The 43,627-nt window shown below is 66.9% G+C and carries 42 protein-coding genes, 4 tRNA genes and 1 pseudogene; 22 read left to right on the top strand and 25 right to left on the bottom strand.

Features of this window, described 5'->3' with window-relative positions; genetic code table 11:
* From ABB30_RS08270 to ABB30_RS16870, 6 genes are all read right to left on the bottom strand, one after another.
* A partial coding sequence (locus tag ABB30_RS08270) for a GTP-binding protein (RefSeq protein ID WP_239502993.1) occupies nucleotides 1-218 on the bottom strand: 218 nt, incomplete at its 3' end.
* 40 nt (nucleotides 219-258) lie between these two features.
* A tRNA-Thr gene (locus tag ABB30_RS08265) sits at nucleotides 259-334 on the bottom strand.
* A gap of 28 nt (nucleotides 335-362) precedes the next feature.
* Nucleotides 363-436 (bottom strand) — tRNA-Gly (locus ABB30_RS08260).
* Between the two features lie 26 nt (nucleotides 437-462).
* Nucleotides 463-548: transfer RNA gene (locus tag ABB30_RS08255), tRNA-Tyr, on the bottom strand.
* 141 nt (nucleotides 549-689) lie between these two features.
* On the bottom strand, nucleotides 690-1,709 hold the full coding sequence (locus ABB30_RS08250) for an isoaspartyl peptidase/L-asparaginase family protein (RefSeq protein WP_057637828.1): 1,020 nt from the start codon (nucleotides 1,707-1,709) through the stop codon (nucleotides 690-692).
* A 53-nt stretch (nucleotides 1,710-1,762) separates the two neighbouring features.
* Nucleotides 1,763-2,827: a cyanophycinase gene (locus tag ABB30_RS16870; RefSeq protein WP_152980642.1), complete on the bottom strand. Its 1,065-nt coding sequence runs from the start codon at nucleotides 2,825-2,827 to the stop codon at nucleotides 1,763-1,765.
* Between the two features lie 162 nt (nucleotides 2,828-2,989).
* On the opposite strand from ABB30_RS16870, the gene ABB30_RS08240 reads away from it, so the two are divergent.
* The gene (locus tag ABB30_RS08240; protein ID WP_057637827.1) at nucleotides 2,990-5,779 is read left to right on the top strand and encodes a TonB-dependent receptor plug domain-containing protein; all 2,790 of its coding nucleotides are present in this window, start codon (nucleotides 2,990-2,992) and stop codon (nucleotides 5,777-5,779) included.
* Nucleotides 5,780-5,911: 132 nt separating this feature from the next.
* Here the strand turns inward: ABB30_RS08240 and ychF are convergent, their stop codons facing one another.
* The 8 genes from ychF to ABB30_RS08200 all read right to left on the bottom strand — a co-directional run bounded on the left by ychF (nucleotide 5,912) and on the right by ABB30_RS08200 (nucleotide 12,708).
* Complete coding sequence (gene ychF, locus ABB30_RS08235; protein WP_057637826.1) at nucleotides 5,912-7,003, bottom strand: redox-regulated ATPase YchF; 1,092 nt, start codon at nucleotides 7,001-7,003, stop codon at nucleotides 5,912-5,914.
* A 63-nt stretch (nucleotides 7,004-7,066) separates the two neighbouring features.
* Complete coding sequence (gene pth, locus ABB30_RS08230; protein WP_057637833.1) at nucleotides 7,067-7,648, bottom strand: aminoacyl-tRNA hydrolase; 582 nt, start codon at nucleotides 7,646-7,648, stop codon at nucleotides 7,067-7,069.
* Nucleotides 7,649-7,716: 68 nt separating this feature from the next.
* Nucleotides 7,717-8,283: a 50S ribosomal protein L25/general stress protein Ctc gene (locus ABB30_RS08225; RefSeq protein ID WP_057637825.1), complete on the bottom strand. Its 567-nt coding sequence runs from the start codon at nucleotides 8,281-8,283 to the stop codon at nucleotides 7,717-7,719.
* Nucleotides 8,284-8,388: 105 nt separating this feature from the next.
* Nucleotides 8,389-9,348: a ribose-phosphate diphosphokinase gene (locus ABB30_RS08220; protein WP_057637824.1), complete on the bottom strand. Its 960-nt coding sequence runs from the start codon at nucleotides 9,346-9,348 to the stop codon at nucleotides 8,389-8,391.
* Nucleotides 9,349-9,435: 87 nt separating this feature from the next.
* A tRNA-Gln gene (locus ABB30_RS08215) sits at nucleotides 9,436-9,512 on the bottom strand.
* A gap of 3 nt (nucleotides 9,513-9,515) precedes the next feature.
* Nucleotides 9,516-10,391 (bottom strand): 4-(cytidine 5'-diphospho)-2-C-methyl-D-erythritol kinase, encoded by an 876-nt coding sequence (gene ispE / locus ABB30_RS08210; RefSeq protein WP_083489764.1) that lies wholly within the window; start codon nucleotides 10,389-10,391, stop codon nucleotides 9,516-9,518.
* Nucleotides 10,388-11,026, bottom strand: coding sequence for a lipoprotein insertase outer membrane protein LolB (gene lolB, locus ABB30_RS08205; protein ID WP_057637822.1), 639 nt, complete (start codon nucleotides 11,024-11,026; stop codon nucleotides 10,388-10,390). The genes ispE and lolB overlap by 4 nt, the downstream gene beginning before the upstream one ends.
* Nucleotides 11,023-12,708, bottom strand: coding sequence for a tetratricopeptide repeat protein (locus ABB30_RS08200; protein ID WP_057637821.1), 1,686 nt, complete (start codon nucleotides 12,706-12,708; stop codon nucleotides 11,023-11,025). Before ABB30_RS08200 ends, lolB begins: the two co-directional genes overlap by 4 nt.
* Before the next feature lie 65 nt (nucleotides 12,709-12,773).
* Here ABB30_RS08200 and hemA point away from each other — a divergent pair, with 65 nt between their 5' ends.
* Genes hemA through ABB30_RS08185 form a run of 3 tightly spaced genes read left to right on the top strand, consistent with a single transcriptional unit; the run spans nucleotide 12,774 to nucleotide 16,823 of the window.
* On the top strand, nucleotides 12,774-14,057 hold the full coding sequence (gene hemA, locus ABB30_RS08195; RefSeq protein ID WP_057637820.1) for a glutamyl-tRNA reductase: 1,284 nt from the start codon (nucleotides 12,774-12,776) through the stop codon (nucleotides 14,055-14,057).
* Entirely contained in the window at nucleotides 14,035-15,120 is a 1,086-nt protein-coding gene (prfA, locus tag ABB30_RS08190) for a peptide chain release factor 1 (RefSeq protein WP_057637819.1), read from the top strand. The genes hemA and prfA overlap by 23 nt, the downstream gene beginning before the upstream one ends.
* Complete coding sequence (locus ABB30_RS08185) at nucleotides 15,120-16,823, top strand: O-linked N-acetylglucosamine transferase, SPINDLY family protein (protein ID WP_057637818.1); 1,704 nt, start codon at nucleotides 15,120-15,122, stop codon at nucleotides 16,821-16,823. Before prfA ends, ABB30_RS08185 begins: the two co-directional genes overlap by 1 nt.
* A gap of 50 nt (nucleotides 16,824-16,873) precedes the next feature.
* Here the strand turns inward: ABB30_RS08185 and ABB30_RS08180 are convergent, their stop codons facing one another.
* Complete coding sequence (locus ABB30_RS08180; RefSeq protein ID WP_057637817.1) at nucleotides 16,874-17,440, bottom strand: TlpA family protein disulfide reductase; 567 nt, start codon at nucleotides 17,438-17,440, stop codon at nucleotides 16,874-16,876.
* Nucleotides 17,437-18,711, bottom strand: a complete 1,275-nt coding sequence (locus tag ABB30_RS08175; protein ID WP_057637816.1) for a YihY family inner membrane protein — start codon at nucleotides 18,709-18,711, stop codon at nucleotides 17,437-17,439. Before ABB30_RS08175 ends, ABB30_RS08180 begins: the two co-directional genes overlap by 4 nt.
* Before the next feature lie 86 nt (nucleotides 18,712-18,797).
* On the opposite strand from ABB30_RS08175, the gene wrbA reads away from it, so the two are divergent.
* The 3 genes from wrbA to ABB30_RS08160 all read left to right on the top strand — a co-directional run bounded on the left by wrbA (nucleotide 18,798) and on the right by ABB30_RS08160 (nucleotide 20,344).
* Nucleotides 18,798-19,391: an NAD(P)H:quinone oxidoreductase gene (gene wrbA / locus ABB30_RS08170; protein ID WP_057637815.1), complete on the top strand. Its 594-nt coding sequence runs from the start codon at nucleotides 18,798-18,800 to the stop codon at nucleotides 19,389-19,391.
* On the top strand, nucleotides 19,388-19,735 hold the full coding sequence (locus ABB30_RS08165) for a DUF2069 domain-containing protein (protein WP_057637814.1): 348 nt from the start codon (nucleotides 19,388-19,390) through the stop codon (nucleotides 19,733-19,735). The genes wrbA and ABB30_RS08165 overlap by 4 nt, the downstream gene beginning before the upstream one ends.
* Nucleotides 19,736-19,858: 123 nt before the next feature.
* Entirely contained in the window at nucleotides 19,859-20,344 is a 486-nt protein-coding gene (locus ABB30_RS08160; protein WP_057637813.1) for an asparaginase domain-containing protein, read from the top strand.
* Nucleotides 20,345-20,381: 37 nt separating this feature from the next.
* On the opposite strand, the gene ABB30_RS08155 is transcribed toward ABB30_RS08160, so the two are convergent.
* The 4 genes from ABB30_RS08155 to sufT all read right to left on the bottom strand — a co-directional run bounded on the left by ABB30_RS08155 (nucleotide 20,382) and on the right by sufT (nucleotide 24,738).
* Nucleotides 20,382-20,783, bottom strand: a complete 402-nt coding sequence (locus ABB30_RS08155) for a hypothetical protein (protein ID WP_057637812.1) — start codon at nucleotides 20,781-20,783, stop codon at nucleotides 20,382-20,384.
* A 120-nt stretch (nucleotides 20,784-20,903) separates the two neighbouring features.
* The gene (locus tag ABB30_RS08150) at nucleotides 20,904-22,664 is read right to left on the bottom strand and encodes a S8 family peptidase (protein WP_057637811.1); all 1,761 of its coding nucleotides are present in this window, start codon (nucleotides 22,662-22,664) and stop codon (nucleotides 20,904-20,906) included.
* Nucleotides 22,665-22,971: 307 nt separating this feature from the next.
* Entirely contained in the window at nucleotides 22,972-24,069 is a 1,098-nt protein-coding gene (locus ABB30_RS08145) for a branched-chain amino acid aminotransferase (protein ID WP_057637810.1), read from the bottom strand.
* Between the two features lie 117 nt (nucleotides 24,070-24,186).
* A complete protein-coding gene (sufT, locus tag ABB30_RS08140) occupies nucleotides 24,187-24,738 on the bottom strand; it encodes a putative Fe-S cluster assembly protein SufT (RefSeq protein ID WP_057637809.1) in 552 nt (183 codons plus the stop codon).
* Between the two features lie 111 nt (nucleotides 24,739-24,849).
* On the opposite strand from sufT, the gene ABB30_RS08135 reads away from it, so the two are divergent.
* Nucleotides 24,850-25,281 (top strand): hypothetical protein, encoded by a 432-nt coding sequence (locus ABB30_RS08135; RefSeq protein WP_057637832.1) that lies wholly within the window; start codon nucleotides 24,850-24,852, stop codon nucleotides 25,279-25,281.
* A gap of 84 nt (nucleotides 25,282-25,365) precedes the next feature.
* On the opposite strand, the gene ABB30_RS08130 is transcribed toward ABB30_RS08135, so the two are convergent.
* Complete coding sequence (locus ABB30_RS08130) at nucleotides 25,366-27,678, bottom strand: DUF1631 domain-containing protein (RefSeq protein ID WP_057637808.1); 2,313 nt, start codon at nucleotides 27,676-27,678, stop codon at nucleotides 25,366-25,368.
* Nucleotides 27,679-27,965: 287 nt separating this feature from the next.
* Between ABB30_RS08130 and ABB30_RS08125 the strand changes: the two genes are divergently transcribed.
* The 4 genes from ABB30_RS08125 to ABB30_RS08110 all read left to right on the top strand — a co-directional run bounded on the left by ABB30_RS08125 (nucleotide 27,966) and on the right by ABB30_RS08110 (nucleotide 30,791).
* On the top strand, nucleotides 27,966-28,547 hold the full coding sequence (locus ABB30_RS08125; protein ID WP_057637807.1) for a nitroreductase family protein: 582 nt from the start codon (nucleotides 27,966-27,968) through the stop codon (nucleotides 28,545-28,547).
* Complete coding sequence (locus ABB30_RS08120; RefSeq protein ID WP_057637806.1) at nucleotides 28,526-29,449, top strand: 5'-3' exonuclease; 924 nt, start codon at nucleotides 28,526-28,528, stop codon at nucleotides 29,447-29,449. The genes ABB30_RS08125 and ABB30_RS08120 overlap by 22 nt, the downstream gene beginning before the upstream one ends.
* Before the next feature lie 69 nt (nucleotides 29,450-29,518).
* Nucleotides 29,519-30,016 carry an NUDIX hydrolase gene (locus tag ABB30_RS08115; RefSeq protein WP_152980643.1) on the top strand — a complete coding sequence of 166 codons (498 nt, stop codon included), beginning with the start codon at nucleotides 29,519-29,521 and terminating at the stop codon, nucleotides 30,014-30,016.
* Nucleotides 30,009-30,791: an N-formylglutamate amidohydrolase gene (locus ABB30_RS08110; RefSeq protein ID WP_245626460.1), complete on the top strand. Its 783-nt coding sequence runs from the start codon at nucleotides 30,009-30,011 to the stop codon at nucleotides 30,789-30,791. The genes ABB30_RS08115 and ABB30_RS08110 overlap by 8 nt, the downstream gene beginning before the upstream one ends.
* Nucleotides 30,792-30,860: 69 nt before the next feature.
* Here ABB30_RS08110 and pip read toward each other — a convergent pair whose 3' ends face one another.
* Nucleotides 30,861-31,805 carry a prolyl aminopeptidase gene (pip, locus tag ABB30_RS08105; protein WP_057637805.1) on the bottom strand — a complete coding sequence of 315 codons (945 nt, stop codon included), beginning with the start codon at nucleotides 31,803-31,805 and terminating at the stop codon, nucleotides 30,861-30,863.
* A gap of 103 nt (nucleotides 31,806-31,908) precedes the next feature.
* Complete coding sequence (gene prmC / locus ABB30_RS08100; RefSeq protein ID WP_057637804.1) at nucleotides 31,909-32,784, bottom strand: peptide chain release factor N(5)-glutamine methyltransferase; 876 nt, start codon at nucleotides 32,782-32,784, stop codon at nucleotides 31,909-31,911.
* Between the two features lie 275 nt (nucleotides 32,785-33,059).
* On the opposite strand from prmC, the gene ahpC reads away from it, so the two are divergent.
* The 5 genes from ahpC to ABB30_RS08075 all read left to right on the top strand — a co-directional run bounded on the left by ahpC (nucleotide 33,060) and on the right by ABB30_RS08075 (nucleotide 37,771).
* Nucleotides 33,060-33,626 carry an alkyl hydroperoxide reductase subunit C gene (gene ahpC / locus ABB30_RS08095; protein WP_057637803.1) on the top strand — a complete coding sequence of 189 codons (567 nt, stop codon included), beginning with the start codon at nucleotides 33,060-33,062 and terminating at the stop codon, nucleotides 33,624-33,626.
* A 234-nt stretch (nucleotides 33,627-33,860) separates the two neighbouring features.
* Nucleotides 33,861-35,429 (top strand): alkyl hydroperoxide reductase subunit F, encoded by a 1,569-nt coding sequence (gene ahpF / locus ABB30_RS08090; RefSeq protein WP_057637802.1) that lies wholly within the window; start codon nucleotides 33,861-33,863, stop codon nucleotides 35,427-35,429.
* A gap of 64 nt (nucleotides 35,430-35,493) precedes the next feature.
* A complete protein-coding gene (oxyR, locus tag ABB30_RS08085) occupies nucleotides 35,494-36,438 on the top strand; it encodes a DNA-binding transcriptional regulator OxyR (RefSeq protein ID WP_057637801.1) in 945 nt (314 codons plus the stop codon).
* Between the two features lie 187 nt (nucleotides 36,439-36,625).
* On the top strand, nucleotides 36,626-37,042 hold the full coding sequence (gene rnk / locus ABB30_RS08080) for a nucleoside diphosphate kinase regulator (protein ID WP_057637800.1): 417 nt from the start codon (nucleotides 36,626-36,628) through the stop codon (nucleotides 37,040-37,042).
* Between the two features lie 81 nt (nucleotides 37,043-37,123).
* Nucleotides 37,124-37,771 (top strand): hypothetical protein, encoded by a 648-nt coding sequence (locus ABB30_RS08075; RefSeq protein ID WP_057637799.1) that lies wholly within the window; start codon nucleotides 37,124-37,126, stop codon nucleotides 37,769-37,771.
* Nucleotides 37,772-37,790: 19 nt separating this feature from the next.
* Here the strand turns inward: ABB30_RS08075 and ABB30_RS08070 are convergent, their stop codons facing one another.
* Nucleotides 37,791-38,306 carry a flavodoxin family protein gene (locus tag ABB30_RS08070; RefSeq protein ID WP_057637798.1) on the bottom strand — a complete coding sequence of 172 codons (516 nt, stop codon included), beginning with the start codon at nucleotides 38,304-38,306 and terminating at the stop codon, nucleotides 37,791-37,793.
* A complete protein-coding gene (gene msrA / locus ABB30_RS08065) occupies nucleotides 38,299-38,976 on the bottom strand; it encodes a peptide-methionine (S)-S-oxide reductase MsrA (protein ID WP_211263472.1) in 678 nt (225 codons plus the stop codon). Before msrA ends, ABB30_RS08070 begins: the two co-directional genes overlap by 8 nt.
* A gap of 150 nt (nucleotides 38,977-39,126) precedes the next feature.
* On the opposite strand from msrA, the gene ABB30_RS08060 reads away from it, so the two are divergent.
* From ABB30_RS08060 to ABB30_RS08040, 5 genes and pseudogenes are all read left to right on the top strand, one after another.
* A complete protein-coding gene (locus ABB30_RS08060; protein ID WP_057637797.1) occupies nucleotides 39,127-40,884 on the top strand; it encodes a glutamine--tRNA ligase/YqeY domain fusion protein in 1,758 nt (585 codons plus the stop codon).
* Between the two features lie 107 nt (nucleotides 40,885-40,991).
* Complete coding sequence (locus ABB30_RS08055) at nucleotides 40,992-41,555, top strand: nucleoside deaminase (protein ID WP_057637796.1); 564 nt, start codon at nucleotides 40,992-40,994, stop codon at nucleotides 41,553-41,555.
* Nucleotides 41,556-41,629: 74 nt separating this feature from the next.
* Nucleotides 41,630-42,688 carry a 23S rRNA (cytidine(2498)-2'-O)-methyltransferase RlmM gene (gene rlmM, locus ABB30_RS08050; protein WP_057637795.1) on the top strand — a complete coding sequence of 353 codons (1,059 nt, stop codon included), beginning with the start codon at nucleotides 41,630-41,632 and terminating at the stop codon, nucleotides 42,686-42,688.
* A 104-nt stretch (nucleotides 42,689-42,792) separates the two neighbouring features.
* Nucleotides 42,793-43,212 (top strand): EF-hand domain-containing protein, encoded by a 420-nt coding sequence (locus ABB30_RS08045; protein WP_057637794.1) that lies wholly within the window; start codon nucleotides 42,793-42,795, stop codon nucleotides 43,210-43,212.
* A 77-nt stretch (nucleotides 43,213-43,289) separates the two neighbouring features.
* Nucleotides 43,290-43,627: pseudogene (locus ABB30_RS08040) on the top strand (hypothetical protein); the annotation flags it as partial.

The following is a 43,627-nucleotide window of genomic DNA, read 5'->3' as shown; positions in this document are numbered from 1 at the left end:
TCGGATTCGTATTCGACGTGAGCGGTCGAAATCGTGATGCCGCGAGCCTTTTCTTCCGGAGCCGCGTCGATCGAGGAGTAGTCCTTGAACTCGCCGCCAAAGCGCTCTGCGCCGATCTTGGTCAGCGCTGCAGTCAGAGTGGTCTTACCGTGGTCAACGTGACCGATGGTGCCGACATTGACGTGCGGCTTGGTACGTTCGAACTTACCCTTGGCCATGGCTCTTAATCTCGAATCAAAAAAGGGACTGGTACGTAGATGGTGCTCACGAAAGGAATCGAACCTTCGACCTCTTCCTTACCAAGGAAGTGCTCTACCGACTGAGCTACGTGAGCGAGTTCTTTATTATGGCATACAATTCAATGGAGCGGGAGACGGGAATCGAACCCGCACCATCAGCTTGGAAGGCTGAGGTTCTACCGTTGAACTACTCCCGCTTCGGGGATGTCACCATAATGGAATATGGTGGAGGGAGGTGGATTCGAACCACCGAAGTCGTAAGACAGCAGATTTACAGTCTGCCCCCGTTGGCCGCTTGGGTATCCCTCCGTCGCCGACCCCGTTACTTGTGACTGAAGGCCAATCCAGTCCGGGGTGGGTGAGCCGCTATTCTGTGAGAACCAAAGGACCTTGTCAACAAAAATTTTCACATTTGCGAAACTTTTTTTGACAGGTCGATTTCTTCGACCCTCACTGCCCCGGCAGAGGCAGTGCTTCCCCCACGAAGATCGCCACATGCGGTACGCCATCGGCACCGATCCAGCCGCGATACATCCCCGGGGTGTTGAACGGAGCGGCAGCCGCCCCGTCAGCGGACAGGATGATAGCGCCTCCGTCGCCGCCAAGCGAGGGAATCTTGTCATTGATGACCGCCTTGCCCGCCTGCGCCGGGGTTTCGCCCAGATAGGTCATGCGTGCACAGATGGCGTGGGCCGCGGCGGTGCGGATGTAGAACTCGCCCCAGCCGGTGCCGGAAATGGCACAGCGCTCATCGGCCCAGGTACCCGCTCCGATGATCGGGCTGTCACCGACACGGCCGTAACGCTTGTTGGTCATGCCACCGGTGGAAGTGCCGGCGGCCAGCTTGCCGGCGGCATCGCGCGCCACCGCACCGACGGTGCCGAAGTAGCGTGCGGTTTCCAGGTCGGCATGCGCCTGCTGGTTGGCCTCCTCGGCCAGCGCCTTCTGCAGCTGCTGCCAGCGGTGCTCGGTACGGAACCAGGACGGATCCACCTGTTCGATCCCCTGCTCGGCCGCAAAGGCTTCCGCCCCCTGCCCGATCATCATCACATGCGGGGATTTGTCCATCACCGCACGGGCCAGGGTGATCGGGTTCTTGACCGTGTGCAGGCCGGCCACGGCACCGGCCTTGCCACTGGCACCATCCATGATCGAAGCATCCAGCTCATTGCGGCCGTCATGGGTGAACACCGCGCCGCGCCCGGCATTGAAGCTGGGATCATCCTCCAGCACGGTGACGGCGGCAGTCACCGCCTCCAGGGCCGGCTTGCCGGCCGCCAGCTGCGCATGCCCGGCCAGCAGAGCCCGCTCCAGCGCCGCACGCGCCCGTGCTTCGGCGGCCGCATCCAGATCCCCCGGCGCCACCCCTGCCCCGCCATGGATCAGCAGCAGCGGCTCGGCCGCCACCGCACCGGCCATCGATACCACCGCCCCTGCACACAACACACCTGCACACAGCAAAGAACGCATCGCCTACCCCTTCACGAATGATGTGGTGCGGCCCTGGGCCGCGGCCACGCTGGTTACTTGAGTTGATCCAACTGCCACTGCCCCTGGTCGGTACGCGCCCGGTACAGGAATGCCGGTGAATGTACATCCAGGGTCCCCAGGTCCAGCTCGCTTTCGGCATTGATGCCGATCACGGCCACCTCCCCCTGGCGCAGGTGCTGCCCCTGCTGCAACTGCTCGGCCGGCAACTGCGGCACGATCAGCCAGGCCACATGGGCCGGGTCCAGCCGGTGCAGACGGGCCCGGCCATCGCCCTCCAAGGCCAGCGCCGCATCCTCGTCCACGCCCAGCCCGACCACCGGTTCACCGGACAGGTTGCGCGCCTTGTTGACGAAAGCCAGCAGACGCCCCTGACGATCACGCTGGCCGAAGTGGGTATCGGTGAGCACATGCTGCAGCCACGGTACCTGCAGGAAACGCTGCTCCAGGGTCACCGCCTGACCCAGCGGGTCGGCCAGTGCCGCTGCACTGTCGATGCTGCCGTCATCCAGCGCGCCATAGGCCCAGCCGCCCAGGATGGCCAACCCGGCACTGGTGCCACCAATCGGCTTGCCCGACTGCACATGGGCGGTGAGCAGCTGCTGTACCGGCGAGTCCTTCCAGAAACGGATGTAGCGGGCCTGGTCACCGCCGGCAATGAAGATCGCGTCGGCGCGATCGATCAGCGCCGCCACTTCCGGATCGAAGGAAGGGCTGCGCGCATCAAAGACCAGGGTACGGGCGGCGCTGATGCCACCAATCTCCTCGTAGAAGTAGTCCTGCAGGTCCGCTCCACCGGAAGCGCGCAGGATCAGCAAGCGACCACCGCCGGCACGCTCGGCAAACCAGCGCATGGCCGAGGGCACCTCCTCCCCGCCCCCCATCAGCAGGGTGCCGGCCTGCGGCGCGGCGATGCCGTCGCGTCGCCAGTCGCCGATGGCGAACTGCTGCAACCCGGGCAACTGCATCACTACCGGCAGCGGCTCCACCCGCAGCATCGGCTGGCGATGCAGCACTGGCGCGACCGGCGGCGTCGAGCGCCCGCAGCCGCCCAGCACGATCAACAAAACGCCTACAAATACTGCCTGCCACTGCGCCACGGCCACTTCCTTACAGATGCAAGTTTTACGAGTGCAAAAAGACCTATGCCAATAACAAACCGATCACATTTAGGCGCAGAATACACCTGTCTGGCACATAAATCGTGTGACCGGCAACACCTGATTTGTAACTTCAAACCATAGCGTCCAGGAGTCAGTTTCATGCGTAGACATGTAATGGTCGGTTCGATCCAGCTGGCCCTGGCCGCGCTCACCGCGCCGGCCTGGGCGCAGACCAACGGCGGCACCCCGCAGCAGCTGGACACGGTGCAGGTCACCGGTTCGCGCATTGCCCGTGCCCAGGTGGAAGGACCGGCCCCGGTCACCGTGCTCACCGCCGAGCAGATCAAGTCCTCCGGCCTGGTTTCCGTGCCCGATGTGCTGCGCTCGTTGAGCCAGAACAGTGGCAGCGTGCAGGGCCAGCAGAACACCACCGGCGCCCAGTCCACCCCCGGCGCCCAGGCGGTGGACCTGCGCGGCCTCGGCCCCAACCACACCCTGGTGCTGATCAACGGCCGCCGCATCGCCGATTTCCCGCTGCCGCTCAATGGCCGCAGCAACTTCACCGACGTGGGCAACATCCCGCTGGGCATGATTGACCGTATCGAAGTACTCACCGGCAGCGCCTCGGCCGTGTACGGCTCCGACGCCATGGCCGGCGTGATCAACTTCATCCTGAAAAAATCCACCGACGGCCTGACCGTGGACTATCGCTACGGCGACACCCATGAGGGTGGTGGTGAGTCGCATCGACTGACCCTGACCGGCGGCTTTGAAAAGGACAACTTCAGCGGCATCGTCGGTGTCGAGCTGCAGGACAAGAGCCCGTTGTGGGGCTATGAGCGCGACGTACAGGACTCCACTGCCGACGCGCCGACCTCGCGTCGCCGCCTGCCACGCCTGGTTGCCCAGCGCCTGAACTGGGACGATGACACCAACTTCGCTCCCAGTGGCGACTGCTCGGCCCTGGCCGGGCTCAACGGCGGCACCACCGTGCTGACTGAAGACCGCTATGGCGAGCCGCTGTGTGGCAGCGAGGCAGCCATTGCCTACCGCACCATCGAAAACGAGCGCCGCGGCGCCACCGCCTACGGCGCTTTCGAGTACCGTTTCAACGAGGACCTGTCCTGGTTTGCCGACATCCAGCTGGGCCACCAGAAGGTCAAGCTGCTCACCGGCACCAACGGCAATGACGTGGCCAGTGACCATATGGGCTGGGAATTCCACGACCCGGCCTCGCGCAACAACTACCGCGCCAAGGTGTTCTACAACCAGGGCAGCGATGCACTGGAAATCTGGTCGCGCCAGTTTGCCCCGGAAGAAGTGGGCGGGCTGGAAAACCGCATGAATACCACCACCCAGAAGACCTTCTCCATCACCACCGGCCTGCAGGGCCGTCTGGGCGAGAACTGGGACTGGGAAGCGGCCTACAACCATTCGCAGTACAAGGCCGATGTGGCCATGCCGCGCATCAATGCCGCGGCGGCCAATGAATATTTCCTCGGCCCGCTGCTGGGTTACACCGGCTCCGGCTATGCGATCTACAACCCGGACCCGGCCAGGTTGTTCTCGCCGGTGTCGACGGCCGATTTCGCCAAATTCGGCGTGATGTCCACCTTCAGGCCGAAGGCTGACAACGACAACCTCAACGTCACCTTCAGCAACACGGCCCTGTTCACCCTGCCCGCCGGTGATGTCGGCTTTGCCGGGACCGTGGAATACGGCCAGCAGTCCTACCGGATCAATCCTGACCCACTGGCCCTGACCGAAGACGCCTACTACGGCCCGCGCTACGGCGATGGCAGCGGCGAGCGTGACCGCTGGAGTGCCGCCGGCGAACTGCGCCTGCCCCTGCTCGACTCGCTGCAGGCCAGCCTGGCCGGCCGCTATGACCGCTACAGTTATGGCGGTCAGGACCCGGGCAAGTTCACCTACAGCATGGGCCTGGAATGGCGCCCGCACGACAGCCTGCTGGTGCGCGGCTCCTACGGCACCGGCTTCCGCGCCCCGGACATGCATTACCTGTTCGCTGGCGAGGACTACTACCGCACCCGCTATGCCACCGACTACTTCGCCTGCCGCAGCGACGAGCCGGGCTTCAGCAATGGCGACTGCTATGACGATGGCAGCTGGGACGTCAGCACCTTTGACACCTACACCGGCAACCAGAAGCTGGATGTGGAAACCAGCAAGTCCTTCTCGGCCGGCTTCGTGTTCTCGCCGCTGGCCGGGCTGGACCTGAGCGTGGACTACTACCGCATCAAGATCAGCAACCAGGTGCAGGTACAGGACCGTGAGCTGCTGCGCAGCACCGAAGCAGACTGCCGCCTGGGCGTGACCGATGACGGCGCTGCCGTGGACATCACCTCGCCGACCTGCGTGGATGCCCTGGCCCGGGTGATCCGTGATGCCGACGGCGATATCACCAGCGTGCGCTTTGCCCCGATCAACATCGCCAACGAAGAAACCTCGGGCCTGGACGTCACCGCCAGCTACCGCTTCAGCACCGCCACGGCCGGCAACTTCCACCTCAACGGCAGCTACACCTGGGCGCGTCAGCACGAGCGTCAGCTGTATCCGGGTGATGCCTATGAGGACATGCTGGATGTCAGCTTCAGTGCCACCACCCTGCCCAGCAACAAGGGCAACCTGGGCCTGAGCTGGGACAAGGACGCCTTCGGCGCCAGCCTGTTCGGCAACTACCTGGGCCGGGTGGCCAACTACGACAACGATGCCTGGACCGATTCGACCTGGCGCTTCAACGCCAGTGCGCGCTATGACATCAACAGCCACCTGCGCGTGGCCCTGTCGGTGAACAACCTGTTCAACAAGATGCCGCCCAAGGACGGCAGCTGGTCCAATTACCCCTACTACGACACCTCCTGGTTCAACTCCATCGGCCGCAGCTACTACCTGCAGGTCACCTGGAAGCTGGGCGGCGCCGCGCTGTAAGGGCATCCACGCGTGATGAAAAATGCCCCGCACTGCGGGGCATTTTTTTTGCCGGACACATCGCCGCCCCATCGCACCGCAGGCAACAAAAAACCCGCCTTGCGGCGGGTTTTTCTTCACTTCACTGCGCCATCAGACGTTGAAGCGGAAATGCAGCACGTCGCCTTCCTTGACGATGTAATCCTTGCCTTCCAGGCGCAGACGCCCGGCTTCCTTGGCACCGGCCTCACCCTTGAGGTTGATGAAGTCGTCATAGCCGATGGTTTCGGCACGGATGAAGCCACGCTCGAAATCGGTATGGATCACACCGGCGGCCTGCGGCGCGGTCGAACCGGCGCGCAGCTGCCATGCACGGACTTCCTTCACACCGGCGGTGAAGTAGGTCTGCAGGCCCAGCAGCTTGTAACCGGCGCGGATCACGCGGTTCAGGCCCGGCTCTTCCAGGCCCAGGTCCTTGAGGAACTCGTCACGGTCGGCATCGTCCAGCTGGGACAGCTCTTCCTCGATCGAGGCGCACACCGGCACCACTTCGGCGCCTTCTTCCAAGGCGCGTGCGCGCACGGCATCCAAGTGCGGGTTGTTGTCGAAACCATCCTCGGCCACGTTGGCGATGTACATCAGCGGCTTGAGGGTGATCAGGAACATGTCGCGCACCAGCGCACGCTCCTCGGCATCCAGGCCGGCCGAACGGGCCGAGCGGCCCTGATCGAGCACGGCGGCGAGCTTTTCCAGCACCGGCTTGCGGGCCAGGGCTTCCTTGTCATTGGCCTTGGCCGCGCGGCTGGCGCGGTCCAGGGCCTTGAGCACGGCTTCCAGGTCGGCCAGGGCCAGCTCGGTATCGATGGTATCGATGTCGGCGATCGGGTCGACCTTGTTGGCCACGTGGATCACGTTGCCATCTTCAAAGCAGCGCACCACATGGGCAATCGCATCGGTCTCACGGATGTGGGCCAGGAACTTGTTGCCCAGGCCTTCACCCTTGGACGCACCGGCCACCAGACCGGCGATGTCCACGAATTCCATCGTGGTCGGAATCACGCGCTCGGGCTTGACGATGGCCGACAGCGCATCCAGACGCGGATCCGGCACCGGCACGATGCCGGTGTTCGGCTCGATCGTGCAGAACGGGAAATTGGCCGCGGCAATGCCGGCCTTGGTCAGGGCGTTGAACAGGGTCGACTTGCCGACGTTCGGCAGGCCAACGATGCCGCATTTGATACCCATGAGATTGCTCCGCAGTAAATGTCGTAACTGGGCACTACCGGCTCGCAAACCGGCACGACCCAATCACGCCTTGGTGGTGTGCAGGCGCTTCATCGCCTCGTTGAAATCGCCAGCCAAGGCCAGCGGCAAGACGTCGATGGCCGCATCGATGGCGCGGTCCTGCAGGACCTGCTCATCGGTGCCCGGGCGCGAGAGCACCCAGCCCACCACCTTTTCCTTGCTGCCCGGGTGGCCAATGCCCACACGCAGGCGGTGGAACTTGCCATGACCCAGCAGGCGGATGATGTCACGCAGGCCGTTCTGCCCACCGTGGCCACCATCGAACTTCAGGCGCGCGGTACCGGCAGCCAGATCCAGCTCGTCATGGGCGACCAGGGTCTGCTCGGGGGCGATCTTCCAGAAGTTCTGCGCGGCGATGACCGACTTGCCGGACAGGTTCATGAACGTGGCCGGCTTGAGCAGCCAGACACTGTGCCCGGCGATCTCGACCTTGCAGGTCTGGCCGAACAACTTGGCATCCACAGCCCAGCGCGCACCGGCCTTCTCGGCCAATGCCTCAACGAAATGAAACCCGGCGTTGTGCCGGGTTCGGGCATGTTCGGCGCCGGGATTGCCCAGGCCGACGATCAGTTTCAGACCACTCATGTCCGAGACCATTACTCCTTCATGACAGGGCCCGCCATTGGCGGGCCCTGTTGCAGCACAGCCAGGAATTACTTGGCGGTGACCACAGCGGTGTTGTGGTCGGCACCCAGCTTCAGAGCCGGGATTTCCACGCCTTCCGGCAGCTTCAGGTCGGCCAGGTAGATCACGTCGCCGGCCTTCAGCTCGGCCAGGTCAACCACGATGGACTGCGGCAGGTTGGCCGGCAGGCAGGCGATGGTGACGTCCTTCAGCTCGTGGGCAACGGCGGTGTCGGCAGACTTGCCGGCCGGCGAGATCTCTTCGTTGATGAAGGTCAGCGGCACGGTGGCGGTCAGCACTTCGTTGGCGTTCACGCGCTGGAAGTCCAGGTGCAGGATCTGCTGCTTGAACGGATGACGCTGCAGGTCACGCAGCAGCACCTGGTAGATGGTGCCATCCAGGTCCAGGTTGATGATCGAGGAGTAGAACCACTCGTTCTGCTGTGCCAGCCAGATTTCGTTGTGGTTGAACTCGACCATGGCCGGGGCGCGATCGCCACCGTACACGATGCCCGGGACCGAACCGGCGCGACGCAGGCGGCGGCTCGCACCCTGACCTTGCACTTCGCGCAGGGAAACCTTGATTTCGTTTGCCATTTTCTTGCTTCTCATTGGATGCACTGCCTCGCGGCAGGGCGTTGATGACTCGTCCGCGACCAGACGAGCCAGGAAAGCGCCGGCACAGGGCCGGCGCGCAAAGGATCAGTCCACGTACATCGAACTGACCGACTCGCCGAAGGCGATGCGACGCATCGTTTCGGCCAGCATTTCAGCCACCGAGATCTGGCGGATCTTCGGGCACAGGCGTGCCACTTCAGACAGCGGGATCGTGTCGGTGACCACCAGCTCATCGAGCTGGGAGTTGTTCAGGTTGTCCACCGCCGGGCCCGAGAGCACGGCGTGGGTGCAGTACGCCGCCACCTTCAATGCACCGCGCGCCTTCAAGGCAGCAGCGGCCGCACACAGGGTGCCGGCAGTATCGACGATATCATCGACCATCACGCAGTTCTTGCCTTCCACGTCACCGATGATGTTCATCACAGTGGAGACGTTGGCGCGCGGACGACGCTTGTCGATGATCGCCAGTTCGGCATCATCCAGACGCTTGGCCACGGCACGCGCACGCACCACGCCACCCACGTCCGGGCTGACCACGATCAGGTTCTGCGTGCCGTAGGCGCGCCAGATGTCGGCCAGCAGCAACGGCGAAGCGTAGACATTATCCACGGGCATGTCGAAGAAGCCCTGAATCTGGTCGGCATGCAGGTCCACGGTCAGGATCTGGTCGGTATGCACGGCCGAGAACATCTTGGCAGCCACCTTGGCGGTGATCGGCACGCGCGAGGAGCGCATGCGGCGGTCCTGGCGGGCATAGCCGAAATACGGCACCACGGCGGTCACACTGGCGGCACTGGCGCGCTTGAGCGCATCGATGATGACCAACAGCTCCATCAGGTGCTCGGCACTGGGCGCACAGGTCGGCTGCACGACGAAGACGTCCTGCTTGCGGACGTTTTCCTGGATTTCGACCTGGACTTCGCCATCGGAGAAGTGCGAGACGAGCATCTTGCCCGGACGGATGCCCAGTTCCTTGCAGATGTCGTGGGCCAGACGCTTGTTGGCGTTGCCGGAGAAAACCAGCAGATTCGGGGAGTCTTGCATGGGGGAGCTCTGCGCGTAGGGAATACGGTATCGATGCGGCACTACAGCGGCACCGGTGCGCCCGTCCCGGACGTAACCGGCGTCAAATGGCAGGGATGGTAGGATTCGAACCTACGAATGCCAGGATCAAAACCTGGTGCCTTGGGCCTCTTGGCGACATCCCTACATCAAACGTCCATCGCGTCCAGCGCATCAAGCAGTGGCGATCGATCTACTCCTGCCACCACCCGCGCTTGCAGCGTCCTTGGCAAGTCCCGCAGCGCCTGCTGTGCAGCATCGCGCGTGGCAAACTCGACAAAACAGCCGCTCCCCGATCCGGTAAGGCGTGGCGTACCGACCTGGGTCAACTGCTGGAACACGGCCTCGACGGCTGGCTCCAATGCCCGCAGCACCGGTTCGAACGCGTTGCCGGTCAGAGCCCCGGAAGCGAAGTTCCCTATTATCGCCATCGGCGTGTCACGCGTCAATTGCGCGGACTGGAAAAGCGCGGCCGTGGGCACATGCACGCCCGGCTCCACCACCAGGTACCAGGCCGGAGCCAGCGCGATCGGCGTGAGCTGCTCGCCCACCCCTTCGGCCCAGGCATTGCGGCCGCGCACGAACACCGGCACATCCGCGCCCAGGCCCAGGGCCAGGGACGCCAGCGCGTCTTCGTCCAGGCCCGCGCCCCAGAGCCGGTTGAGCACCACCAGCACGGTGGCCGCATCGGAGGAGCCGCCGCCAAATCCACCACCGGCCGGGACCTGCTTGTCGACCCGGATATCGGCGCCAAGCCGGCTGCCACTGGCCTGCTGCAGCGCGCGCGCCGCGCGCACGGCCAGGTCCTGTTCCGGCGCCACCCCGGCCACCGATTCCCCGACCCGCAGGATCTGCCCGTCATCACGCAGGCGCAGACCGATGCGGTCGCCCCAGTCGAGCAGGCGGAAAACGGTCTGCAGCAGGTGATAGCCATCGGCACGGCGGCCGGTGATGTGCAAAAACAGGTTCAGCTTGGCCGGGGCCGGCCACCACGACCAGCCGGCCACGTCATGTGTATCGGTCATTGTTCCCAGCCCATCCATTGGTCAACCAGCAGGCGCACCCGGGCCTGGCCATTGACCGCATCAATGCGTCGCGGCAGGGCCGGGCGGCCGGGCTCGGCCTCGTACCACTGGCCGAACTGGACCTGCCAGCCATCCTGCTCGGCGCGCAGCGGACGGCCGGCGGCATCGCGGGCCTGCACCTGCGCCTGCCCGTCCAGCACCCCGCGCACCCAGTCACCCAGGGTGGCCACCGGCAGGTCCCAACCAGTGGACTGCTGCACCAGCGCGCGTGCGTCGCTGCCCTGGCGCGGGCCACCGGCCAGCCCGTCCAGGCGCGCCTGGCCGCTGGCAAAATCCATCGACAACTCCCAGCCCTGGCGCGTCACCGGGGCACTGAGGCGGGCCTGGAAACCGCCGCCGCCCTGCTGCCAGTCCAGCCGCCCGTTGCCGCCGTCACGCCCGTTGCTCACCGCCACCCGGCCGGCAAAGCCCCAGTCCAGCTGGCTGTGCACCTGGCGCACACGCTCGGCTTCAGCGGCCAGCGCCTGTGCATCCGGCTCGAACGCCGGCGCAGGGGCCGGGGTATTGGGCAGGCTGCTGCAACCGGCCAGGCCGAGCAGCATCCACGCCAGCAACATCAGGGAAGGTTTTTTCATCGACCCAGCCTCTCACCCAGCAACTGAACCGCACGGCTTTCACGGTCCAGCTCACGTGCCTGGCGATACACCGCCTCGGCTTGCTCATGCTGCCCCAGCACCAGCAGCACTTCGGCCAGGTGGGCGCCGACCTCGGCATCGCGCTGCAATGACCAGGCGCGCTGCAGTTGTTCCAGTGCCTCGGCATGCCGGCCCAGGCGATACAGTACCCAGCCGTAGCTGTCGATGATGGCCGCATTGTCCGGCTCGGCCACGCGGGCACGGTCGATCAGCCCCAACGCCTCGTCATAGCGCCGGGTGCGGTCGGCCAGGATGTAACCCAGTGCATTCAGGGCCGCGGCACTGTCCGGTTCCTGCAGCAGCAGCGCGCGCAGGTCGGCCTCGGCCCGGCGCACATCATCCTGCCGCTCCCAGTACAGGCCGCGCGCATACAGCAGCGCCGACTCCCCGGGGAAAGCGGCCAGGCCACGAATCAGCACCTGCAGCTCGGTGGCCGGGTCGCGCAGCAGGCCATGCAGCTCGGCTTCGGCCAGGTAGGCATCACGGCGCACCTCCTTGTCCATGGCCACGTCATCCTGCAACGCCCGGGCCGCCGCCAGCGCCTGCTGCGGCTGCCCCATGTGGTAAAGCACGCCAACGGCGCGCAGCTGGGCCTCGCCACGCTCCGGCCCGCCGGCCACCGCGCGGTACCAGGACAGGGCCTGCCCGGGCCGCTCCAGGTACTGGGCCATCTTGCCCAGCAGCAGGCGCTGGGCCGCATCCGGGCGTGCCCCGGCTTCGGCCACCAGCGTGTCGTAAAGCACATTCAGGCCCGGCAGGTCCTGCTGCCGCACCAGCAGGGCCGCACGCAGCCCCCAGCTCTGCACGTCCTGCTCGCCGCGCGCCATCACCTGCGCGGCCAGGGCCCACTGGCCCATGGCGTCGTATTGCGCAGCCAGGGCATTGCGCAGCGCCGGATCATCGTCCACCCGCTGCTGCACCGGCGCCAGCACAGCCAGCGCCTGCTCTGCCTGGCCGTCGCCGTACAACTGGATCGCATGCAGCAGGGCCACCCGCGGATCATCGGGAAAACGCTGCACCGCCGCCGGCACCATCGAGGCCACCAGGGCGCGCTGGTCCAGCCGCAGCAGCAAACGGCCCAGCTCCTGCCACAGCTCCATCGTCGATGGCAGCTGGTCATCGGCAAGCAGGCCCTGCACGACCTGGCCGACCGCCTGCGGATTGCCGGCCGCATTGACCAGCGCCCCCAGTGCCTGCCGCCAGGCCAACGGATCGGGATCATTCACCAGCCCGGCCAGCAGCGGCTGCGCAGCAGCCACATCGCCCTCGCGCAAGGCCAGCGCCGCGGCACTGGCACGTACCCCCGGGGCATGCGGGGACTGTGCCTGCCACAGTGCCAGGGCCTGCCCGGCCAGCGCGCGTTCATTGGCCAGAATGGCAATCCGGGTCGCCCGTTCAGACAAGCGGGTATCGCGCCCACTGGCCTGTGCGGCGGCGAAATAGGCCCGTGCGGCCTCGTCCAAACGCCCGGACTGCAAGGCAAACTCGGCCTGCAGGCTGGCCTGCAGCGGAATGTCGGCCTGGACCACCACCGGCGCGGCAGGGGTTGCCTGCGCCCACGCCGCCATTGGCCAAAGCCATGAAATCAGTAGAAAAGATTTACTGCGCAAACTATGGGGCATCTGCGGGCGCCGGGACGTAAAATGGGAGGATCAACCGCCAGCAGCTTAACGCAAGCAATCTATCCATGAGCCTGTGGGTGCTCGGACTCAACCACCAGACCGCACCGGTGGAACTGCGCGAACGCGTGTCCTTCGCTGGCGAAGCCCTGCCCGTTGCCCTGGCCTCGCTGCGCGAGCATCCGCAGGTGCAGGAGGCGGTGCTGCTGTCCACCTGCAACCGCACCGAGCTGTATGCGGTGACCGAGGACCCGGCCAATCTGAACCAGTGGCTGAGCAGCCAGGCCGGCAACCTGGACGGCCATCTGTACCAGCATGGCGAGGGAGAGGCGGTGCGCCACCTGTTCCGGGTCGCCACCGGGCTGGACTCGATGGTCCTGGGCGAGCCGCAGATCCTGGGCCAGGTCAAGGATGCCTGGAGCGCGGCGCGCAGCCACGCCACCCTCGGCCACCAGCTGGACCAGCTGTTCCAGCACACCTTCTCGGTGGCCAAGCGGGCACGCACCGATACCCGCATCGGCGCCAACCCGGTCTCGGTGGCATCCACCGCCGTACGTCTGGCCCAGGAATCGTTCATCCGTCTGGATGGCGCGACCGTGCTGCTGGTCGGTGCCGGTGAAACCATGCAGCTGGTGGCCAAGCACCTGTCCGACGCCAAGGTGCGCCGGCTGCTGGTGGCCAACCGCACCCTGTCCCGCGCCCAGGCCCTGGCCCAGGCCCACGGCGGCATGGCCTTGAGCCTGGATGCGCTGCCGCGCCAGCTGGCCGAAGCGGACATCGTGTTCGCCGCCACCGCCTCGCCGACCCCGGTGATCGATGCGGCCATGCTCGCCGCCGCGCTGAAGCAGCGCCGGCACAAGCCGATGCTGCTGTTCGACCTGGCCGTGCCGCGCGACATCGCCACCGACGTGGCCCGCCTCGACGATGCCTACCTGTATACGGTGGACGACCTGGAAAAGGCCGTGGCCGAGAACCGGGCCAGCCGCCTGCAGGCCGCCGATGCAGCCCAGGCCATCATCGACATGCAGGTCGGCCAGTACCTGGACAACCAGCGCGCGGCCGCGCGCGCCAATGTGATCCGCGACCTGCGCCATTTTGCCGACCATACCCGCGACGGCCTGCTGGCCCGGGCCCAGCAGCAGCTGGCCGCCGGCAAGCCGGCCGAACAGGTGCTGGCGCAGTTTGCCAACAGCCTGACCAAGCAGTTGCTGCACCCGCCCACCATGGCCCTGCGCCAGGCCGCCCAGGGCCAGGACCATGCCCTGCTGGATGCGGCCGCGCGCCTGTTCCCCGCCCCTGCCGACAACCCGGACCCACCGCCCCGTGCCAATGACGCCGACCCTGCGCCGTAAACTGCTGGCCCTGGCCGAGCGCCACGAAGAACTGCAGCACCTGCTCGCCGACCCGGCCGTGGTCAGCGACAACAACCGCTTCCGCGATTTCTCCCGCGAGTACACCCAGCTGCAACCGGTGGCTGATGCCCTGAAAGCCGAGGCCACGACCCAGGCCGACCTCGACGCCGCCCGGGCGATGGCTGACGATCCCGAACTGGGCGAGCTGGCCGACGAGGAAATCAGCGCCGCCCAGACACGCCTGCAACAGCTCGATGAGCAGCTGGCCCTGCTGCTGGTGCCGCGTGATCCGCGCGATGACGGCAACCTGTTTTTGGAAGTGCGCGCCGGTACCGGCGGTGACGAGGCGGCGATCTTTGCCGGCGACCTGTTCCGCATGTATGCCCGTTACGCCGAACGCCTGGGCTGGAAGGTCGAGGTGGAATCGGAAAACCCGGGCGAACACGGCGGCTTCAAGGAAATCGTGGCCCGCGTGGTCGGCCGCGGTGCCTATTCGCAGCTCAAGTTCGAATCGGGCACCCACCGCGTGCAGCGCGTACCGGCCACCGAATCGCAGGGCCGCATCCATACCTCGGCCGCCACCGTGGCCATCATTCCCGAGGCCGAGGATGTGGAGGACGTGGTGATCAACCCGGCCGAGCTGAAAGTGGATACCTTCCGCTCCTCCGGCGCCGGCGGCCAGCACGTCAACAAGACCGAATCGGCCATCCGCATCACCCATGTGCCGTCCGGGGTGGTGGTGGAATGCCAGACCGAACGCAGCCAGCACGCCAACCGCGACAAGGCCATGAAGCGCCTGAAGGCCCAGCTGCTGGATGCCGAACGCAACAAGCAGGCCGCCGCCCAGGCCGAGTCACGCCGGCTGCAGGTCGGCAGCGGTGACCGCTCCCAGCGCATCCGCACCTACAACTTCCCGCAGGGGCGGATCACCGACCATCGCGTCGAGGGCCTGACCCTGTACGACCTGCCGGCCATCATCGAAGGCGGCATGGACGAACTGATCGCCCGCCTGCAGCACGAGCACCAGGCCGACGAACTGGCCCGCCTGTCCGAGGGCAGTTGATGCAGGACCATCCGCACACCTTGTCCCTGCGCCAGACCGTTGTCCGGGAACCGGGCAACTTCCAGGCCTGGGTGATGCTGTCCGATGCCGAGCTGGATGCCGGCCAGCTGCAGGCTGGTGCCCAGGCTGCCCAGCGCGCCCTGCACTTGCGTCCCGGCCATCCCGAAGCCCTGGCACGGCTGGGCCGCGCGCACTGGCAGGGCGGCCAGCCGGTACAGGCCGCTGCCCTGCTGCGCCAGGCCAGCCAGGCCGCCCCGGGTCATCCAGGCATCGCCCTGTGGCTGGGCCATGCTTTGGAAGATGCCGGCCCGGAAAATGCCGAAGCCGCCGCACAGGCCTACCGTCGCGCCCACCAGCTCGCGCCCGGGGAACCCTATATCGCAGCCCACCTGCTCAACTGGCAGCGCCGGCTGTGTGACTGGAGCAACCTGGAGGCACTGAGCCAACAGGCCCGCCAGGCCGTCGCCCGTGGTGATGCCAGCATCGAACCGTTTGCCTTCCTCAGCGAACCGGCCAGTGCTGCCGAACAGCGTGCCTGCGCCAGCTTGCGCGCCCGCGCCCTGGGCGTACCGCCCACGCGCCCTGCATCACCGGCCGAGCGGCAACGACCGGGCGTGCTGCGCCTTGGCTGGCTGTCCAACGGGTTTGGCAACCACCCCACCGGCCTGCTCACCGTTGCCCTGGCCGAAGCCCTGGCCGGGCTGGCCGATGTCCAGCTGCACCTGTTCGCCACCACTGCCGATGACCACAGCACGATCAGCCAGCGCCTGTCCGCAGCAGCCCGGCTGCACCGTGTGCACGGCCTGAGCCATGCGGCCATTGCTGCATACATCCGTCAACAGCAGATCGATGTGCTGTTCGACCTGCGCGGCTGGGGCGGCGGCGGCACACCGGAGGTACTGGCCCTGCGCCCGGCACCGGTGCAGGTCAACTGGCTGGCCTATCCCGGCACGTCCGGCGCCCCGTGGATGGACTGGATCCTGGCTGACGAATTTGTCCTGCCTGCCGCAGATGAGTCCGGTTTCAGCGAACGGGTCATGCGCCTGCCGCATGCCTTCCAACCCTCGGACACCGCGCGCCCGCAACCCGCCCCGCCAAGCCGCAAGGAATGCGGGTTGCCCGCACAAGGGGTTGTCTTTTGCTGCTTCAACAACAGCTACAAGATCAATCCCCGCAGCTTTGCGCGTTTGATGGCAGTGCTGCACGGGGTCAAGGACAGCGTGCTGTGGCTGCTGTCCGGCCCGGGCCAGGCCAATGCCCGCCTGCAGGCGGCCGCCGCCGCGGCCGGCATTGCGCCGCAGCGCCTGGTCTTCATGGACAAACTGCCGCACCAGCAGTATCTGGCCCGCTATGCTCTGGCGGACCTGTTCCTGGACACCAGCCCCTACAACGCCCACACCACCGCCTCCGACGCCCTGTGGAGCGGTTGTCCGGTCCTGACCACCCCCGGCCAGACCTTTGCCGACCGGGTCGCCGGCAGCCTCAACCACCACCTGGGCCTGGCACAGATGAACCGCAGCGATGATGCGGACTTCATCGCCACCGCCATTGCCCTGGGCAATGATGCCCAGGCCCGGGCACGTCTGCGCCAGCAACTGCAACAACAGCGCCAGCACGGCCGGCTGTTCGACATGCAGCAGTTTGCGCGTGATTTCGCCAGCGCCAGCTGGCAGATGTACGACGCCAGCACCACGGCCGCCTGAGCGCAGGCGCAGGCCCCTACCCGGCCAGCGGCTGGGTGAGGGGTATCAGCTCAGGGCGTACCGCCAAGCTCGGTGATCTTTTCCTCGATCTGGGCGGCAGTGACCGGGCCCAGGAAGGGGTGCACCACCTTGCCCGACGGATCGATCAGGTAGGTCATCGGCAGGCCGCGCGGGGTAGCGAAATCGGCCGGCGGATCATATGGGTCGGCAATCACGATCGGATAGGTCACCGGGCGCTGCTGCAGGAAGCTGCGCAGCTGCTCGGCACTGGTGTCCTCATAGGCCAGGCCCACCACCGCCACATTGCTGCGCATGCTGTGCATGGCCGACAGCTCGGGCATCTCCTTGATGCACGGCGCGCACCAGGTGGCCCAGAAGTTGACCACCACCCACTTGCCACGCTGTTCGGCCAGCACGTAGCGCCCGCCATCCACGGTCGGCAGGTCCAGGCTGGGGAAATCCACCGTCTGCACCTGTACCGGCTCGGCACTGGCCGCCGGCGCCGCTTGCTGGGCGGGGGCGGTATCGGCGGCCGCATTCGGTGCCGGCGCCGTCCCCGGGTTGCAACCAGCCAGGCCCAGGGCAGCCAGGGCGACGAAGGGAATCAGCTTGTTCAAGAACGTTCTCCAACAGGAAACAGGATCTGGTCCACGCTCATGTCCAGCCGGGCAACCAGGGGTTCACGCAAGTCATCAAGCGTAGCGCAGACCTGCTGGCCAAGGGCATCGCCACGCAATGGCAAGGCCACCGCACCGGCAGGAATGCGCAGCTGCAACTGCTCGTAGAGCTCCCCAAGGCGCACCCGGTCCAGATCCCGCGCCAACAGCCACTCACCGCGCCCGTCATCGCGCACGATGCCCAGTGATTCCAGGCCACACAGGAACTGCTGCAGCTGCGAGTCGGTCAGCATCGGCTCCAACCCGAGCAGGGCTTCCTCGCTCAGGCCCTGGCCGTGGATGCGCGCGTTGCCAAAACGCCCCAGCACCCGCAGCAGGGCATACAACTCATGCCCGGGCGGCAGGCGCATGGCCTGCGGCTGGTAATGGAAGGCGGCCAGCGAGGACGCCAGCGACGCACCGAGCAGCACCGACACCCAGCACAGGTAGATCCACAGCAGCAGGATCGGCACGAAGGCCACCGTGCCGTAGAGCTTCTGGTAGGACTGGAAGCTGGACAGGTACATGCCCATCCCCCACTTGACCGCCTCCAGGATCAGGGTCGCCAGCAGCGCACCGGCAAAGGCATGGCGCCAGTGCACGGTCAGGTGCGGCACCACCCGGTAGACCCCCATCACACAGACCAGCTCGATCATCAGCGGGGTCCAGCCCAGCAGCAGCGAGGCAAACCACTGGCCTTCGGTGGTACCGAACAGCGGCAGGGCAAACACCCGGCTGCTCATCGCCAGCAGTGCCGCCGCCAGCATCGCGCCCAGGGTCAGCACGGTCCAGTAGACCAAGAAGCGGGTCAGTTTTGGCCGCCCCGAGCTGACCCGCCAGATCTGGTTGAAGGTCTGCTCCACGCTGTTGAGGGTGATCAGCAGCGACACCACCAGGGCGATGAAGCCGGCAGCCGTGAGTTGGCCGGCACTGGCCGAGAACTGGTGCAGGTAGCCTTCGGCCGCGCGCGCGGCGCTGGGCACGAAGTTGGTGAAGATGTAATGGCTGAGCTGCTCACTCCAGGTGTTGAACACCGGAAACGCCGACAGCACCCCGAACACCACCACCGCCAATGGCACGATCGCAAACACGGTGGTGTAGGCCAGCGAACCGGCCGCCTGGAACAGGCGGTCGGCCAGGAACCGCTGCCACAGGAAGCGGCCGAAACTGACCACCCGCTCGCGGTCCCGCAACGGCTCCAGCCTGCGCGTTATCAATGAGGGCATCTGCATCGCTACAGCCTACCCGATGCAGCATCGCCGCCGCATTGCCATACTGCCGGCCTGTACAACGCTTGCCTGCAAGGAACACTCCCAAAATGGCCGAAATCCTGGTGCTCTATTACAGCCGTGGTGGCTCGGTGGCCAACCTGGCCCGGCAGATTGCCCGTGGCGTGGCCGAGGTGCCCGGCTGCAGCGCGCGCCTGCGCACCGTGCCGGCTGTGGCTCCGGTCACCGAAGTGGCCGCCCCGCCGGTACCCGACAGCGGCGCACCGTATGTCAGTGCCGAGGACCTGCTGCAGTGCGATGGCCTGGTACTGGGCAGCCCGACCCGTTTCGGCAACATGGCCGCGCCGATGAAGTACTGGCTTGATGGCCTGGGCGCACAGTGGGCCAGTGGCGTGCTGGCCGGCAAGCCGGCCGCGGTGTTCACCTCCACCGCCTCGATGCACGGCGGCCAGGAGGCCACCCTGCTGAGCATGCACCTGCCCCTGCTGCACCACGGCTGCCTGATCGTCGGCATCCCGTTCACCCACAGCGAGCTGAGCCACACCCGCAGCGGCGGCACCCCGTACGGCGCCAGCCATGTGGCCGGGGCCAGCGATGACCCGCAGCCCAGCGACGAGGAGATCATCCTGGCCCGCGCCCTGGGCCGGCGTGTGGCCGACATCTCGCAGCGGTTGGCCCGGTGAGCCGCCGCCCCTGGGGCTTGATCTGCATCCTGCTGCTGCTGGCCGCGCTGTATGCCGGCTGGCTGGGCAGCGGCCGCAATGGCCTGGCCAGCCTGCTGGTGTTCAGTGCCCCGCCAGTGCTGCTGGCCGGCGCCCTGCTGGGCCAGTGGCGACATGCACGCTACTGCTGCTCGGTGGCAGCGCTGGGCTGGTTCAGCCATGGGGTGATGCGCGCCTGGACCGACCGTCCGGACAACCTGCCTGCCTGGGCGGCACTGCTGCTGGCCCTGCTGGTCATTGCCCTGGCCAGCGGCCCGGCCGCGCGCGCGCGCCTGGCCAGCAAGCGCAAACCCGCACCGCACTGAATGCTCCTGCCTGCCGCGCCGGGCCCACATGCCTGCAGCGGCAACCAACGCGCCGGGGCGCTTATCATGTGCGTCCGGGCAGCGCGCGGTTGCGCCGCCTGATGGCACTTTCGGGAATACGCAATGGACGAACTGCTCATCGTCACCACCGGTGGCACGATCGACAAGATCTACTTCGACGACAAGTCCGACTACCAGATCGGCGATCCGCAGATCGGCATGATCCTGCGCGAGCTGGGCGTGACGTTCCGCTTCAATGTGATCCCGATCCTGCGCAAGGATTCGCTGCACATCACCGATGAGGACCGCGAGCTGATCCGCGCCACCATCGCCGCCCAGCCAACCCGGCATGTCCTGATCACCCACGGCACCGATTCGATGGTGGCCACCGGCCAGGTGCTGCAGTCCATCACCGGCAAGACCATCGTGATGACCGGCGCGCTGAGCCCGGCCCGTTTCCGCGGTTCGGATGCCGAGTTCAACATCGGCTGTGCGATCGGCGCGGTGCAGTCACTGCCCGAGGGCGTCTACATCGCCATGAACGGGCGCATCTGGAACCCGAACAAGGTGCGCAAGAACGTGGCCGAAAACCGCTTCGAAGCGATCTGAACCTGCCGCCGCCAGCCTGCGCTGGCGGCACCGCAACTCAGGGCTCTTCCATCCTGACACTGGGCAGGCGCGGTCCCGGGCCGATGCTGTTGCGCCCATCGCGCTCCAGCCACAGCACCCCGGGCTGCGCTGACAGACGCTGCAACAGCGCCGCCTCCTGCGCCGGCGCAACCCCCTCCAGACGCACCAGTTCACCACCGGCGGCCTGCGGCCTGAGCCAGTGCAGGCGCGCGCCGGCAGGTGCGCCAGCGGCCAGCATCAAGGCATCCAGACGGGCCTGCCGCTGTACGGCATCCGCCGTCGCCTCCAGGTCCTGCAGGCGGATCATCAGCCGCGGCGCCCGCGTCGCCGCCAGCACCACTGGCGGCGGGCCCTCCATTGCCCCGCCATCCATCCCACCGGAACTGCCCAGTACCAGACTCAACAACAGCATGTGCATGTGATGCCCTCCTCCGGCCGTGCTGACGGCAAGCATGCAGCAAAAAGGCGCCGTCACCCATCACGGTGACGACGCCCCGCTGTTGCCGCGGCCACGGGCAGGCCCGGGCCGGTCAGGTGCTTACCAGGTGGCCTTCAGGCTGACACCGGTGTAAGCGCTGTAGCCACGGATCATCACGTGGTAGGTCCCTGCCACCGGGCTACTGATGGTGCAGGTTTCATTGTTGCCACTCAGGTACGGGCGGCAGTTGTAGCTGCTGGTGGTGGGCTGGCTGCCCTGGCGCACGTACAGGTCGGCATCACCGGTGCCGCCGGTGATGTTGACCACCAGCGAGCTGGTGCCGGCCGGCACGTTGACGGTCCAGTACTGGGTGCTGCTGCTGGCACCGGAAATACCGGTCACGGCCACACCGTTCTTCAGGCCGGTATCCGGCTCCGGCTCCGGCTCCGGATCCGGCGTACCACCGCCACCACAGGCGGCAATCGCGCCCTGCACCGCCGCCTGGGCGTTGAGGATGCCGGCGCCAATGGTCTGCGACGGGGTGGACGGGAACGGGCTGGCGGTGTTCTTGATGATGGTCTCGATCTGCGCCGGCGTCAGTGCGCACGAGGCGGCCGACTGCATCAGGGCGACCACACCGGCCACGTGCGGCGCGGCCATCGAGGTGCCATTGTAGCTGGCATAGCTCGGGGTGCCCGGCGTGGTGGAACCACTGTTGAGGGTGGAATAGATGCTCGAACCCGGAGCGGCGATGTCGATGCCGGCGCCATAGTTGGAGAAGCTCGAACGCGCACCGGTATTGGTGGTGGAGGCCACCGAAATCACATTGGCGCAGTTGGCCGGGGTGAAGCCGGATACGTTGGCATTGCTGTTGCCCGCTGCCACCACCACCGTAGTACCGCGCGCCACCGCACCGTTGATGGCCGCCTGCATGGCGCTGCCGCAGGTACCCGAGCCACCCAGCGACAGGTTGATCACCTCGGCCGGGTTCGGATTGGCCGGCACACCGGAGACGGTGCCACCGGAGGCCCAGATCACCGCATCGGCGATGTCCGAGGTCGAACCGCCACCACGGCCCAGCACGCGGGCATGCACCAGCTTGGCTTCCGGTGCGGTACCGGCGCCGCCGGTGCCGTTGTTGGTTACCGCGGCGGCGGTACCGGCCACGTGGGTGCCATGCCAGGAGGAGCTGTAGCCCGGAGTGAAATCACCCGGGTCGCTGGCGTCGCTGTCACGGCCGCCACCGTCACCGGCGACCGAGGACGAGGTGATGAAGTCGTAACCGGCCAGGGTGTTGGCATTGAGGTCAGGATGCGAGGTGCTGCCGGTATCCAGGATGGCAATGACCGTGCCGGCACCACGCGACAGGTCCCACGCCTGCTGGGCCTTGATACCGTAGGTGCCGACAAAGCCCCACTGGGTGCTCAGGCTCGGATCATTCGGGGTCCAGGCCGGATGCAGGATCTGGTCGACTTCCACGTACTCCACGGCCGGGTCAGCGGCGATGGCGCGCATCAGCTGCTCGGCTTCGGCACGGTCCAGGGCGCGGTCAGCGCGCACCAGGGTCGGCCCCACGGCCAGATCGCGCACCTTGCTCACGCCCAGCGCACGGCCATTGCGGGCCGGCACGGCCTTGGAGGCCGCAGCCAGCGAGCGGCTCAGTACGGTGCTGCGTGCAGCGGCCACGGTGGCAGCACTGCTGCCGGCCTGGTCGCGGTATTTGACGATGAACCCCTGATGGCTGTCGGCCGATGCCAGGCCGGACAGGTTTACCTGGCCGGCAAAGGCCGGCGCGCACAACAACATCGACGTCAGCGCCATCGCGCCCAGAACTACTACCGAACTACGTTGCTGCCTGTTGCCCTGCGGGAACTGGTTCATCGTTGATCCTTGGTTGAGTAGAGACTGTCTGTCGGGGCGGCCATTGCAGCCGCCCGGCCCGGAAATACCGGGCAGCACCCGGGCCTTCCCCTGTGATGGCCCAGGCGCCCAACGCTACGCCCTTCCTAAATATTGGCGCAACAACAATCCCTCGCCTGATTGCGACAAACATCAATTCCATGATAGGCGTCGCACTGCAACATCGGAGCACCGCACATTCGTTCACGTATGCAAAAGGCCTGCCGCCATTACTGGCGACAGGCCTTGCTGTGCAGGCCACCGGTACCGGGCTCACGCCCGGCCGCGATCAGCCCAGACGCACCAGCCAGCCGTGACGGTCGGGCAGGCGGCCGTACTGGATGTCGGTCAGCTCCTTGCGCAGCGACATGGTCACCTCGCCAGCCGGGGCATTGAGGTCACCGACGCTGAAGCCATCGCCCTTGAGCTGGCCGATCGGGGTCACCACGGCGGCGGTGCCGCAGGCAAACACCTCGCTGATCGCGCCGGAAGCCACGCCATCCTTCCACTCCTCGATGGACACCTGGCGCTCTTCCACGGTCATGCCGCGGTCGCGGGCCAGCTGCAGGATCGATTCACGGGTGATGCCTTCCAGGATCGAACCGGACAGCGCCGGGGTCACCAGGGTGTTGGTCTTGCCGTAGACCAGGAACACGTTCATGCCACCCAGTTCTTCCAGGTACTTGCCGTGTTCCGGGTCCAGGAACAGCACCTGCGAGCAACCCTGCTCCTGTGCCTTCTGCTGCGGCAGCAGCGAGGCGGCGTAGTTGCCGCCGCACTTGGCCGCACCGGTACCGCCCTTGGCCGCGCGCGCATACTCGGTGGACAGCCAGATCGCGACCGGGGCCACGCCCTTGGCGAAGTACGGGCCGGCCGGGCTGGCAATCACGTAATAGCTGGCCTGATGGGCACCGCGCACGCCGAGGAATGCCTCGTCGCCGATCATGAACGGACGGAAATACAGGCTGGCCTCGTCCTGGTCCGGCACCCAGGCCGCATCCACGGCCACCAGCTGCTTGAGCGACTCGGTGAACAGTTCCACCGGCAGCTGCGGCAAGGCCAGGCGCGCGGCCGAGCGTTGCAGACGCGCACCGTTGGCCTGCGGGCGGAAGGTCCAGATCGAGCCATCCGCGTGGCGGTAGGCCTTGATGCCCTCGAAGATTTCCTGCCCGTAATGGAGCACGGCCGCGGCCGGATCCAGGCTGATCGGCCCGTACGGCATCACCTGCGCGTCGTGCCAGCCGGCCTCCTTCTGCCAACGGATGGCCACCATGTGGTCAGTGAAATGGACACCGAAACCCGGCTTCTCCAGGATCTGCGCGCGCTGCTGCTCGGTACGCGGTGCGGGGTTGGCGGTGACGGTGAAGTTCAACGAGGACTCGGACACGACGGTTTTCCTGTCAGTTGCAGTAGGACGGGCGCCGCCAAAGGCTGGCGGCGCGTGGCATCACCGGCCAATTACACCATGACCGTCACGTCACTGCCCGCTGCAATGCACCGGCGCTTACAGCATTCCGGTTTCCAGGCGGGCTTCCTCGCTCATCATGTGGCGGCCCCACGGCGGATCGAACACCAGCTCGACATCGGCTTCGGCAATGGTCGGGATCAGCTCCAGCTTGGAGCGCACATCATCCACCAGCACCTCGCCCATGCCGCAGCCCGGGGCGGTCAGGGTCATCTTGACCTCGACCTTGCGCTTGTCGGCATCGTCATGCAGCACATGCGCCTCGTAGACCAGGCCCAGATCAACGATGTTGACCGGAATCTCCGGGTCAAAACAGGTGCGCAGCTGCTGCCAGACCAGACGTTCGACGTCCTCGTCACTGGCATCGGCAGCCAGCTCCAGCGGGGCCGGCGCGTCCTTGCCGATGGCATCGCCATCCTTGCCGGCAATCCGGAACAGGTTGCCTTCGACAAACACGGTATAGCTGCCACCCAGGGCCTGGGTGATGTAGCCATAGCTGCCGGCCGGCAGGGTCACGGTGTCGCCCTGCGGCACCATCACCGCCTGACAATCACGCTCAAAATGAATCGGTTCGCTGCTGCGGGAGTACATGGGCTGAACGGAGGACTACGCAGGAACAGTCCTGCAATGGTCCTATTTTATCCGACTCGCCCACCTTGCGCTGAAGGCCAGCTATGCTGTGACTCTTTGATGGATCGCGGCATGCCTGCACAGCGCTCTTCCCGTACCCGCCACTGGCTCTGGCCGGCAATGCTGCTGCTGGGCGGCAGCGTGGCCACCCTGGCCTGGATCGTACTGGCCCTGGGCAATGACCGGCAATCGAGCTGGATGGCGGTCGTGGCCGCCCTGCAGGTGAGCTGGATGCTGCACCTGGGCACCCTGCCACGCGGCCGCCTGCGCCTGGCCATCACCCTGGCCAGCGTGCTGGCCATCATCGTGCTGGCCAACTGGGGCATCATCGCCGGGCGCATCGGCATGATGATGGGGCTGGACCTGGTGCTCTCGGCCCAGCGTCTGGGCCCTCACCTGGCCTGGACCTACGCCAGCCTGTTCAACGGCCTGGTCGATGTGCTCTGGCTGCTGGCCGCCCTGCTTACCGGTTACTGGCTGGCGCGCCCGCACCGGGGCCGCTGACAGCACGCCGCCACACAACCGCATTGCCACAAACGACAACGCCGGCCCAAGGCCGGCGTTGTCATTTCACGATCCCAAGGCGGATCAGTGCACGGTCGGGGCTGCGGGCGGCGCCTTGGCCGCCAGGTCATTTCCCGCGTTGGCATCCAGACGGTCGATCACGCCCTGCATCGCGCTGTCAAAAGCACCATCGCTGGCATGGGCGCGCAGGCGGCCCAGCTGCACCATCACTGCCAGCTCCTCCGGCGAGGCCACGCAGAAACGCACGCCACGGCGGTTGACGAACAACAGGCGCCCGGAAATCGGGCTGACCCAGGACAGCTTGCCCGCCTGGACCTTGCCATCCTTGTCGATGAAGTCCAGCCAGGTACCCACAGCCAGCTGCCGGAAACGATCCGCATCGGCGTGATCGAAGTTCTCGCTGGCCGCGGCCTGCTGCAGTTCTTCGGACGGTGCCTCGGTGGCCGGCGCACTGGGCAGGACCACCTGCGGCAACTCGGGCAACTCGCGTGCATCTTCGGGACGGCGTTCGGCCACCGCCTGCAGGGTGTCATGCAGGGCATCGATGGCCGTGGCGGCGGCATCATCGTGCAGGCCGATGCTGGCAAAGATCTTGCGCAGGCCCAGATGCTGGGCCTGCAGCCACGGCTTGCCGACAATGTGCCGGCGCGCCTCGCCCAGCTCGTCGATGATGGCATCGGCCAACTGCAGGGATTCGGCAGCCGCCTGCTGGGCCTCGTCGCCCTCGCGCAACAGGCACAGGGCCAGGTGGTGCTGCCAGGGCGAGGACAGGAAGTCGACGATGGCCTTGGGCATGTCTTCCTGCCCGTCCACCCGGCGCGCCACTTCGGCAGCCGCACGCCGGCGCGCCTGCTCCAGACGCTCCTGGCCACGCTGGGTTTCGGCCGCGCGGCGCTCGGCGATCTCCACCTTGCGCCGGTGCTGGATCAGGAAATCGCGGAATTCCTCCTCCAGGGTCAGGAAGATGGCCAGATTCTCATTGAACTCGGCCACCAGCCGTTCGGTGATTTCCTCGACCTTGCCCATCAGCACGCGCTCGGCCGGGGTCTGCCCGGTGTTGCCCTCGCAGGCCTCGGCCAGGGAATTGAGCAGCTTGCGGGCCGGGTGGGTCTTCTGCACGAACATGCGGCGGTCCAGCAGGGCCACCTTGACGAACGGCACGATCAAGCGCCCGATCAGCTCGCGCGAGCGGCCGGCCAGGTCACGTTCGTCGAGCATCACGTCAAACAGCATGCCGACCAGGTCAATGGCGTCCTCGTCTGCCGCATCCAGGCGGGTACTGCCCGGGGCCATGCCCAGCTGGCCGGCCGAATGCAGCACCTCGCTCTTGAGCCGCTGCGCCAGCGACTCCCCGTGCTCGCCAATGGCCGCACTCAGGGTGGCACTGGGGGTGCTCTGCAGCAGGGAGAGCACGTTCATCATTTCGCGCGAATTGAGCGCACGCTCGCCCTGCAGCGGGACCGGCGACTCGGCGCCACGGCGCTGCGCCAGCAGCTCGTTGAGCGCGTCCAGCAGTACGGCCGGGTTGGACAGGCCATCGGCCTCGCCTCCCATGCCACGACCACCACCGGCAGCAGCGCCCGCTTCCATGCGCCCGGTACTGTGGGCCCAGCGGTCCACAAAGCGCTGCGCCCAGGCCGGCGCATACTGGCTGTCATCATCGGCTGCCGGGTTGTCTTCCAGACTGGCTGGCGGCGGGGGCGGCGCGGCAGGCGTGCGGCGCAGCGGTGCCACCTGCGGCAGCACCCCGGCACTGGCCAGGCAGGCATCCAGGGATTCGTAGATTTTGGAGATGGCCGGGCTGAGCTCGCGCTCGCACAGCTTGATCACCACCAGGCGCGCCTCGGCACTGAGGTCACTGCTGGCAAAGGCCTGGTGGATGGCCACCGCCACATGTTCCGGGCCGACCGGGTTGCTGTCGGCATCCAGTTCCAGGCCACCGGCGACCCAGCCGATACGGCGATCGATACGCGCCAGCTGCTGCTTGCAGTCACGCAGCAGCACGGTGGCGAAATTGCGCACGGCCAGGCGCGACTCGAGCACATGCTCGGGCACCAGGCTCAGCCCCCCCTCACCGGATTCCCCGGCCAGCACGCGTTCGGCCGACAGCGGCAGGCCCGCCTCCAGCGCCCGCCAGGCTTGGCGCAGGTGGCCGTTGAAGGCGGCAAGGATGTAATCGCGGCGCAGCCGCAGCTCGCGCATCGCATCCAGAAACTGCGGCTGCGAGCTACCGGCACGCTCGGCGCGGTCAAACAGGGCATCGTCAAACCGGGTCAACGCGGCGGCAAACGCCTCGCCCAGCCCGGGCAGGGCCAGTTCGCTGGCAGCGGCCAGCAGACGCGCATCGCGTTGCGGGGTGTTCTGTTCGAAATTCATACACTCAGGTTCCATGCCCACAGGCATTTTACAGAGCCAGCCGCCAGACCGATGCCGGTCCCCCAGTGTTGCAGGGCACATCGTATGATTTAGGCTGAACCCGCTCCGTGACCCGGGTCGCAGATCAAACCGGGAGTTGACGCACAGCGTCACACATACACCACCTCCGTCACCAGCCCTTCACCCAGACCAGCCACGGCGCGGATGGTCGGCATTCATCTAGCCCCACCGGTAGCACCGCCCACCCCGGCCTATACTGCCCACTCCCCCGCCTGATTCGAGCCCGCATGCGAGCTGATCTGCCGTTGAGCGCCCTGCTCGAGCGTCATTCCACCCCGTCGCGCCAACTCGGCCTGCCCGCTCCGGATGCCGCCAGCCTGCAGGCCTTGCTGGAAGCGGCCATCCGCGTGCCCGACCACGGCAAGCTGGTGCCGTTCCGGCTGCTGCTGATCCAGGACGCCGCGCGTGAGGCCCTGGGCCAGTTCATGGCCGTGCGCAGCGCCCAGCGCAACCCCGCCGCCGAGGCGATGATCGAGAAGGACCGCGTCCGTTTCAGCCATGCGCCGGTGATCATCACCGTGATCGCCCGGCCCCGGCCCAACCCCAAGGTGCCCGAATGGGAGCAGCTGCTCACCGCCGGCTGCGTGTGCATGAACCTGCTCCACGCTGCCCATGCCCTGGGTTTCGGTGCCCAGTGGCTGACCGCCTGGATGGCCGAAGACCGCCCGCTGGCCGAACACCTGGGCCTGGCCGCAGATGAACGCATCGTCGGCTTCATCCATATCGGCACCCCGAAGATGGACGTACCTGACCGCGAACGCCCGGCCCTGGCCAGCCTGCTGACCGAATGGAACCCACCAACCCGATGAAGTCCCCGCTGTACCTGGTAGACGCCAGCATTTATGTATTCCGCGCCTGGCACTCGATGCCGCCGGACATGACCGATGCCCAGGGCTGGCCGGTGCACGCCGTGCACGGCTTTGCCCGTTTCCTGCTCGAGCTGCTCGAGCGCGAGCGCCCGCAGCACATCGCCATTGCCTTTGACGAGGCCCTGGACAGCTGCTTCCGCCACCGTCTGTATCCGGCCTACAAGGCCAACCGCGACCCCGCCCCGGAAGAGCTGCGGCGCCAGTTTGCCCATTGCAAGGCCTTGTGCGCGGCACTGGGCCTGCGGGTGCTGGCCCACCATGATTACGAGGCCGATGACCTTATCGGCAGTGCCCTGCTGCAGGGCCGCCAGGCCGGCCTGCGCGGGCTGATCCTGTCTGCCGACAAGGACCTGTCGCAGCTGCTGGTCGATCAGGACCAGCAATGGGACATGCCGCGCCAGCAGCGCTGGGGAGTGGACGAGGTCAAGGCCCGCTATGGCGTGCATGCCCACCAGATCGCCGATTACCTGGCCCTGTGCGGCGATGCGGTGGACAACATCCCCGGGGTCAGCGGCGTCGGTGCCAAGACCGCGGCGATCCTGCTGGCCCATTTCGGCAGCCTGGACACCCTGCTCGAACGCCTTGACGAGGTCGCCTTCCTGCGCCTGCGTGGTGCGGCGGCAGTGGCCGCCCGCCTGCGCGAACAGCACCAGCAGGCCCTGCTGTTCCGCCAGCTGACCACCGTGGCCTGTGATGCCCCGGTGCCGGCAGCGGCGGACTTGCAACGTGCACCGGCCGATGGCCAGATGCTCGATGGCCTGACCCAGCACCTGCGCATGGGCCCGATGACCCGGCGCCGGCTGTTTGCCGCCGCTGGCCTGGCCCTGCCCGAATCCAACTGACCTTCTGGAGTGTTTGTGAGCACTGATACCTCGGCACCACGTGTGGTTTATGAAGGCAAGTACCAGCGCATGCTGGTGCGCGGCACCTGGGAATATTCCGAACGCACCCATGCCAACGGGCTGGCCGCGATCATCATTGCCGTCACCCCCGAGGACAAGGTGCTGTTCGTGGAGCAGTTCCGTGTCCCGCTGCAGGCCAAGTGCATCGAGATGCCGGCCGGCCTGGTCGGTGACATCGACGCCAGCGAGTCGATCGAGGTCTCGGCCGTACGCGAGCTGGAAGAGGAAACCGGCTGGACTGCCGAGCAGGCCGAGGTGCTGATGATCGGCCCGACCTCGGCCGGGGCCAGCAACGAGAAGATCGCCTTCGTGCGCGCCACCGGCCTGCGCAAGGTCGGCAACGGCGGCGGCGATGACAGCGAGGACATCACCGTGCACGAAGTCCCGCGCGCCCAGGCCGCGGCCTGGCTGGTGGAGAAGATCGCCCAGGGCTACCAGCTCGATGCCAAGCTGTGGGCCGGACTGTGGATGATCGAACATCACCTGGACGGCACCCCGCGTGGCTGACGGCAACCTGCCACTGCGCCTGCTGGGCAGCGATGATGCGGCCGTGTACACGCTGCACCGGCCACACGGGCGCTCGCCCTTCGTGCTGGTGGCCGACCATGCCGGCCAGGCCATTCCGGCCGCGCTGGGCGACCTGGGCCTGCCGGCCGGGGAAATCGACCGCCACATCGGCTGGGACATCGGCATTGCCGGGGTAACCCGGCAGTTGGCCGCAGCCCTGGATGCCTGGGCGATCGAGCAGCACTACTCGCGCCTGGTGATCGACTGCAACCGCCCGTACGCCTCGCCCACCCTGATTCCAGCGGTGAGCGACGGTACGGCCATTGGCGCCAACCAGCATCTGGACGCCCTGCAGCGCCAGGCCCGCATCCAGGCCATCCATGCGCCTTACCACCAATGCATCAGCAGCGAGCTGGACCGCCGCCAGCAGGCCGGCCAGCCCTGCGTACTGGTGTTGCTGCACAGCTTCACCCCGGTGATGGGCGGCCTTGCCCGCCCCTGGCATTGCGGCGTGCTCTACAACCGCGACACCCGCCTGGCCCGGCGCCTGCTCGGCGCACTGCAGGCCGAAGGCGACCTGGTGGTGGGCGACAACCAGCCCTACGCAGTGAGCGATGACAGCGATTACGCGGCCAATGTGCATGCCGAAGCACGCGGCCTGGCCTATGTGGAAATCGAAATCCGTCAGGACCTGATTGCCGATGCCGCCGGCCAGGCGGCCTGGGCCCAGCGCCTGGCCCGGTTGCTGCCACCCCTGCTGCACGGGCTCACCTGAGCCGGCAGGCAACAACGACAAAGGGCGGCCCGTGGGCCGCCCTTTGCGCATCTCCTGATGCTCAGCCGATCAACCGGCGAAGCGGTCGGTGGCCTGGACCAGCGCGTGCACATGCTCGGCCTCGAAAGCCGAATGGCCGCTGCCCGGGTTGATGATCAACTCGGCCTTGGGCCACACCTTGTGCAGGTCCCAGGCATTGGCGATCGGGCAGACCACGTCGTAACGGCCGTGCACGATCACACCCGGGATGTGGGCGATCTTGTGCGCGTCGCGCAGCAGCTGGTCCTCGACCTCGAAGAAGCCACCGTTGACGAAGTAGTGGTTCTCGATGCGGGCGAAGGCCAGGGCGAATTTCGGATCTTCATGGCTGCTGATGAAGTCGCCATCCACATGCAGGTAGCTGGTCGCCCCTTCCCACACGCTCCAGGCCTTGGCCGCGGCCAGACGGGTGGCTTCGTCCTCGCTGGTCAGGCGGCGGTGGAAGGCGGAAATCAGGTCGTGCCGCTCCACCGCCGGAATCGGTGCCAGGTAGTGTTCCCAGGCATCCGGGAACAGGCGGCTGGCGCCCTCCTGGTAGAACCACTCCAGCTCCCAGCGGCGCAGCATGAAGATGCCGCGCAGCACCAGTTCGGTGACTCGCTGCGGGTGGCTCTGGGCATAGGCCAGGGCCAGGGTCGAGCCCCAGCTGCCGCCAAACACCTGCCAGCTGTCCACACCCAGGTGCTCGCGCAGCTTCTCGATGTCGGCCACCAGGTCCCAGGTGGTGTTGTCCACCAGGTCGGCATGCGGGGTGGAACGGCCGGCACCACGCTGGTCGAACAGGATGATGCGGTACTTGGCCGGGTCGTGGAAACGGCGCATCTTCAGGGTGCAGCCGCCGCCCGGGCCACCGTGCAGCATCACCACCGGCTTGCCGGCCGGGTTGCCGCACTGCTCGAAATAAAGGGTATGGCGGTCGTCGACCTTCAGGGTACCGACGTCAAACGGTTCGATCTCGGGATACAGCGTGCGCATGGAACACCTGCGGTTGGGCAAGTGGCCAGTCTAGCGCCGCCGGCCATGATCGGCCCAGCGCCTGCCAGCGATTGACGCGCGGCAAGCAGGCCGCACACAGGGCTCAATCCCAGATCGACTGCCCGGGGCGACGCCCCAGGCTGACCCGGTCACGCCCTTCCAGGTCGACCACGGTTTGAACCGCCTCCAGACCAGCGGCGGCGAGCAGCTCGCGTACCTCCTGGCCCTGGTGCCAGCCGTGCTCGAGCAGCAGCCAGCCACCGGGCACCAGGTGGTCGTTGACGCCGGCGGCGATGAGGCGGATCGCGTCCAGGCCATCCTCACCGGAAGCCAGTGCCGGCGGCGGCTCGAAACGCACATCGCCCTGGCCCAGATGGGCGTCATCGGCCCGGATGTAGGGCGGGTTGGAGACGATCAGATCGAAGCGGTCACGGCCCAGCGCGCGGTACCAGCTGCCACGGCGGAAGGACACATTGGCAATGCCGTTGCGCTGGGCGTTGCCCACCGCCACCGCCAGGGTCGGGCCGAGCAGGTCGGTGGCCAGCACCATCGCCTGAGGTCGCTCGGCGGCCAGGGCCAGGGCGATGGCACCGGTGCCGGTGCCCATGTCGGCAATGCGCAGCGGGCGCCCGTCATCGGGCAGGCGGGCCAGGGCCTGTTCCACCAACAGCTCGGTTTCCGGGCGCGGAATCAGGGTGGCCGGGGTCACCGCCAGGTCCAGGGTCCAAAACCCACGGCTGCCGGTCAGGTAGGCCACCGGTTCGCCGGCCGCACGGCGCACCACCAGCTCGCCGAAACGGCGCGCCGACGCCTCATCCAGTGGGTCACGGTCATGGCTGTACAGCCAGGCCGGCGCCTGCCCGAGCACATGCAGCAGCAACAGCCGCGCCTCGGCCCGGCCTTCGGGCGTGGGCAGATGATGGCCGGCCCAGGCCAGCAGATCGGCGGCGCAGGCGGTGGCGGGGAGTGGCACGGACATGGCAGGACACGGGAGTTTTGAAGGCGCTGCAGCTTAACGCACCGCGCCGGCTGGCCAGCCATCGACACAGGCGGTGCAGACGCACCGGCAGGTGAAAAGGGCCGGTGACTTGAAGTGCTACGACAGCTGCCCCATATCGTCTGCAGTGGCAACACCGGAATGTCGATAGACAAAATCTATCAAATTGATCTATCAAATTCATTTGATGCATTAGACACAGCCTATTAATCTTCCCCCATCGCTTCACCCCTCCCTGCAACTGATAAGGAACTTTCATGTCCTCGCTGATCAATACCCAGGTCGCCCCGTTCAAGACCAACGCCTTCCACAACGGCCAGTTCATCGAAGTCTCCGACGAGACCATGAAGGGCAAGTGGTCGGTCGTGATCTTCATGCCGGCTGCCTTCACCTTCAACTGCCCGACCGAAATCGAAGACGCGGCTGACAACTATGCCGAGTTCCAGAAGGCCGGCGCCGAGGTGTACATCGTCACCACCGACACCCACTTCTCGCACAAGGTGTGGCACGAAACCTCGCCGGCCGTCGGCAAGGCCAAGTTCCCGCTGGTCGGCGACCCGACCCACCAGATGACCAACGCCTTCAACGTGCACATCGCTGAAGAAGGCCTGGCCCTGCGCGGCACCTTCGTGATCAACCCGGAAGGCGTGATCAAGACCATGGAAGTGCACTCCAACGAGATCGCCCGTGACGTCTCCGAAACCCTGCGCAAGCTGAAGGCTGCCCAGTTCACCGCCGCCAACCCGAACCAGGTGTGCCCGGCCAAGTGGAAGGAAGGCGCCCAGACCCTGACCCCGTCGCTGGACCTGGTCGGCAAGATCTAATTGCCAAAACCAGTGGAGGGCAACGCGGAACGGTCAACCGCCCACGTTGCTGCCACTGCACTCCCCCCCCGCCGTCCGCGGCGGGTGTGGGGGTGAACCACAGCCGGTTTGCGCCAGCAAGCCCGCGCCAGCCAGCCTCTCCAAGCCCGCTGTGGTTCCCCCCTACTTTTTCTGGCGCTTGCCTGCGGCAACCGCGCCCTCCCCCCGTTTTGCCTTGATCCAAGGAAGCTCCCCATGCTCGACGAAACCCTCAAGTCCCAGCTCCAGCAATACATGGGCCTGCTGCGCCAGCCGATCCGCCTGATCGCCAGCCTCGATGACAGTGCCACTGCGCAGGAAATGCGCGGCCTGCTGGCCGACATCGTGGAAGCCGGCGCCGGCAAGATCAGCCTGGACACCGATGGCAGCAACGAGCGTCGTCCGTCGTTTGTGGTCGCCCGTGAAGGCCAGAGCAGCGGCGTGCGTTTTGCCGGCCTGCCGCTGGGTCATGAGTTCACCTCGCTGGTGCTGGCCCTGCTGTGGACCGGCGGCCACCCGCCGAAGGTCGAGCAGTCGGTTATCGATGCGATCAAGGCCATCGAAGGCGAGTTCGATTTTGACGTCTACATGTCCCTGACCTGCCACAACTGCCCGGACGTGGTCCAGGCACTGTCGCTGATGGCCATCGTCAACCCGAACATCCGCACCACCGTGATCGAAGGCGGCGCTTTCCAGGCCGAAGTCGAGCAGCGTCAGGTGATGGCGGTGCCGATGGTGTTCCAGGGCGGGGTGATGTTTGATTCGGGCCGCATGAGCATCGAGCAGATCGTGGCCAAGCTGGACACCGGCGCAGCCAAGCGCGAAGCAGCCAAGATCAACGACAAGTCGGCCTTTGACGTGCTGGTGGTGGGCGGTGGCCCGGCTGGCGCGGCGGCAGCCATCTATGCTGCCCGCAAGGGCATCCGCACCGGCGTTGCCGCCGAGCGCTTCGGTGGCCAGGTGCTGGACACCATGGCCATCGAGAACTTCATCTCGGTGCAGGAAACCGAAGGCCCGAAGCTGGCCATGGCCCTGGAGGCGCACGTCAAGCAGTACGAGGTGGACGTGATGAACCTGCAGAAGGCCACTGCCCTGATCCCGGCCGGCGATGACGGCCTGGTCGAAGTGCAGCTGGAAAACGGCGCTTCGCTCAAGTCCAAGACGGTGATCCTGTCCACCGGCGCCCGCTGGCGCAAGATGGAGGTGCCCGGTGAAGAGGAGTACCGCAACAAGGGTGTGGCCTACTGCCCGCACTGCGACGGCCCGCTGTTCAAGGGCAAGCGCGTGGCGGTGATCGGCGGCGGCAACTCCGGCGTGGAAGCTGCCATCGACCTGGCCGGCATCGTCAGCCATGTCACCCTGATCGAGTTCGGCTCGGCCCTGCGCGCTGACCAGGTGCTGCAGAACAAGCTGCACAGCCTGGCCAATGTCAACGTGATCATGAATGCCCAGACCACCGAAGTGCGTGGCGACGGCAACAAGGTCACCGGCCTGGTCTACACCGACCGCACCAACGGCGCCTCCAACACCGTCGACCTGGAAGGCATCTTTGTGCAGATCGGCCTGCTGCCCAACACCGAGTTCCTCAAGGGCACGGTGGAGCTGAGCAACCGCGGCGAGATCGTCATCGACGAGCGCGGCCAGACCAATGTCCCGGGCGTATTTGCCGCCGGTGACTGCACCACCGTACCGTACAAGCAGATTGTGATTGCCGTGGGTGCCGGTGCGACCGCCTCGCTGGCCGCCTTTGACCACCTGATCCGCAGTTCGGCCCCGGCCAAGTAAGTTTGCGACCGTCCAGCCAACCGGAGGGCTTTGCCCTCCGGCCAGCCCACAAGAGACCTTCACAATGAACCTGCGCGACCTCAAATACCTGGTGGCCCTGGCTGACCACAAGCACTTCGGCCGTGCTGCCGCTGCCTGTTATGTCAGCCAGCCCACGCTGTCCACCCAGATCCGCAAGCTGGAGGACGAGCTGGGTGTTTCATTGGTCGAGCGCGCCCCGCGCAAGGTGATGCTGACCCCGGCCGGACGCGAAGCCGCCGACCGCGCCCGCGCCATCGTGGCCGAGGTGGACCAGATGAAGGAAGCGGCCCGCCGCTCGCGCGACCCGGAAGCGGGCACCGTGCGTCTGGGCATCTTCCCCACCCTGGGCCCGTACCTGCTGCCGCATGTGGTGCCGCTGGTACGCCAGCGTTTCCCCAAGCTGGAACTGCTGCTGGTGGAGGAAAAGAGCGACGTGCTGCTGGCCCGCCTGCGTGATGGCAAGCTCGATGCCGTGGTGCTGGCCCTGCCGCTGGCCGACGAACAACTGCAGGCCGAGTTCCTGTTCGAGGAACCCTTCGTGCTGGCCGTACCCGAAGAACACGAACTGGCCGGCCGCCCGCAGCTGCACATGGACGACCTGACCAACCACCGCCTGCTGCTGCTGGAAGACGGCCACTGCCTGCGCGACCAGGCCCTGAATGTGTGCCAGCTGGCCGGCGCCAGCGAGAAGAGCGGCTTCCAGGCCACCAGCCTGGAAACCCTGCGCCAGATGGTGGCCGCCAATGTCGGCATCACCCTGCTGCCGATGCTGGCGGTACAGCCGCCGGTGGCCCTGCCGGGCAATGTGCAGTTGCGCGGCTTCCAGGGCCCGGGCGCACCGAGCCGGCGCATCGGCCTGGTCTGGCGCCGCTCCTCGGCCATGACCGGTTTTCTGGAGCAACTGGCCGAGCTGTTCCGCGCCGTGCCGCCGGAACTGTTCCAGCTGCGCAGCGACAGCGCCCCGGCCCTGCCCCAGCAGCCGGGCTGAAGTTCCGGCCCGGGCTGTGCGGGCAGCGCTTGCCCGGCCGCCCCATTGCACCGGCTTCACACAGCGGCGATGATCAGCACATGCCGGCCCGACAGGCCGGCGACCGACAATCCAGACAGGCGGCGCTGCCAAGGTGCCGCCTGTTCTGCATTTTTCGTTTGCGCCGTTCATCCGAGGAACACACACCATGCCGACCAACAGTGGCCTGCCGCCGTCGATCATCGTTTCCAGCCACGACCTGGCCCGTCTGGATGCCATGCTCGAGTCTCCCACCCATGCCCGCAACCCGGCCGCCGCGACCCTGGCCGATGAGTTGAACCGGGCCCAGATCGTCGCCCCGGACCAGGTTCCCGCCGGCACCGTCAGCATGCACACCACCGTGCAGTGCGAGGACGAGCTGACCGGTGATGTGCACACCCTGACCCTGGTTTACCCGCACGAGGCCAATGTGGACCTTGGCCGGGTCTCCATCCTGGCACCGGTAGGCACCGCCCTGCTTGGCCTGACCGTGGGCCAGAGCATCGACTGGAACGCCCCCGGCGGGCGCAAGCTGCGCCTGCGCGTCAGCCAGGTCAGCCCCGCCGAAGCCCTGGTCAGCCCGTAAGCCATGACCAGCCGCCATTGCCGCTGCCTGTGTGCCTGCGGCAATGGCTGATCCCCTTCCAACCCTGCGGCGGACCTGCCCATGCGCCTGAAAGCCAGCCATGTGTTGCTATTGATGGCCGGCGTGCTCGGCCTCAGCGCCTGGTGGACCCTGCGCCCCGCGCCTGCCGACCACCGCCCCGGCAACACCCGCGCCCCGGGCTGCCCGCTGCCTCCGGCCACAACGCGCAGCCTGGCCCAGGCACCACTGCAGACCGACGCGCCGGGTGGCCTGGTCCTGCCGCATGCCGATGGCCGCATCACCGCCCTGGCCGGCTTCAGCCTGCAGGCCCGGGTACTGGGCAGCAAGGCCTACCGGCACGGCGCCGAAGCACGCTTTTCGCCACTGGACCTGGCCCTGGGCTGGGGGCCGATGAGCCACGATGACGTGCTCGCCCAGCTGACCATCTCCCAGTCCGGGCGCTGGTACCACTACCGCTGGCAGGGTGCCCCACCGCTGGCGCCAACGCAGATCCGCGACCACAGCGCCAACATGCACATGATCCCGGGCAATGCGGACATCGCCGCCGCACTGGCACGGATCAAGACCGACCAGACCATCCGCCTGCACGGCTGGCTGGTCAACGTGGAAACCGACGACCACTGGCGCTGGCGCAGCTCGCTGAGCCGCAGCGACAGCGGCGCCGGGGCCTGCGAGGTGGTCTATGTGTGCGGGCTGGAAGTGCTGTGAGCCTTGCCCGGCGCCGCACTCAGAACACGCCCAGCACCAGGCCGGCAGCCAGGGTGGCGCCGAATTCGGCCGCCGCCGCACGCTGATCGGCGCTGAGCTGCTTGGCCGCGGCAATCGCCGCCGCGCTCTGCGCCTGGGTGCACAGGCGCAAGGGTTCGCACACCTCGCGCATGCCCCAGCCGGCCAGCACCCGCCGCAGCTGCAACAGGGTCGGCGCGCCATCGGAACCAGCCACCACCACCAGCCCTGCCGGCAGCCCGGGACGCTGGCCCAGCACCGGGTAATAACTGCGGTCCAGGAAATCCTTCATCAGCCCGCTGATCGAGCCCAGGGTTTCCGGCGTGGCCAGCACCAGGGCATCGCAGGCCAGCACGTCGGTGGCACCGGCGGCGCTGGCATGCAGCATGCGCACCTGCAGCTGATCCTCGCCTTGGGCGCGGGCAGCCTCGCACAGGGCCTGCACCGCCGCCGCGGTGGCCCCGCTCAGGCTGTGCCAGACCACCAGCAGGGTCGGCCCTGACGCGGCCTCAGTCATCCAGACCCAGGCCGATCGGGCAGCCCACCCCGGTACCGCCCAGGCCGCAATAGCCACCCGGATTCTTGGCCAGGTACTGCTGGTGGTAATCCTCGGCGTAATAGAACGGCGGTGCCGGGAAGGCGATTTCGGTGGTGATCGGCCCGTAACCGGCGGCCTCCAGCTGCTGCTGGTACACCGCCGCACTGGCCTGCGCGGCCGCGTATTGCGCGGCGCTGTGGCAGTAGACCGCCGAGCGGTAGCAAGTGCCCACATCATTGCCCTGACGCATGCCCTGGGTCGGGTCGTGGCTCTCCCAGAAGGTGCGCAGCACGCTGTCCAGGCTGACCTGGGCCGGGTCGAACACCACCCGCACCACCTCGGTGTGGCCGGTCAGGCCGGTGCAGCTTTCCTCGTAGGTCGGGTTGGGGGTGAAACCGCCCTGGTAACCCACCGCGGTGGTGACCACCCCCGGCAGCTGCCAGAAGCGGCGTTCGGCGCCCCAGAAGCAGCCCAGGCCCAGGTCGATGGTCGCCATGCCCGGGAACTCCCCGCGCAGCGGCTGGCCGTTGACGAAGTGCTGGTTGTGCAGGGGCAACGGCTCGGCCCGCCCAGGCAGGGCGTCCTCGGCTTGGGGCAGGCGCTGCTTGAACGCGCCGATTCCACGGATCAGTGATGCCAACGGCAACATGGGCAACCTCGTCTGGAGCTGGGGGCTGCCCAGTCTAGCGCCCGGCCCGGCCCGGCTTGAACGCGAACCTGCCCGGCCTGCACGCCGCCCGGGCCCAGCGGCCGCCTTCGCGCTAGACTAGACGGTCAGATTTCAAGCCCTGCAGCGATCATGTCCGAGAACACCGCCCCCAATGCCGGCAACGCGCCGGAAGCCGCCCCGGCCGAAAAGCGTGACTTCATCCGCCAGATCGTCCGCGAGGACCTGGCCAGCGGCAAGCACACCGCGATCAAGACCCGCTTCCCGCCCGAGCCCAACGGCTACCTGCACATCGGCCATGCCAAGTCGATCTGCCTGAACTTCGGCATTGCCGGCGAGTTCGCCGGCGTGTGCAACCTGCGCTTTGACGACACCAACCCGGCCAAGGAAGACCCGGAATACGTGGCCGCCATCCAGGACGACGTGCGCTGGCTGGGCTTTGCCTGGAACGAGCTGCGCCACGCCTCGGACTACTTCGACGCCTACTACCTGGCCGCCCGGAAGCTGATCACCGACGGCAAGGCCTTTGTCTGCGACCTGTCGGCCGAAGAAGTGCGCGCCTACCGTGGCTCGCTGACCGAGCCGGGCCGCGAATCGCCGTACCGCAACCGCAGTGTCGAGGAGAACCTGGACCTGTTCGCACGCATGCGCGCCGGCGAGTTCGCCGACGGTGCGCGCACCCTGCGCGCCAAGATCGACATGGCCAGCGGCAACATCAACCTGCGTGACCCGGCGATCTACCGGATCAAGCACGTCGAGCACCAGAACACCGGCAACAAGTGGCCGATCTACCCGATGTACGACTTCGCCCACGCCCTGGGCGATGCGCTGGAAGGCATCACCCACTCGCTGTGCACGCTGGAATTCGAAGACCACCGCCCGCTCTACGACTGGTGCGTGGACAACGTCAACTTCGCCGCTGACGACGCCCTGACCCAGCCGCTGGTCGATGCCGGTTTCCCGCGTGAAGCGGCCAAGCCGCGCCAGATCGAGTTCTCGCGCCTGAACATCAACTACACGGTGATGAGCAAGCGCAAGCTGATGGCCCTGGTCACCGAGAACCTGGTGGATGGCTGGGACGACCCGCGCATGCCGACCCTGCAGGGCCTGCGCCGCCGTGGCTACAGCCCGGCCGCGATGCGCCTGTTTGCCGAGCGCGTGGGCATCTCCAAGCAGAATTCGCTGATCGACTTCTCCATCCTGGAAGGCGCCCTGCGCGAGGACCTGGACAGCGCCGCGGCCCGCCGCATGGCCGTGGTCGAGCCGCTGAAGTTGGTGCTGACCAACCTGGCCGATGGCCATGAAGAATCGCTGACCTTCTCCAACCATCCGAAGGACGAGAGCTTCGGCAGCCGCCAGGTGCCGTTCTCGCGCGAGCTGTGGATCGAGCGCGAGGACTTTGCCGAAGTCCCGCCCAAGGGCTGGAAGCGCCTGGTGCCGGGCGGCGAGATCCGCCTGCGCGGCGCCGGCATTGCCCGCGTGGATGAAGTGATCAAGGACGACGCCGGCAACGTGGTCGAGCTGCGTGGCTGGCTGGACCCGGAATCGCGCCCGGGCATGGAAGGTGCCAACCGCAAGGTCAAGGGCACCATCCACTGGGTCAGCGCAGCACATGCGGTGGAAGCGGAAATCCGCCTGTATGACCGCCTGTTCTCGGTGGAGAACCCGGACGATGAATCCGAAGGCAAGACCTACCGCGATTATCTCAACCCGGAATCGCGCAAGGTCGTCAGCGGCTATGTCGAGCCGGCCGCCGCGATTGCCGCGCCGGAAACCGCCTTCCAGTTCGAGCGCACCGGCTACTTCGTGGCCGACCGCCGCGACCACAGCGCCGACAAGCCGGTGTTCAACCGCGCGGTGACCCTGCGCGACACCTGGGCCAGCAAGTAAGCTGGCCTGCCAACCGGCTTGCGGGCCGGGTAGGCACCTGCCAAACGGACCGGCCCGCCGGTCCGTTTGCGCGTCCGCCCGGTCCGGGTCATTGCCAAGGAGTTGCCATGCTGCAAGCGCAAGTTCATCTCACCCTGCCGGTCTGGGTGCACGAGGCCGTTGATCTGGGCGCCAGCTACCCGGGCGATGCGGCCAAGGTGGCCCTGGCCATCGAGCTGTCACGCCTGAACGTGGAATACGCCAGCGGCGGCCCCTTCGGTGCGGTGTTGTTTGACGCCGATGACCGGGTGATCAGCGCCGGCGTCAACCGCGTGGTGCCGCATGCCACCTCGCTGGCGCATGCCGAAAACATGGCCTACATGCTGGCCCAGCAGAAACTGCAGAGCCCGCGCATCAATGCCGTACTGCCCGGCCCAATCACCCTGGCCACCTCCTCCCAGCCCTGTTGCCAGTGCTTTGGTGCCACCGTCTGGGCCGGCATCGACCGCCTGCTGATCGGCGCCCGCGCCAGCGATGTCGAAGCCCTGACCACCTTTGACGAAGGCCCGCTGCCGGCCGACTGGGTCGGCTGCCTGGGCCAGCGCGGCATCACCGTGACCACCGACATCTGCCGCGATGATGCCTGTGCGGTGCTGCGCCAGTACGGCCAGCAAAACGGCGCCCATTACTGACCTGCGCAGGTGCGCGCATCGCGCCCCTGCCCACCGCCCCACTGCGGGGCGATGCAACTTCCAAGGAATTCTCCATGTCCGGCCTGCTGTGTTACTGCCGTCAGGGTTTTGAACCCGAACTAGCTGCCGAACTGACCGAACGTGCCGGCCAGGCCGGCATTGCCGGCTATGCCCGCACCCGTCGCAACGATGGTTATGTGCTCTACGCCTGCGAGCCTGACCAAGTCGATACGCTGAGCGAGCTGCTGCCCTGGCGCGGCCTGATCTTCGCCCGGCAGAAACTGCGCGTGCTGGCCGAGCTGCCGCAGCTGGATCCGGCCGACCGCATCACCCCGATCATCGCCGCCCTGCAGGGCCAGGCCCGCTTCGGCGACCTGTGGGTCGAGCACCCCGATTCGGATGAGGGCAAGCCGCTGGCCGGCCTGGCCCGCAGCTTCGGCAATGCGCTGCGCCCGGCCCTGCGCAAGGCCGGCCTGCTCACCGACAAGCCCAACGCCAAGTTGCCGCGCCTGCACATCACCTTCGTCGATGGCACCCATGCCTTTGTCAGTGTGGCCGATACCCGCGATGCCGCGCCGTGGCTGTTGGGCATCCCGCGCCTGAAGCTGCTGCCCGACGCGCCCTCGCGCTCGGCCCTGAAGCTGGAAGAGGCCCTGATGACCCTGCTCGATCCGGACGAGCGCGAGCGCCTGGTCAAGGCCGGGATGAAGGCCGCCGATCTGGGCGCTGCACCGGGCGGCTGGACCTGGGTGCTGACCCGTGAACACATCAAGGTGGCCAGCATCGACAACGGCCCGCTGCGCCAGCACGTACTGGACACCGGTCTGGTCGACCACCTGCGTGCCGACGGCTTCCACTGGCAGCCGGAACAGCCGCTGGACTGGATGGTCTGCGACATGGTCGAACAGCCGCGCAAGGTGGCCGAACGCATGGCCACCTGGCTGCGCGAGGGCTGGTGCAAGCACGCCATCTTCAACCTCAAGCTGCCGATGAAAAAGCGCTGGGACGAAACCGCCCTGTGCCTGGAGCTGTTTGCCCAGCAGGCCGGCAAGCCCCTGCTGATCCGGGCCAAGCAGCTCTACCACGACCGCGAAGAGATCACCGTTTTCGTCACCCCGCTCAGCCGCCGCTGAAGCCTGGGCAAGGCCCCGCCACACCGGGGTCTGCCTGCCCGGGATTCCACCCATTCAGCCTGCCTGCGGCAGTCTGTGCTCCATCCCCGTTCAAGGAGCCTGCCATGCGTGGCCTGCCGCTGATCTTCCCCCCCTTGCTGGCCCTGCTGCCCGCCCTGGCGCTGGCCCAGGCCGTGCCGGCAACCCGGCCCGCGGCGGCCACCCCGGCCCAGACCCAGGCCATGCCGGAACTGCCGGTGGGCATCCGCACCCAGGCCCTGGCCGCCGGCGAACAGACCGGCCGGGTGGATATCGCCGTGGCCGAGGGCGACACCCCGGTCAGCGTGCGCTCGGTGCAGGCCCACAGCGTGGACGGCCGCGCCTACCGCCTGGCCTTTGCCGCACTGGACAGCAATGGCGATGGCTTCATCGACCGCGACGAGGCCGCCGCACATCCGGCGCTGCATGACGAGTTCAAGGCACTGGATGTCCAACGCCGCGGCAAGCTGGACCGGGCCGATCTGGCCGGCTGGCTGATCGACTGAAAAGCCGGCTCGCCGGTGGTCACAGAACACCGGCGTCGTGCTGGACAGCCTCACCACAGCTGGGCTGCAATGGGGCCATGAACCTGTCACGACAGTTCCCCCTGATCTGTTGCCTGCTGCTGGCCGCCTGCCAGCAGCCACCGGCGCGTAAGCCGGCAAGCGCCGCGCCGCCGGGGACGGCCATCCAGCAGCTGGGGCCATACCGCTTTGCCATCCCTGTGGATTATTTCCATAACCAGCATGGCCCATCACCCGACGCGGTGGGCTCGCTGGTGATGCTGCTGCCCGAGCTGGGCCCTCGCCCTCCCAATGCCCTGCATCGCCCTTCCTATTCGCCGTACATGAAAGTCCAGTACAGCTTCTATTACGTGGACAAGGTGCCGATTGATGCGGTACTGGAACGCGCCACCAGCCG

Origin of the sequence: Stenotrophomonas ginsengisoli (assembly GCF_001431485.1) — a bacterium.
Lineage (GTDB): Bacteria > Pseudomonadota > Gammaproteobacteria > Xanthomonadales > Xanthomonadaceae > Stenotrophomonas > Stenotrophomonas ginsengisoli.
The sequence above is the reverse complement of the archived record's forward strand: the minus strand, read 5'-3'. Positions and strand labels throughout refer to the sequence as shown.

Excerpts from the sequence above, each read along its gene's own strand:
- ABB30_RS08250 (WP_057637828.1), bottom strand. The coding sequence starts at position 1,709 with ATGCGTTCTTTGCTGTGTGCAGGTGTGTTGTGTGCAGGGGCGGTGGTA.
- ABB30_RS08240 (WP_057637827.1), top strand. The coding sequence starts at position 2,990 with ATGCGTAGACATGTAATGGTCGGTTCGATCCAGCTGGCCCTGGCCGCG.
- ychF (WP_057637826.1), bottom strand. The coding sequence starts at position 7,003 with ATGGGTATCAAATGCGGCATCGTTGGCCTGCCGAACGTCGGCAAGTCG.
- pth (WP_057637833.1), bottom strand. The coding sequence starts at position 7,648 with ATGAGTGGTCTGAAACTGATCGTCGGCCTGGGCAATCCCGGCGCCGAA.
- ABB30_RS08225 (WP_057637825.1), bottom strand. The coding sequence starts at position 8,283 with ATGGCAAACGAAATCAAGGTTTCCCTGCGCGAAGTGCAAGGTCAGGGT.
- ABB30_RS08220 (WP_057637824.1), bottom strand. The coding sequence starts at position 9,348 with ATGCAAGACTCCCCGAATCTGCTGGTTTTCTCCGGCAACGCCAACAAG.
- ispE (WP_083489764.1), bottom strand. The coding sequence starts at position 10,391 with ATGACCGATACACATGACGTGGCCGGCTGGTCGTGGTGGCCGGCCCCG.
- lolB (WP_057637822.1), bottom strand. The coding sequence starts at position 11,026 with ATGAAAAAACCTTCCCTGATGTTGCTGGCGTGGATGCTGCTCGGCCTG.
- ABB30_RS08200 (WP_057637821.1), bottom strand. The coding sequence starts at position 12,708 with ATGCCCCATAGTTTGCGCAGTAAATCTTTTCTACTGATTTCATGGCTT.
- hemA (WP_057637820.1), top strand. The coding sequence starts at position 12,774 with ATGAGCCTGTGGGTGCTCGGACTCAACCACCAGACCGCACCGGTGGAA.
- prfA (WP_057637819.1), top strand. The coding sequence starts at position 14,035 with ATGACGCCGACCCTGCGCCGTAAACTGCTGGCCCTGGCCGAGCGCCAC.
- ABB30_RS08185 (WP_057637818.1), top strand. The coding sequence starts at position 15,120 with ATGCAGGACCATCCGCACACCTTGTCCCTGCGCCAGACCGTTGTCCGG.
- ABB30_RS08175 (WP_057637816.1), bottom strand. The coding sequence starts at position 18,711 with ATGCAGATGCCCTCATTGATAACGCGCAGGCTGGAGCCGTTGCGGGAC.
- wrbA (WP_057637815.1), top strand. The coding sequence starts at position 18,798 with ATGGCCGAAATCCTGGTGCTCTATTACAGCCGTGGTGGCTCGGTGGCC.
- ABB30_RS08160 (WP_057637813.1), top strand. The coding sequence starts at position 19,859 with ATGGACGAACTGCTCATCGTCACCACCGGTGGCACGATCGACAAGATC.
- ABB30_RS08155 (WP_057637812.1), bottom strand. The coding sequence starts at position 20,783 with ATGCACATGCTGTTGTTGAGTCTGGTACTGGGCAGTTCCGGTGGGATG.
- ABB30_RS08150 (WP_057637811.1), bottom strand. The coding sequence starts at position 22,664 with ATGAACCAGTTCCCGCAGGGCAACAGGCAGCAACGTAGTTCGGTAGTA.
- sufT (WP_057637809.1), bottom strand. The coding sequence starts at position 24,738 with ATGTACTCCCGCAGCAGCGAACCGATTCATTTTGAGCGTGATTGTCAG.
- ABB30_RS08135 (WP_057637832.1), top strand. The coding sequence starts at position 24,850 with ATGCCTGCACAGCGCTCTTCCCGTACCCGCCACTGGCTCTGGCCGGCA.
- ABB30_RS08130 (WP_057637808.1), bottom strand. The coding sequence starts at position 27,678 with ATGAATTTCGAACAGAACACCCCGCAACGCGATGCGCGTCTGCTGGCC.
- ABB30_RS08125 (WP_057637807.1), top strand. The coding sequence starts at position 27,966 with ATGCGAGCTGATCTGCCGTTGAGCGCCCTGCTCGAGCGTCATTCCACC.
- ABB30_RS08120 (WP_057637806.1), top strand. The coding sequence starts at position 28,526 with ATGGAACCCACCAACCCGATGAAGTCCCCGCTGTACCTGGTAGACGCC.
- ABB30_RS08115 (WP_152980643.1), top strand. The coding sequence starts at position 29,519 with ATGCTGGTGCGCGGCACCTGGGAATATTCCGAACGCACCCATGCCAAC.
- pip (WP_057637805.1), bottom strand. The coding sequence starts at position 31,805 with ATGCGCACGCTGTATCCCGAGATCGAACCGTTTGACGTCGGTACCCTG.
- prmC (WP_057637804.1), bottom strand. The coding sequence starts at position 32,784 with ATGTCCGTGCCACTCCCCGCCACCGCCTGCGCCGCCGATCTGCTGGCC.
- ahpC (WP_057637803.1), top strand. The coding sequence starts at position 33,060 with ATGTCCTCGCTGATCAATACCCAGGTCGCCCCGTTCAAGACCAACGCC.
- ahpF (WP_057637802.1), top strand. The coding sequence starts at position 33,861 with ATGCTCGACGAAACCCTCAAGTCCCAGCTCCAGCAATACATGGGCCTG.
- oxyR (WP_057637801.1), top strand. The coding sequence starts at position 35,494 with ATGAACCTGCGCGACCTCAAATACCTGGTGGCCCTGGCTGACCACAAG.
- rnk (WP_057637800.1), top strand. The coding sequence starts at position 36,626 with ATGCCGACCAACAGTGGCCTGCCGCCGTCGATCATCGTTTCCAGCCAC.
- ABB30_RS08075 (WP_057637799.1), top strand. The coding sequence starts at position 37,124 with ATGCGCCTGAAAGCCAGCCATGTGTTGCTATTGATGGCCGGCGTGCTC.
- ABB30_RS08070 (WP_057637798.1), bottom strand. The coding sequence starts at position 38,306 with ATGACTGAGGCCGCGTCAGGGCCGACCCTGCTGGTGGTCTGGCACAGC.
- msrA (WP_211263472.1), bottom strand. The coding sequence starts at position 38,976 with ATGTTGCCGTTGGCATCACTGATCCGTGGAATCGGCGCGTTCAAGCAG.
- ABB30_RS08060 (WP_057637797.1), top strand. The coding sequence starts at position 39,127 with ATGTCCGAGAACACCGCCCCCAATGCCGGCAACGCGCCGGAAGCCGCC.
- ABB30_RS08055 (WP_057637796.1), top strand. The coding sequence starts at position 40,992 with ATGCTGCAAGCGCAAGTTCATCTCACCCTGCCGGTCTGGGTGCACGAG.
- rlmM (WP_057637795.1), top strand. The coding sequence starts at position 41,630 with ATGTCCGGCCTGCTGTGTTACTGCCGTCAGGGTTTTGAACCCGAACTA.
- ABB30_RS08045 (WP_057637794.1), top strand. The coding sequence starts at position 42,793 with ATGCGTGGCCTGCCGCTGATCTTCCCCCCCTTGCTGGCCCTGCTGCCC.